General features: G+C 67.8%; 51 protein-coding genes (1 of these 51 running past the window's edge). 26 read left to right on the forward strand and 25 right to left on the reverse strand.

Annotated features, from left to right (window positions below):
• Positions 1-123: 123 nt before the first annotated feature.
• Positions 124-756 carry a class I SAM-dependent methyltransferase gene (locus tag NE2_RS04370; protein ID WP_063909270.1) on the reverse strand — a complete coding sequence of 211 codons (633 nt, stop codon included), beginning with the start codon at positions 754-756 and terminating at the stop codon, positions 124-126.
• Positions 757-838: 82 nt separating this feature from the next.
• Between NE2_RS04370 and NE2_RS04375 the strand changes: the two genes are divergently transcribed.
• Positions 839-1,327: a TetR/AcrR family transcriptional regulator gene (locus NE2_RS04375; protein WP_233429665.1), complete on the forward strand. Its 489-nt coding sequence runs from the start codon at positions 839-841 to the stop codon at positions 1,325-1,327.
• On the opposite strand, the gene NE2_RS04380 is transcribed toward NE2_RS04375, so the two are convergent.
• The gene (locus NE2_RS04380; protein ID WP_063024097.1) at positions 1,308-2,927 is read right to left on the reverse strand and encodes a DUF2207 family protein; all 1,620 of its coding nucleotides are present in this window, start codon (positions 2,925-2,927) and stop codon (positions 1,308-1,310) included. The genes NE2_RS04375 and NE2_RS04380 overlap by 20 nt on opposite strands.
• Before the next feature lie 402 nt (positions 2,928-3,329).
• Here NE2_RS04380 and NE2_RS04385 point away from each other — a divergent pair, with 402 nt between their 5' ends.
• Complete coding sequence (locus NE2_RS04385) at positions 3,330-4,262, forward strand: neutral zinc metallopeptidase (RefSeq protein ID WP_063024099.1); 933 nt, start codon at positions 3,330-3,332, stop codon at positions 4,260-4,262.
• Between the two features lie 236 nt (positions 4,263-4,498).
• Here NE2_RS04385 and NE2_RS35450 read toward each other — a convergent pair whose 3' ends face one another.
• Positions 4,499-4,720, reverse strand: a complete 222-nt coding sequence (locus NE2_RS35450; protein WP_106958340.1) for a hypothetical protein — start codon at positions 4,718-4,720, stop codon at positions 4,499-4,501.
• A gap of 118 nt (positions 4,721-4,838) precedes the next feature.
• On the opposite strand from NE2_RS35450, the gene NE2_RS04390 reads away from it, so the two are divergent.
• Entirely contained in the window at positions 4,839-5,528 is a 690-nt protein-coding gene (locus tag NE2_RS04390; RefSeq protein WP_106958341.1) for a neutral zinc metallopeptidase, read from the forward strand.
• 35 nt (positions 5,529-5,563) lie between these two features.
• Here NE2_RS04390 and NE2_RS04395 read toward each other — a convergent pair whose 3' ends face one another.
• The 4 genes from NE2_RS04395 to NE2_RS04410 all read right to left on the reverse strand — a co-directional run bounded on the left by NE2_RS04395 (position 5,564) and on the right by NE2_RS04410 (position 10,844).
• Entirely contained in the window at positions 5,564-6,250 is a 687-nt protein-coding gene (locus NE2_RS04395) for a TetR/AcrR family transcriptional regulator (RefSeq protein ID WP_063024101.1), read from the reverse strand.
• Positions 6,247-8,508: an MMPL family transporter gene (locus NE2_RS04400; RefSeq protein WP_063024103.1), complete on the reverse strand. Its 2,262-nt coding sequence runs from the start codon at positions 8,506-8,508 to the stop codon at positions 6,247-6,249. Before NE2_RS04400 ends, NE2_RS04395 begins: the two co-directional genes overlap by 4 nt.
• 89 nt (positions 8,509-8,597) lie before the next feature.
• Positions 8,598-9,908 carry an ammonium transporter gene (locus NE2_RS04405; protein WP_063024227.1) on the reverse strand — a complete coding sequence of 437 codons (1,311 nt, stop codon included), beginning with the start codon at positions 9,906-9,908 and terminating at the stop codon, positions 8,598-8,600.
• Between the two features lie 93 nt (positions 9,909-10,001).
• Positions 10,002-10,844: a hypothetical protein gene (locus NE2_RS04410; RefSeq protein ID WP_233429666.1), complete on the reverse strand. Its 843-nt coding sequence runs from the start codon at positions 10,842-10,844 to the stop codon at positions 10,002-10,004.
• Positions 10,845-11,279: 435 nt separating this feature from the next.
• Here NE2_RS04410 and NE2_RS37595 point away from each other — a divergent pair, with 435 nt between their 5' ends.
• The 4 genes from NE2_RS37595 to NE2_RS04430 all read left to right on the forward strand — a co-directional run bounded on the left by NE2_RS37595 (position 11,280) and on the right by NE2_RS04430 (position 21,806).
• Positions 11,280-14,312: a DNA polymerase III subunit gamma and tau gene (locus NE2_RS37595; RefSeq protein ID WP_084493795.1), complete on the forward strand. Its 3,033-nt coding sequence runs from the start codon at positions 11,280-11,282 to the stop codon at positions 14,310-14,312.
• Positions 14,313-14,611: 299 nt separating this feature from the next.
• Complete coding sequence (locus tag NE2_RS04420; protein ID WP_063010983.1) at positions 14,612-15,823, forward strand: acetyl-CoA C-acetyltransferase; 1,212 nt, start codon at positions 14,612-14,614, stop codon at positions 15,821-15,823.
• Positions 15,824-15,860: 37 nt separating this feature from the next.
• Complete coding sequence (locus NE2_RS04425; protein ID WP_063024105.1) at positions 15,861-18,023, forward strand: 3-hydroxyacyl-CoA dehydrogenase NAD-binding domain-containing protein; 2,163 nt, start codon at positions 15,861-15,863, stop codon at positions 18,021-18,023.
• Positions 18,024-18,221: 198 nt separating this feature from the next.
• On the forward strand, positions 18,222-21,806 hold the full coding sequence (locus tag NE2_RS04430; protein ID WP_063024106.1) for a serine/threonine-protein kinase: 3,585 nt from the start codon (positions 18,222-18,224) through the stop codon (positions 21,804-21,806).
• Between the two features lie 64 nt (positions 21,807-21,870).
• Here NE2_RS04430 and NE2_RS04435 read toward each other — a convergent pair whose 3' ends face one another.
• From NE2_RS04435 to NE2_RS04445, 3 genes are all read right to left on the reverse strand, one after another.
• A complete protein-coding gene (locus NE2_RS04435) occupies positions 21,871-23,190 on the reverse strand; it encodes a class I SAM-dependent methyltransferase (RefSeq protein WP_063024107.1) in 1,320 nt (439 codons plus the stop codon).
• A complete protein-coding gene (locus NE2_RS04440; RefSeq protein WP_063024108.1) occupies positions 23,187-24,638 on the reverse strand; it encodes an FAD-binding oxidoreductase in 1,452 nt (483 codons plus the stop codon). The genes NE2_RS04435 and NE2_RS04440 overlap by 4 nt, the downstream gene beginning before the upstream one ends.
• A 460-nt stretch (positions 24,639-25,098) precedes the next feature.
• Positions 25,099-25,827 (reverse strand): hypothetical protein, encoded by a 729-nt coding sequence (locus NE2_RS04445; RefSeq protein ID WP_063024109.1) that lies wholly within the window; start codon positions 25,825-25,827, stop codon positions 25,099-25,101.
• 132 nt (positions 25,828-25,959) lie between these two features.
• Here NE2_RS04445 and NE2_RS04450 point away from each other — a divergent pair, with 132 nt between their 5' ends.
• Positions 25,960-26,394 (forward strand): SRPBCC family protein, encoded by a 435-nt coding sequence (locus NE2_RS04450; RefSeq protein ID WP_030516501.1) that lies wholly within the window; start codon positions 25,960-25,962, stop codon positions 26,392-26,394.
• 71 nt (positions 26,395-26,465) lie between these two features.
• Here the strand turns inward: NE2_RS04450 and NE2_RS04455 are convergent, their stop codons facing one another.
• The 3 genes from NE2_RS04455 to NE2_RS04465 all read right to left on the reverse strand — a co-directional run bounded on the left by NE2_RS04455 (position 26,466) and on the right by NE2_RS04465 (position 28,350).
• Positions 26,466-26,819: a VOC family protein gene (locus NE2_RS04455; RefSeq protein ID WP_030516500.1), complete on the reverse strand. Its 354-nt coding sequence runs from the start codon at positions 26,817-26,819 to the stop codon at positions 26,466-26,468.
• Positions 26,820-26,881: 62 nt separating this feature from the next.
• Entirely contained in the window at positions 26,882-27,703 is an 822-nt protein-coding gene (locus NE2_RS04460; protein ID WP_063024110.1) for a MerR family transcriptional regulator, read from the reverse strand.
• Between the two features lie 41 nt (positions 27,704-27,744).
• Positions 27,745-28,350, reverse strand: a complete 606-nt coding sequence (locus NE2_RS04465; RefSeq protein ID WP_063024111.1) for a hypothetical protein — start codon at positions 28,348-28,350, stop codon at positions 27,745-27,747.
• Between the two features lie 170 nt (positions 28,351-28,520).
• Here NE2_RS04465 and NE2_RS04470 point away from each other — a divergent pair, with 170 nt between their 5' ends.
• Together NE2_RS04470 and recR are read left to right on the forward strand one after the other, a co-directional pair.
• Positions 28,521-28,859: a YbaB/EbfC family nucleoid-associated protein gene (locus NE2_RS04470; protein WP_081879613.1), complete on the forward strand. Its 339-nt coding sequence runs from the start codon at positions 28,521-28,523 to the stop codon at positions 28,857-28,859.
• A 21-nt stretch (positions 28,860-28,880) separates the two neighbouring features.
• Positions 28,881-29,489, forward strand: a complete 609-nt coding sequence (recR, locus tag NE2_RS04475) for a recombination mediator RecR (protein WP_030516496.1) — start codon at positions 28,881-28,883, stop codon at positions 29,487-29,489.
• 33 nt (positions 29,490-29,522) lie between these two features.
• Here the strand turns inward: recR and NE2_RS04480 are convergent, their stop codons facing one another.
• Entirely contained in the window at positions 29,523-30,164 is a 642-nt protein-coding gene (locus NE2_RS04480; RefSeq protein ID WP_063024113.1) for a hypothetical protein, read from the reverse strand.
• Positions 30,165-30,365: 201 nt separating this feature from the next.
• Between NE2_RS04480 and leuA the strand changes: the two genes are divergently transcribed.
• The 8 genes from leuA (at position 30,366) to NE2_RS04520 (ending at position 41,789) form a co-directional block, all read left to right on the forward strand.
• Positions 30,366-32,192, forward strand: coding sequence for a 2-isopropylmalate synthase (gene leuA, locus NE2_RS04485; RefSeq protein ID WP_063024115.1), 1,827 nt, complete (start codon positions 30,366-30,368; stop codon positions 32,190-32,192).
• 242 nt (positions 32,193-32,434) lie between these two features.
• Positions 32,435-34,510, forward strand: a complete 2,076-nt coding sequence (locus tag NE2_RS04490) for a MinD/ParA family ATP-binding protein (RefSeq protein ID WP_233429667.1) — start codon at positions 32,435-32,437, stop codon at positions 34,508-34,510.
• 127 nt (positions 34,511-34,637) lie between these two features.
• Positions 34,638-36,395, forward strand: coding sequence for an FAD-dependent oxidoreductase (locus NE2_RS04495; RefSeq protein ID WP_084493796.1), 1,758 nt, complete (start codon positions 34,638-34,640; stop codon positions 36,393-36,395).
• A gap of 36 nt (positions 36,396-36,431) precedes the next feature.
• The gene (locus tag NE2_RS04500; protein WP_063024233.1) at positions 36,432-37,049 is read left to right on the forward strand and encodes a pyridoxamine 5'-phosphate oxidase family protein; all 618 of its coding nucleotides are present in this window, start codon (positions 36,432-36,434) and stop codon (positions 37,047-37,049) included.
• Between the two features lie 75 nt (positions 37,050-37,124).
• Positions 37,125-38,360 (forward strand): MurT ligase domain-containing protein, encoded by a 1,236-nt coding sequence (locus NE2_RS04505; protein WP_030516490.1) that lies wholly within the window; start codon positions 37,125-37,127, stop codon positions 38,358-38,360.
• Positions 38,361-38,432: 72 nt separating this feature from the next.
• Entirely contained in the window at positions 38,433-39,143 is a 711-nt protein-coding gene (locus tag NE2_RS04510; protein WP_063024117.1) for a type 1 glutamine amidotransferase, read from the forward strand.
• A 168-nt stretch (positions 39,144-39,311) separates the two neighbouring features.
• Positions 39,312-40,886, forward strand: a complete 1,575-nt coding sequence (locus NE2_RS04515) for a GMC oxidoreductase (protein WP_233429668.1) — start codon at positions 39,312-39,314, stop codon at positions 40,884-40,886.
• A 75-nt stretch (positions 40,887-40,961) separates the two neighbouring features.
• Positions 40,962-41,789 carry a hypothetical protein gene (locus tag NE2_RS04520; RefSeq protein ID WP_063024121.1) on the forward strand — a complete coding sequence of 276 codons (828 nt, stop codon included), beginning with the start codon at positions 40,962-40,964 and terminating at the stop codon, positions 41,787-41,789.
• Between the two features lie 12 nt (positions 41,790-41,801).
• Here NE2_RS04520 and NE2_RS04525 read toward each other — a convergent pair whose 3' ends face one another.
• The 3 genes from NE2_RS04525 to NE2_RS04535 form a co-directional block, all read right to left on the reverse strand.
• The gene (locus NE2_RS04525; protein ID WP_063024123.1) at positions 41,802-43,007 is read right to left on the reverse strand and encodes a low temperature requirement protein A; all 1,206 of its coding nucleotides are present in this window, start codon (positions 43,005-43,007) and stop codon (positions 41,802-41,804) included.
• Positions 43,008-43,061: 54 nt separating this feature from the next.
• Positions 43,062-43,520 (reverse strand): SRPBCC family protein, encoded by a 459-nt coding sequence (locus NE2_RS04530; protein WP_063024125.1) that lies wholly within the window; start codon positions 43,518-43,520, stop codon positions 43,062-43,064.
• Positions 43,521-43,793: 273 nt separating this feature from the next.
• Positions 43,794-43,979, reverse strand: coding sequence for a DUF1918 domain-containing protein (locus tag NE2_RS04535; RefSeq protein ID WP_063024235.1), 186 nt, complete (start codon positions 43,977-43,979; stop codon positions 43,794-43,796).
• A gap of 192 nt (positions 43,980-44,171) precedes the next feature.
• Between NE2_RS04535 and NE2_RS04540 the strand changes: the two genes are divergently transcribed.
• Positions 44,172-44,747: a dihydrofolate reductase family protein gene (locus NE2_RS04540; RefSeq protein ID WP_063024127.1), complete on the forward strand. Its 576-nt coding sequence runs from the start codon at positions 44,172-44,174 to the stop codon at positions 44,745-44,747.
• 26 nt (positions 44,748-44,773) lie between these two features.
• Here NE2_RS04540 and NE2_RS04545 read toward each other — a convergent pair whose 3' ends face one another.
• On the reverse strand, positions 44,774-45,190 hold the full coding sequence (locus tag NE2_RS04545; RefSeq protein ID WP_030516482.1) for a secondary thiamine-phosphate synthase enzyme YjbQ: 417 nt from the start codon (positions 45,188-45,190) through the stop codon (positions 44,774-44,776).
• 388 nt (positions 45,191-45,578) lie between these two features.
• On the opposite strand from NE2_RS04545, the gene NE2_RS04550 reads away from it, so the two are divergent.
• Entirely contained in the window at positions 45,579-46,844 is a 1,266-nt protein-coding gene (locus NE2_RS04550) for an aspartate kinase (RefSeq protein ID WP_030516481.1), read from the forward strand.
• Between the two features lie 3 nt (positions 46,845-46,847).
• Positions 46,848-47,882: an aspartate-semialdehyde dehydrogenase gene (locus NE2_RS04555; RefSeq protein WP_063024128.1), complete on the forward strand. Its 1,035-nt coding sequence runs from the start codon at positions 46,848-46,850 to the stop codon at positions 47,880-47,882.
• Between the two features lie 80 nt (positions 47,883-47,962).
• Here the strand turns inward: NE2_RS04555 and NE2_RS04560 are convergent, their stop codons facing one another.
• Positions 47,963-48,559, reverse strand: coding sequence for a TetR/AcrR family transcriptional regulator (locus NE2_RS04560; RefSeq protein ID WP_233429669.1), 597 nt, complete (start codon positions 48,557-48,559; stop codon positions 47,963-47,965).
• Positions 48,560-48,653: 94 nt separating this feature from the next.
• Here NE2_RS04560 and NE2_RS04565 point away from each other — a divergent pair, with 94 nt between their 5' ends.
• On the forward strand, positions 48,654-49,070 hold the full coding sequence (locus tag NE2_RS04565) for a nuclear transport factor 2 family protein (protein ID WP_063024132.1): 417 nt from the start codon (positions 48,654-48,656) through the stop codon (positions 49,068-49,070).
• 45 nt (positions 49,071-49,115) lie between these two features.
• Here NE2_RS04565 and NE2_RS04570 read toward each other — a convergent pair whose 3' ends face one another.
• Positions 49,116-50,462, reverse strand: coding sequence for a serine hydrolase domain-containing protein (locus NE2_RS04570; protein ID WP_063024134.1), 1,347 nt, complete (start codon positions 50,460-50,462; stop codon positions 49,116-49,118).
• Positions 50,463-50,682: 220 nt separating this feature from the next.
• Between NE2_RS04570 and NE2_RS04575 the strand changes: the two genes are divergently transcribed.
• Complete coding sequence (locus tag NE2_RS04575; RefSeq protein ID WP_063024136.1) at positions 50,683-51,126, forward strand: Fur family transcriptional regulator; 444 nt, start codon at positions 50,683-50,685, stop codon at positions 51,124-51,126.
• A 51-nt stretch (positions 51,127-51,177) separates the two neighbouring features.
• On the forward strand, positions 51,178-52,644 hold the full coding sequence (locus NE2_RS04580) for a catalase (protein WP_063024237.1): 1,467 nt from the start codon (positions 51,178-51,180) through the stop codon (positions 52,642-52,644).
• Positions 52,645-52,725: 81 nt separating this feature from the next.
• On the opposite strand, the gene NE2_RS04585 is transcribed toward NE2_RS04580, so the two are convergent.
• Positions 52,726-53,403 (reverse strand): TetR/AcrR family transcriptional regulator, encoded by a 678-nt coding sequence (locus NE2_RS04585; protein WP_063909271.1) that lies wholly within the window; start codon positions 53,401-53,403, stop codon positions 52,726-52,728.
• Between the two features lie 102 nt (positions 53,404-53,505).
• On the opposite strand from NE2_RS04585, the gene NE2_RS04590 reads away from it, so the two are divergent.
• Positions 53,506-54,243 (forward strand): SDR family oxidoreductase, encoded by a 738-nt coding sequence (locus NE2_RS04590; RefSeq protein WP_063024138.1) that lies wholly within the window; start codon positions 53,506-53,508, stop codon positions 54,241-54,243.
• A gap of 405 nt (positions 54,244-54,648) precedes the next feature.
• On the opposite strand, the gene NE2_RS04595 is transcribed toward NE2_RS04590, so the two are convergent.
• The gene (locus tag NE2_RS04595; RefSeq protein WP_030516472.1) at positions 54,649-55,314 is read right to left on the reverse strand and encodes a LutC/YkgG family protein; all 666 of its coding nucleotides are present in this window, start codon (positions 55,312-55,314) and stop codon (positions 54,649-54,651) included.
• An 86-nt stretch (positions 55,315-55,400) separates the two neighbouring features.
• A complete protein-coding gene (locus tag NE2_RS04600) occupies positions 55,401-56,441 on the reverse strand; it encodes a tellurite resistance/C4-dicarboxylate transporter family protein (protein WP_167356702.1) in 1,041 nt (346 codons plus the stop codon).
• Positions 56,442-56,742: 301 nt separating this feature from the next.
• Between NE2_RS04600 and NE2_RS04605 the strand changes: the two genes are divergently transcribed.
• A complete protein-coding gene (locus NE2_RS04605; protein ID WP_218018554.1) occupies positions 56,743-57,252 on the forward strand; it encodes a GNAT family N-acetyltransferase in 510 nt (169 codons plus the stop codon).
• A gap of 187 nt (positions 57,253-57,439) precedes the next feature.
• Here NE2_RS04605 and NE2_RS04610 read toward each other — a convergent pair whose 3' ends face one another.
• Together NE2_RS04610 and NE2_RS04615 are read right to left on the reverse strand one after the other, a co-directional pair.
• Positions 57,440-57,646, reverse strand: coding sequence for a DUF397 domain-containing protein (locus tag NE2_RS04610; RefSeq protein ID WP_063024143.1), 207 nt, complete (start codon positions 57,644-57,646; stop codon positions 57,440-57,442).
• On the reverse strand, positions 57,643-57,671 hold the 3' portion of the coding sequence (locus tag NE2_RS04615) for a helix-turn-helix domain-containing protein (protein ID WP_063024239.1). The gene runs 862 nt beyond the window's last position; the window shows 29 of its 891 coding nt (coding positions 863-891); its start codon lies off the right edge, out of view — the gene reads right to left on this strand; its stop codon occupies positions 57,643-57,645. Before NE2_RS04615 ends, NE2_RS04610 begins: the two co-directional genes overlap by 4 nt.

A 57,671-nucleotide genomic window follows, 5' to 3' on the forward strand; every position in this document is an offset into this window, starting at 1 on the left:
CTGAGGACCGGGCGCTCGCGCTGGGGACCCGGCGCTGACGCCGAGCAGACGAGCGGCGGCCGAGTCCACGGGCGAAGACTCGGCGGCCGGGGCGGGTCCACCGTCCCGGCCGTGGCAGTGGCCCTATGCGGGCTTCACGCCGGTCAGCACACCTGTCGACGGTTGCACCGTCCGATACTCCAAGTCCTGAAATCCCGCTTGCTCCAGGGGATTCCGATACCGCCGGATATCGATTTCGGTGGGATCCATATGCCTGCTGAGCAGTTTCGTCAGCCGCCCGTGCACACCCACGGGCGCCATATCGGCCAGGAGAACCCGTCCACCCGGCCGTAGTACCCGCCACATCTGCGACAGGGCGTTCCCACGATCCGCCTCGGGAATGTGATGCATCCCGAACGTGCAGGTGACGACGTCGAACGAAGCGTCCGGCAGCGGCAGCGACTGGGCCACGCCGTACTCGAAGCGGCAGTTCGTCCGGTTGCCGGACCGGGCGGTGGCGTACTCGACCATCTCGCGGGCGGCATCGATACCGACGACTTCACCGTGGGGTCCGACCCGGTCGGCCAGCGCGAACACCAATGTGCCCGGGCCGCTGGCGATATCGAGGGCGCGTCCGCCGGGTTTCGCGCCGCTGGCGGCGGCGAGGGTGGCCGCGTGTCGTCGGCGTCTGCCGCCGAAGAAGACGGTGGTGAACGCGCTGTAGCCGCGCGGGTTGGTGATCAAAATGCCCTGGGGGTCTTGTTCGATTCGGAACATGTGTTCATGATCTGGTGAAGCGGCTGCTCCCACCAGAAGCAAATGCACCGAAACCGTTCGTTTCCGCACATCCGGAGGCACAGTGTCCGATAACGACCGCCGCGTCCGGCGTACCCGCAGCACGCTGCATCGCGCCCTGATCGAGCTCATGATCGAACGCCCCTACGATCGGATCACCGTGCAGGACATCCTCGACCGCGCCGATGTCGGCCGTTCGACGTTCTACGCCCACTTCCGCAGCAAGGACGACCTGCTCGTGGTCAGTGGAACCGAATTCCTGCGTGCGGCGCTCGCCCGCCGCTCCGGTGACCCGATACGAACCATCATCGAACTGGCCGAGGGGCATCGCGAGGTCTATCGGGCGCTGCTCGGCCCGAAGAGCACCATGGTCGTCGTGCGCGGCACCCAGCAGATGTTCGCCGAGATCCTGGCCGACCAGGGCAGTGCGGAGCCCGAGACCACGTTCCTGTCGTGGGGGCTGGTCGGGTTGCTGCCCGCCGTAGCCGAAGGCCGCACCACCCCTCGGGCGGCCTACGAGGTCATCCGGCGGGTCAGCGACCCGCCGTCGTGAAAAGCCCCTCCAGTGCGGTGATGAAATACGGGAAATGCCCGGCGAACCGGTGCAGATTCCGGTCGCGATCGAAGCCGCCGAACCAGTAGAGCCCGGCCTGACGATCGGCCCCGGGATCCACATCGCGGAAGGTGCGGATCCAGTTGTCGGCCCGGCCACCGATGATCGTGAACGGTAGCGCCCGCGAGAACAGCAGTTCGCGATCGGCCGGCGGGATCTGATCGGGCCGCTGCGCGTCCAGACCGTTCTGCAGAGCTTTCACCTGTGCGGCGAGCGCGCGGCCCGCGGCGGTCCGCGCCGGCAGATACCGGCCGAGTAGCAGCATGGCCGCGCCGCCGAGCGCGATGGCCACGCCGACCAGCGCATATCCGCCGGCGACGGCCAGGCCGACGGTGGCCCCCACCCCGATCACCAGCAGCGCGACGCCGATCCAGAAGGCGAGTCCGCGCCGATCGTGATCGATCAGCGTGCCTCGTTCGAGCGCGTCGCGGCGCAGCGCGGAGCGTACGGGCTCGGCGGCGACGCGACCCGGCGCCCGCAGTTCCGACAACAGAACCGAGTCGGCGCCCTCGGGCAGCAGGGTCGTATAGACGTGCTTTTCGTAGCTGCGCAGTTGATCGTCGACAGGATTCACCCGGGTGATGCGCCAGTCCGAATCGCTCACCGGCGCGATCCACAGATAGCGCCGCACCGCCAGATCCACCACGGTGGCGGCGATATCGGCGGCATCGGCGGAGCCGTCGAGCAACAGTCCCGCCTCACCGGGCAGGATGCCGTCGGGAGAGACGAATTCGCTGTGGTTTCCGTTGCGCTGCACCGGATCCAGAGATCCGGTGGCGGTCAGGGCCGCGGCGTCCTGGCGGCGAGCCCAGGCCAGATAAGCGCCGAAGGCGGCCAGCGCTGCCAGCAGGACACCGAAGGCGATCAGCACCGGTGCGGTGACGGCGAAGGCGCCCGTCCCGCGGCCGCCGCGAATATCGGCGTTGGCCTTCACCGTGCCGGGCGGTACCTGCAGGGTCACATCGAGAATGTCGCCCTTGTGCAGATTCTCCTCGTGCATGGTGAGCACGCCGTCCGGTTCGACGCGGGCGTCGTTGCATTTGCGGGTGCTACCCACCGAGCCGACCGTGCAGTCGGCGATCCCCATCCGATAACTCGGGCTGATCACCGAACCGTCGAACGAGGCGACATCGGTGTTGAGGGCCCCGGTCCAATGGAACAGTTGCGTACCCGGCGCATCGCTGACCGTGCCGTGCACGGTGTACTTGAACGACGATTCCCCCGGCGGCGCGTCCACGCTGAACACCTCGCCCGCTACCTTCGCCGAACCCGGTCCGGTACTGGAGATGTCGGTCACACCGAAACGGCGTTCACTCCCGTCGTCGCGGCCCACCCGCAACGGCAACGCCATGTGGAACTGACCACCCGGCGGTACCTTCACGGTTTCCGCCACCTCGAGCAGACCGGCCTCGCTGAGTTTGACATCCGCGATGATCGACACACCCGCGGGCTCCTGTGCCCGCGCGGCCGGTGCTGCGGCGAACAGCCCGGCCGCTATCAACAACAGAGCGCCGAACGCGCCCCCCCGAAAGATCAGCATGGGGCAGTAGCTTAGCGGTGGGCCATTGTGCGAGCAGGCGTCGCGAATCCGGCGGCTTGCTATTCTGCGTCGGCGGCTGTCGCCGGAGAGCGGTGGCTGTCGCCGGATGAGGAACGGACAAGGGGGAGTGGGGGAGTGAGTCGACCACCCTACGGGCACGGCCCGAATCCGCCGGGTGGACGGCCGGTTCCACCCCATGGTCCCGGCGGCCGGCAGCGTCCGGGACCGCCGCCGGGGTACGGCCACGCGGCACCGCCCGGATATCCGCCGCCCGGCTACACAGGTTACGCACCGCCCACCGGGCCTCCGCCGTACCCCGCCGCTCCGGGTTATGGCGGACATCCCGGATACGGTGCGGGACAAGGTTATCGACCATCCGCGCCGTCCGGACATCGTCCACCCGTGCCACCGCCGCGGCCGTACGGTCCGGCCGGTCCGCGCTCCGCTCCGCCGCGCAAGCGAGGTGGCGGGGGCTTCGGCGCGGTCGTCGTCGTGGTGCTGCTGATCGTCACCTCGGGCCTCATCCGCTTCGCCGTGCGGACCGGATTCGACGCGGCCTCGCATACGGGAGAACACGGCAACTACAGCTACAACCCGCCGCCCGGAAAGGATTCCGCGGGCGTCCCCGAGACCGGCGCCAATCCGCTCCTGGCCGATCCCGGTTCGCCGCTGAACCCGGCGCGCTGCCCGTACACCCCGTGGAGCACGCAGGTCGACGCCGCGCGCGCATTCTTCGACAGTGCCGCAGCCTGTCTGGCCGACGCCTGGAAGCCGGTGCTGGACCAGGCGAAGTTGACTTTCACCCCGCCGAAACTCGTTGTCACCGCGAACACTTCGGGCATCACCACGCCGTGCAGTGGATCGAGCAGCAATTTCGCGGCCTTCTACTGCGGTGCGGATCAGACCATCTACATGCCGATCAGTCAGCTGCAGACGGATATGTTCCACGATCACTGGGAGATCTACCTCTCGGTCTTCGCCCACGAATACGGTCACCACATCCAGGCGCTGTCCGGGATTCTCGGCGCGGCCAACAAACAACGCCGCCAGACCGGCCTCTACAGCGACGAGGGGCTCGACCTCTCCCGGCGAATCGAATTGCAGGCCAACTGTTTCGACGGCATGTACTTCGCGTCCTCGGCAGGCGGGAAGTCGCTGACGCCGGTGCAGGCGCAGTCCGCGCGCAAGGATGCCTACGGCCGGGGTGACAGCGCCGGCGATATGCGCAGCCACGGCACCGCGGAACACGCCGGCGACTGGTGGAGCACCGGATTCGACAAGAACGCGACCGCGCCCTGCAACACCTTCATCGCGCCGTCCGGACAGGTGAGCTGATCCGCCATGCCGCAACCGCCGAGATACCCACCGCCGCACGGTGTTCCGCCGCACGGGCGCCCGCCTTACGGCCCGCCGCCCGGGTACGGACCACCACCCGGATACGGCCCGCCGCCGGGGTACCCGCCGCCCGGTCCGCGACCACCGTACGGTGCGCCGCTGCCGCCACCGGGTGCGTATCCGGTCGGTCCGTACGGCGGTCCGCCGTTGCCGCCGCCCGGCTATTACGGCCGTCCCTATCCACCGCCGAGGTCCGGTGGCGGTGCGGTCGGTGCGGTCTTCGCCGTGCTGTTCGTCTTCGTGGTGGTCGGCGGCTTGGTCGCGTTCGCGACCATGGGAGGTCGTGACAATTCGTCGGCGTCGTCGTATTCGACGTCGGCGCCGAGTTTCACGTATACGACGCCGACGTGGGCCACGAGCACGAGCGACCCGTCCACGTCGAGCTCCGAGGTCACCACCTACCCCACCTCGGCTCGCTCCACCACCACCCGGGCCGCGACGCGAACCACGCGTGCCGCGCCGACGTCGACGAAACCGGCCGGACCGCAACCGGTTGTCGCCACCACGAGCAATCCGTTGTTCGGCGATCACGACTCCGGCCTGATCAATATCGAATGCGGTTATCCGCGTTGGGGTTCGAGTGTCGCGGCCGCCACCGCCTTCTTCAACGCGGAGAAGGACTGCCTGGACCGGATGTGGCAGCCGGTCCTGCAGGCGGCGAACCTGCCGTTCTCGAGTCCGACGGTCAGCGTGCCCGCGCGCGGTGTGGACGCCGTCTCGCCCTGCACCAGTTCGGGCGGCAATTACGCGGCGTTCTACTGCTCGACCGACAACACGATCTATATGCCGCTCGATCACCTGCAGGTCGATCAATTCGGCGACCAGGCCGAGATCTACGCCTCGGTGTTCGCACACGAGTACGGACATCACGTACAAGGGATCTCCGGCATCTCCGACAAGGAGAACAAGGATCGCTACGACGCGGGGGTGCGGTCCGCGGTGGGATTGGAGTTGTCGCGCCGCCTGGAGCTGGAAGCACAGTGCTTCGGCGGAATGTGGGTGGGCTCATCGCAATTCGTCGGCTCGCTCACCACCGATCAGGTCGGGAGGATTCGTCAGACCAACTATCGTCGCGGCGACCGAGCGGGCGATATGCGCGATCACGGTACGCCCGACCACTACGGGGCGTGGTACGACCAGGGACACGACAACAACCGCACCTGGATGTGCAACACCTGGAACTCGCCGTCGGATTCGGTGTCGTGACCGGCGGCCGAATCCGGTCGGCGTGAGCGGTCGGCCTACTCCTCCTCCCGCAACTGCGCCAACCACCGCGCACCCTCGTCGGGATCCGGCGTTTCCCCGCCGATGACGTCCAGTACCGCATGCCCGAGGCAGGCCGCCGCCATGACCCGGTCGGCGACGGCTTCGGCATCGCCCCACGGCAGATGGGGTTTGGCGATGAGCAGCGACGCGATGCCGTGGGCGGCGGCCCAGAGTTCGAGCACCAGCGGCATCGGGTCGCCGGGCGCGATCACGCCGGAGTCCATCGCCTCCTGCACCGTCTGCGAAAACCGTTGGAACGCACCACTACCCAGCACCACGTCCACCGCGGAGGGACCTTCGCCGGGCGAGGCGGCGGTGGCGACTCGGTATTGACCGGGGTGCTGCAAGGCGAAGCGCACATAGGCCAGGCCCTGCTGACGCATCCGGGACATGGGCGAGACGGTCGGGTCGCTCGCGGCGCCGATGGCCGCGTCGAGATCTTCGAACACCTCCGCCACCGCGGCGTCGATGAGGTCGTCCTTGTCGGCGAAGTGGCGGTAGATCGACGGTGCGGTGACGCCCACCAGCTTGCCGACCTCACGGATCGACACCGAATCGGCATTGCCGGTGCGAGCCAGCAACTCTCGTGTCGCGGCGAGGATTTCGGCGCGCAGCTCGGTACCGGAGCCGCGGGCGGAACGAGGACGGCTCGAACGTGTCACGGCCGCCCCGCCGGTTCCGGTTCCGCGGCGCGCTCCGGCGTCGGGGGCGTGGGATGTTCGGTGAGACCGAACCGCTCGTGCCAGCGTGCCAAGGGGCCGGGGGCCCACCAGTTTGCGCGGCCCATCAGCCGCATCAGCGCCGGAACCAGCAGCATGCGGATGACGGTGGCGTCGGCCAGCACGGTGATCGTGAGACCGAGACCGAACATCTGCATGAACGACACCTTCGCGGTGATCATGGCGCCCAGCACGATCGCCATCAGCAGGGCGGCCGCGGTGACGATGCGACCGGTCCGGGCGACACCGATGGCCACCGAACGGTCGTTGTCGGCGGCGGTGCGGTCGGAGGCCAGCCAGGCCTCGCGGATGCGGGAGAGCAGGAACACCTCGTAGTCCATCGACATCCCGAAGGCCAGGCAGAACATCAGGATCGGCATGGTGGGCACCAGGAAGCCGGTGGGCGTGAAGCCGAGCAGTCCGGAGAAGTGCCCCTCCTGGAAGATCCACACCATCATGCCGAACATCGCGGTCAGCGACAGCGAGTTGATCACCACGGCCTTCAGCGGGAGCACCACGCTGCCGGTGAACAGGAACAGGACCACGAAGGTCGCCAGTGCGATCAGCGCAATCGCCAGCGGCAGCCGTTCTCCCAATGCGTGCAGGGAGTCCACGTTCATCGCCGCGGCACCGCCGAACAGCGCCGGCGAGGGCGCGGGCACATCGCGCAACGCCTGCAGTTGATCCTTCGCCTGTGGGGAGTACGGATCGAATGTCGATGTGACGGTGAGATATTGGCCCGAGTCGCCGGCCATCCCCGGCGCGGCGCCGCCCATCCGGGCGCCGGACACGTAGACACCACTACTCGACAGCACCGCGTTCACGCCGTCGACCTTCGACAGCGCCGTGGCGTAGCCGCTGATCGCCTGGGGTTCACTCGGCGCACCCGGCAGCACGATCGTCGTCCCGGTTCCGGAGTTCACGGCGGGGAATTCCGCCCGCAACTCGTCGCCGACCGCGCGGCTGGTCGATCCGACGGGCAGCACCCGGTCGTCGGGATAGCCGAATCCCACCCCGAGGAACGGGGCGCCGACCGCGAGCAGCACCGCGATGATCGCGATGGAGACCGGCAACGCCCGCCGCATCACCCGGGTGACCGTGCGATACCAGCCGGACTCGTGCTCCGGTCGCGGTGCGGGCTCGGCGCGGCCGAACAGTTTCCGCATCGCCACCCGCAGATTCCAGGAATTGATCCGGTCCCCGAGCAACACCAGCGCCGCGGGCAGAATCACGATCGAGGCGATCGCCGCGGCCGCCACCACCGCGACCCCGGCATAGGCGAACGACTTCAGGAAGTACATGTCGAAGACGCTGAGCACCGCCAGCGCGAGCGCGACCGTCAGCGCGGAGAACAACACCGTGCGTCCCGCCGTCTGCACCGCGCGCACCGCGGCGGCCTCGTGGCTCGACCCCGCGGCCAATTCCTCGCGGTATCGGCTGACGATGAACAGGCTGTAATCGATCGCCAGGGCCAGTCCCAGCGCGGTGGTCATGTTCAGCGCGTAGATCGACACATCGGTGAAGAGGGTGAAGCTGCGCAGGATCGCGAGCGTGCACAGAATCGCGAAGATCCCGACCGCCAACGGCAGCGAGGCCGCGATCACGCTGCCGAACACCAGGATCAGCACGATCGCGGTGAGCGGGACCGCGATGCCCTCGGCCATCGCCAGATCCTTGGTGACCTGGTTGTTGACATCGTGGTAGACAGCGGCGATTCCGCCCGCCTGCACGGTGACACCCGGCGTGGAGACGGGCAGGGAGCTCGCTATCTCACCGGCGGTGCGCTGGGCCTTGTCGTCGCCACCGGTGAGATAGGCCATGACCAACGCGCTCTTACCGTCGGTGCTGCGCAGTGCGGCGGCCAGCTGTGGCGGGCTGGTCCAATACGAGCGGACGCCGACGGTGTCGGAGCGACTGCCGAGCCGGGCGACGATGTCGGCGCCGGCCGAGCGGGCCGCGGCCGACTCCACGCCCTCGTCGGCGTGCACCAGCAGCACCAGATTGGGCTGCGCGCCGTTGAACTCGTCGGCCACCAGTTGTGCCGCGCGGGTGGATTCGGCCTTGTCGGAGGTGAATCCGCCGGCTTGCAGGTGGGCGGTGACCGTGGCGCCGAAGCCGCCGCAGAGCAGCGCCAGGGCGAGAGCGGCGAAGAGCACCCGTTTCGGGTACCGGGTGGCGAGCCGTGCGATGCGGGTCAGCATGAGTGCTCCTCGGGCGGCCGGCGTTGGGTAACGGTGTTAGCGTAACGCCGTTACCCTAGCCGGGCGCAAGAGAAGAGCCGAGATCGGTGTCAGCGATCCCCGTCACCGGCCGGTCGCTCACCGCCGCCGTGCGGATGATGACCGAACAGCCCGCGCGGCGCGTGGCCGTGCACGCCCTCGACATAGGCGGTCTCGGCGTGCAGGGCGAAGTCGATGCCGCCGACCTCGTCCTCCTTGCTGATCCGGAAGCCCATCACGCGATCGATCACCTTGCCGATCAGATAGGAGACGCCGAAGGCCCACAGCGCGACCACCACGACGCCGACCGCCTGCTTTCCGAGCTGGGCGAGTCCGCCGCCGTAGAACAACCCGCGCGATCCGCCGGTCATCACCCGGTTCGCCAGCACACCGATCAACAGGGTGCCGACCACGCCACCGGTGAAGTGCACGCCCACCACATCGAGCGAATCGTCGTAGCCCGCCTTGAATTTCCAGCCGACCGCGAAGGAGCAGACCACACCGGCCGCCAAGCCCACGATCACCGCGCCGAGGGCATTGACCGAACCGCACGAGGGCGTGATCGCGACCAGACCGGCCACCGCGCCGGAGGCCGCGCCGAAGGTGGTCGGGCGGCCGTCGCGGATCTGCTCCACGATCAACCAGCCGAGCATGCCCAGACAGCCCGCGACCAAGGTGTTCAGGAAGACCGCGGCGGCCAGTCCGTCTGCCTTGAACGCGGATCCGGCGTTGAAGCCGAACCAGCCGAACCACAGCAGTCCGGCGCCCAGCAACACGAACGGCAGATTGTGCGGGCGCATCGCGTCCACCTTGAACCCGATCCGCGGTCCCAATACCAGCGCCAAGGCGAGAGCCGAAGCGCCGGAAGCGATTTCGACCACCAGACCACCGGCGAAATCGAGAACGCCGAAGGAGGCCAGCCAGCCGTCCGGGCCCCATACCCAGTGCGCGATCGGAGCGAACACCACCAGCGCCCACACCGGTACGAACACCATCCACGCGGAGAACTTGGCGCGATCGGCGATGGCGCCGCTGACGAGCGCGACGGTGAGGATCGCGAAGGTCAGTTCGAAGGTCGCGTACAGCAGTTCCGGAACGCCGCTGCGCACGGTGCCCGGGGTGATGCCGGTCATCGCGAAATGTTCCAGCCCGCCGATGAATCCACCGCCGGCGTCGTCACCGAAGGCCAGGGTGTAACCGAACAGCAGCCACACCACGGTCACCAGCGGGATGGAGATGAAGCTCATCATCAGCATGTTCAGCACGCCGGTCGTGCGCACCATGCCGCCGTAGAAGATCGCCAGGCCGGGGGTCATGAGCAGGACCAGCGCGGTGCTGGTCAACAGCCACGCCGTGGCGGCGGGGTCGATGGTCGGGGGCACGGACAACTCCTTTTCCACACGCGTTCGCGTGGCAAGAAACTACCGAACCCCCGGTGTCGGGCCGATGAGCGAGTCTGGTACTTCCGTTCGGATTCAATTCCCGTGCTTGCGAGCCCGCCGGGCCAGCGCGCGCCGGCCGCGGTCCCCGGGGACCGGCAGATCGTCCTCGAGCGCGACCCATTGCGCGGTGACGAGCCACTGCTGCTGGGTGCGGGCGTCGGCGGTGTCGTTGAACACCCGGCGGCCGCGGTCGTCGCGCAGCTCGTGCGCGAGAACCGACCAGCGCGGCGGGCGGCCGTGGGTGGTGCGGTAGGTGTCCAGGAACTCGGCCACGAGGGTGCCGATGGTGTTGACCGGGCGCATCGACACGCGGTTGCCGTATTTCGCCGAGTGGAAGCGCCGGGCCGCGCACAGCGAACGCGGCGTGGCGTCGAAGGCGATCCACCCCGCGCGCTGCGCCCGTTCGATGAGCCACAAATGTTTGACCGCATTCGGGGCGATATCTCCGACGCGTTCGCGGATCAGCGTCATCACCGGTTCGGCGGCGAGAATATCGCGGCGGGTCGGGCCTGTTGCGTGGGTGCGCCAATAGTTCTGGGTCAGCTCGGCGAGGGTGCGGCCGAATTCGTCGATACTGCGCTGCGCGCGCCGGCCCAGCCGTTCGATGCGTTCGGCCTCGGCGCGTATCCGATTCTGCGCGATCAGGGTGTGAATGGCCGGCAAGGTGGGAACCTGGCCGCGGCCCAGCAATTCCAGAATGGCGCCCGCGGTGGCCGGATCGGCCGCGGCGGAAACCGGAAGGGAATCGCGGTTGCGAGCGAACTCGCGGGGGCTGATGGCGCGGCTGAGCAGATCGGTGGCGGTCCGGTCGCCGGCGAAATCGGTATGTGAGAGCCAGGCGGCGGCGATGTCGTCACACGACGGCACGGTCGTCATTACCCGTCATTACCTCCGAAACGGGCCGGATGTTGTTGTGCCCCGGTCGGGATGAGGGACCGACCGGGGACACCAACCTGATGAAGGTTTGGCTACCGAAGTTGCCGAAATCAACGGTAGTCAGCGGAGTGGATCGGGCGCTAATCGGGTGACGGAATCGTTACGTCCATAATTTCGGTCGCAAACGGGGCGCGTGTCCGAAAGTTTTCGTTACTCGACGGCCCGCAGACGAAATCGACAGAACATTTACACCGTTTCCGATTTCCGGGCGCGAACCGATGGTTGACCAGGTCGGTTGTCCGCGGTGAGATCGGACGAAGAGAATGCTTGTGATGTAGATCATAGTTTATTCATGCCGCCCAACGCTTCGGCGGGTGGGGTGGATACCGGGTGCGCGAATGGTTCCCTGTCGGTGTCCGCCGGTACCCTCGGGCCGTGGCTCTGTACCGGAAGTATCGACCGGCATCCTTCGCCGAGGTAGTGGGGCAGGAGCACGTCACCGATCCGCTGAGTACCGCGCTCGACACCGGACGGATCAGTCATGCCTACCTGTTCTCCGGCCCGCGAGGTTGTGGCAAGACGTCCTCGGCGCGCATTCTGGCGCGCTCGCTGAACTGCGTCGAGGGTCCGACCTCGCGACCGTGCGGGGTGTGCCCGTCGTGCGTCGCGCTGGCTCCGGGCGGGCCCGGCAATCTCGACGTGATCGAACTCGACGCCGCCAGCCACGGCGGCGTGGACGACACCCGTGAGCTACGCGATCGTGCGTTCTACGCGCCCGCGGAATCGCGCTACCGCGTCTTCATCGTGGACGAGGCGCATATGGTCACCACGGCCGGATTCAACGCGCTGCTGAAGATCGTCGAGGAGCCACCGGCCCACCTGATCTTCATCTTCGCCACCACCGAGCCGGACAAGGTGCTGCCGACCATTCGCTCGCGCACCCACCACTACCCGTTCCGGCTGCTGCCGCCGGCCACCATGCGCGGGCTGCTCGGCAAGATCTGCGAGCAGGAACAGGTGCAGGTCGAGGAATCGGTCTACCCACTGGTGATTCGGGCCGGCGGTGGTTCGCCACGCGACAGCCTCAGTGTGCTCGACCAGTTGCTGGCCGGCGCCGGCCCCGAAGGTGTCACCTATCCCCGTGCGCTGGCGCTGCTCGGCGTCACCGATATCGCGCTGATCGACGAGGCCGTCGACGCGCTGGCCGTCGACGACGGCGCGGCCCTGTTCGCCACCGTCGACCGAGTGGTGGAGGCCGGTCACGATCCCCGCCGCTTCGCCACCGACCTGCTCGAACGCATCCGCGACCTGATCCTGCTGCGCGCGGTTCCCGATGCCGCCGAACGCAATCTGGTCACCGGCCCCGGCGATGTGATCGACCGGATGGCGGACCAGGCCGACCGGATCGGCCCGGCCACCCTGGCCCGCTACGCGGAGCTGCTGCACGAGGGCCTCGGTGAGATGCGCGGCGCCACCGCGCCCCGGCTCCTGCTGGAGGTGGTGTGCGCCCGCATGCTGCTGCCCTCGGTCTCGGAGGCCGAATCGGCGGCGTTGCAGCGACTGGAACGGCTGGAGCGGCGGATGGAATCCGGCGGTGTCCCGGCCGCCGCGCCACAGTCGTCCGCTGCTCCCGCCGCCGCGCCGGAGTCCTCCGGTGGCGCGGGCCGGCCGTCCGGGGAGCCACGCCGCCGTGGCGCCGAAGCGCTGGCCGCGATGCGGGAGAAGAAGAGTGCGCCGCATCCGGCGCAGCGGGCGCAATCGCCGACCGGTCCGCAATCATCGGCGCCGCCGCAATCCCAGCAGGAGTCGCAAGAGCAACGGCCCCAAGGACTTTCGGCCGATTCGCACGATGCGGCCCCGGTCGGTGGCCCGTCCTCGGATGATCGGTCCGCATCCGGTGCCGCCGATGTTCCGGCGACCGGTGAGCAGGTCTCCGCGCCCGGCTCCACAGCGACCGCCGCTGCCGGACCGGCCGACCGTGAAACCGGTCGCCCGGCGTCGACAGGTATGGATGGGAACGAAAAGGCCACGGCGACAACCGCTTCCGACCTCACTGCGGACAGTGCCGATCGGGGCGTCGAGTCGGGACCGGACGCCGGATCCTCCTCCGGCGCACAGTCGGTGGCCGATACCGAGCGACATGACGGGGCGGTGGAGTCCGCTCCCGATCGGGGCGCTGTCGCAGCCGAATCGGTCGCCGTCGTCCGGCCGTCCGCCGCTGATGCCGTCGCCCAGCCGGAATCGCTCGACATGCCGCATCCCGAGCCTGGGGGCGCCACCTCCACTGCCCGCCGAAGCTCGGTGTCGCCCGTACCCGATGAGGGCGCTCACGAGGGGCTGGACGCCGCCGCTTCCGGCTCGATCGTGGACGGACCGGAGGGAGGAGGTCCCGCGGGCTCGGCCGCGACCACCGATAGGTCCTTCGAGTCCGATCGCGACTCGGACCCAGCCGGTCGGCCGACGAGCGCCGCGGGTTCGAACGGTCCGGATGCCGGCACGGGTCCGGCTTCCGGCCCTGCCGAGTCCGAGTCCGCCCCCGCTTCCGGCGATGATGCCGGTGCTGCCCGAGCTTCCGCCGCCGAACCCGCTGCGGCCGCCGGCCCTGGGGCGCGGGATGCGTCGGGCGCGGCGGTGGGCCGCGCCGCAGATGATGCGACCACGGAACCGGTGGCCTCGCCCGCCGATACGGGTGGGGACGTTCTGCGGGAGATCGAGACCGCCTGGGCCGATATCCGGGCCAAGGCGCGAGAGTCGAGTGCGGCCTTGCCGGCGCTGCTCTCGGGTGCGGTCGGGGCCGTCCGCGTCGAGGACGACACGATCGTGTTCGCGCATCCGCATGCTCCGCTCGCGCAGCGTTTGTCGATCCCGCAGAACATCGACGCCGTCCGGGCCGCGGTGCACGCGGTGATCGGTCGGCAGTACGGCGTGCGGTGGGAAGTCGGGTCGGGTGACTCCGGTGGCGCGCGTGCCGGTGGTGCGGCCTCGGAGCGTTCTGCCCGCGGCGGCGCGGAACCGCCGGCCGGCCGGGGTGCGGGCGGGGGCAACCCCGGGCAGCCGCAACCTCCGCGATTCGTCCGGCCCAGCCAGAACCAGGCGCAGTCGGCGGACGGCGATGCGCGGGGCGGTCAGACCGATACCAGGGGCGCCGCGGCCGATCGGCGCGACAGTCAGGGCCAGGGCCAGCGGCGGGAATTCCGCCCGCCGCGCAGTGCCGGCGCCGCCGACCGAGCGGCGCCGGACGACGATATTCCGCCGCCCGAGGCGCCGGACGTTCCGGACGATCCCGGGCCGTCGGACTACTCACCGGTAGGTTACGACGGTGTCCCACCTGCGTTGACGCCGGAAGAAGAGCAGGAGATGCTCGCGGAATCGGCGCGACCGGTCCCCCCGGAACAGCGCCGCGACCCCGATGAGGTGGCCTTGGAGTTGCTGCGAACTGAGTTGGGTGCCACACATCTGGGTGGTTGACAGCCACCTGCCGGAATACGTTAAGTTAACCGGAGTTCGCATCCCGCTGTACTATGAACGGGTGGTCGTCAGCATCGGTGCTACGAGGTTCTATGGTATGCCCAGGCATACGGGCGCCCCGGGGCCTCGTAGGTCGATGCATGTCGGCGTTTGTACAGCGTTATGCGCTCGGCGGACTTGTGGAGGGAACCGTGCGTGACCTCCCGGTTCGCCGGTGTGGTGTGCCTGCGGGCTCGCCGGGATCGAACACGGTCGGTCGGATGGCCGGTCGGCACCTTTAAGGAAGGAAACACTCCGATATGACCACAGAGGCCTACATTTTCGAGGCCATCCGCACCCCGCGCGGCCGCAACAAGAAGGGCTCGCTGCACTCGGTCAAGCCGATCGATCTGACGACCGGTCTGGTCCAGGAGCTGCGCAACCGCTTCCCGAACCTCGACGAGGATCGCATCTCGGACATCATCCTGGGTGTCGTGTCGCCGATCGGTGACCAGGGTGCCGACATCGCCCGCACCACCGTGCTGACCGCGGGCCTGCCCGACACCGTCGGCGGTGTGCAGATCAACCGCTTCTGCGCCTCCGGCCTCGAGGCCGTGAACATGGCCGCGCAGAAGGTGCGCTCCGGCTTCGAGGACCTGGTCCTCGCCGGTGGTGTCGAGTCGATGTCGCGCGTCCCGATGGGCTCCGACGGCGGTGCGCTGTTCGCCGACCCGGCCACCAGCTACGACCTCTACATCGCGCCCCAGGGCATCGGCGCCGACCTGATCGCCACCATCGAGGGCTTCACCCGCGAGGACGTCGACAAGTTCGCCGTGCGCTCGCAGGAGCTCGCCGCGCAGGCGTGGTCCGGCGGCTACTTCGCCAAGTCCGTCGTGCCGGTCAAGGACATCAACGGCCTGACCGTGCTCGACCAGGACGAGCACATGCGTCCCGGCACCACCGTCGAGGATCTCGCCAAGCTGAAGCCGTCCTTCGCGGGCATCGGCGAAATGGGTGGCTTCGACGCCGTCGCGCTGCAGAAGTTCCACTACATCGAGCAGATCGACCACGTGCACCACGGCGGTAACAGCTCGGGCATCGTCGACGGCGCCGCGCTGGTGCTGGTCGGCACCGAGGAGGCCGGCGCCGCTTCGGGTCTGACCCCGCGCGCCCGCATCGTCGCCACCGCCACCAGCGGCGCCGACGCCACCATCATGCTCACCGGCCCGACCCCCGCGGCGCACAAGGCGCTGGCCAAGGCCGGTCTGTCGGTCGAGGACATCGACCTGTTCGAGATCAACGAGGCCTTCGCCTCGGTCGCGCTGAAGTTCCAGAAGGATCTGAAGATCCCGGACGAGAAGCTGAACGTCAACGGCGGCGCCATCGCGATGGGCCACCCGCTGGGCGCCACCGGCGCGATGATCACCGGCACCATGGTCGACGAGCTGGAGCGCCGCAACGCCCGCTACGCCCTGGTGACCCTGTGCATCGGCGGCGGCATGGGTGTGGCCACCATCATCGAGCGCGTCTGACGCCGGTCCATCTAATTCTCCAGGAGAACGAAAAACTATGACAGAGAACATGATCGGCTGGGAAAAGGACGCCGACGGCATCGTCGTGCTGACCATGGACGACCCGAACCAGGGCGCCAACACGATGAACGAGCTCTACAAGAGCTCGATGCACGCCACGGTGGACCGCCTGGTCGTCGAGGTCGACGACATCAGCGGTGTCGTCATCACCTCCGCGAAGAAGACCTTCTTCGCCGGCGGTGACCTCAAGAACATGATGAAGACCACCCCGGAGAACGCTCCGGACATCATGGAAGAACTCACCAGCATCAAGGCCGACCTGCGTCGCCTCGAGACCCTGGGCAAGCCGGTCGTGGCCGCCATCAACGGCGCCGCGCTCGGCGGTGGCCTGGAGATCGCGCTGGCCACGCACTACCGCATCGCCGCCGACGTCAAGGGCGTGCAGATCGGTCTGCCCGAGGTCTCGCTCGGTCTGCTCCCGGCCGGTGGCGGTGTCACCCGCATCACCCGCATGCTCGGCATCGCCGACGGCCTGATGAGCGTGCTGCTGCAGGGCAACAAGTTCACCGCGCAGAAGGCCAAGGCCAAGGGCCTGATCAACGAGGTCGTCGGCAGCGTCGAGGAGCTCGTCCCGGCCGCCAAGGCGTGGATCAAGGCCAACAAGGACAACGCCGAGGCCGCCACCCAGCCGTGGGACCGCAAGGGCTTCAAGATCCCCGGCGGCTCGCCGTCGAGCCCGGCGCTGGCCGCCAACCTGCCGGCCTTCCCGGCCAACCTGCGCAAGCAGCTCAAGGGCCAGAACATGCCGGCGCCGCGGGCCATCATGGCCGCCGCGGTCGAGGGCGCGCAGGTCGACTTCGACAACGCGTCGCTGATCGAGTCGCGCTACTTCGTTTCGCTGCTGACCGGCCCGGTCGCGAAGAACATGATCCAGGCGTTCTTCTTCGACCTGCAGGCCATCAACAACGGTGGTTCGCGTCCGAAGGACGTGCCCAAGCGTGAGATCAAGAAGATCGGCGTGCTCGGCGCCGGCATGATGGGCGCGGGCATCGCCTACGTCTCGGCCAAGGCCGGCTTCGAGGTCGTGCTGAAGGACGTCTCCCAGGAGAACGCCGACCGCGGCAAGCAGTACTCGGTGAAGCTCGAGGAGAAGGCGCTCTCGCGTGGCAAGACCACCGAGGAGAAGTCCAAGGCGCTGCTGGATCGCATCCACCCGACCGCCGATCCCAAGGATCTGGCCGGTGTGGACTTCGTGATCGAGGCTGTGTTCGAGAACCCCGACCTGAAGGCCAAGGTCTTCCAGGAGATCGAGGACGTCGTCGACGCGGACGCGCTGCTGGGCTCCAACACCTCCACCCTGCCGATCACCCTGCTGGCCGACGGCGTGAAGCGGGCCGAGGACTTCATCGGCATCCACTTCTTCTCCCCGGTCGACAAGATGCCGCTGGTGGAGATCATCCGTGGCGAGAAGACCTCCGACGAGGCGCTGGCCCGGGTGTACGACTACACCCTCGCGATCCGCAAGACCCCGATCGTGGTCAACGACAGCCGCGGCTTCTTCACCTCTCGCGTCATCGGCACGTTCATCAACGAGGCCATCATGATGCTCGAGGAGAACATCGACCCGCAGACCATCGAGCAGGCCGGTCTGCAGGCGGGCTACCCGGCCGCGCCCCTGAAGCTGAGCGACGAGCTCAACTTCGAGACCATGCAGAAGATCTTCAAGGAGACCAAGGAGGCCGCCGAGAAGGACGGCATCGCGATCTCCGCCGCTTCGCTGGCCTCGGGCCGCGTGGTCGAGACCATGATCGACAAGTTCGATCGCAAGGGCAAGCTGCACGGTGCGGGCTTCTACAACTACGCCGACGGCAAGACCGCCGGTCTGTGGGAGGGCCTGCGCGACGCCTTCAACTCCAAGCGTGAGCTGCCCGAGGGCGTCACGCTGCAGGATCTGAAGGACCGCATGCTGTTCATCGAGGCCATCGAGACCCAGAAGTGCTTCGACGAGGGCGTGCTGACCAGCACCGCCGACGCGAACATCGGCTCGATCTTCGGTATCGGCTACCCGGCCTGGACCGGTGGTGTGCACCAGTTCATCGTCGGCTACCCCGGTGGCACGGAGGGCTTCATCGCCCGTGCCGACGAGTTGGCCGCGAAGTTCGGTGAGCGCTTCCAGGTGCCGGACTCGCTGCGCAAGTAAGGTTCTCGCCACGCCGAGATGCCCTGCGACGGCCCGGATCACGTTCCCGCGTGATCCGGGCCGTTTGCTGTCTCGTCGCCCTCACTCGCGTGTCCGCTGCCGATGGAAACGGTCGCGAATCGAAGCGGGCGGAACTGTGCCCGGATGCGCACGGACCGCGCTACGTTGGAATGAGGGCGGAACGTTCGAGGTGGCCAGATGAATCCACAGACGGGCAAGGTCCGCAGCGACGACGATCCCGCGGCGGACTCGGAGGCAGCCGCGGGGGCGAATACCCAGCGCTACCAACCGATTCGCATCGCCGACGAACTCGAGGCGATGGGGCTGTTCGATGCTCAGGAGATCGGGCGCGGCGGTTTCGGGGTGGTCTATCGCTGTGCGCAGCGGGCGCTGGATCGCGTGGTGGCGGTCAAGGTGCTGTCCTCGGAGATCGACGAGGAGAGCCGGGAGCGGTTCCTGCGCGAGGAACACGCCATGGGCCGGCTGTCGGGCCATCCGAATATCGTCGACGTCCTGCAGGTCGACGTCACGCCCAGCGGCCTGCCGTTCATCGTCATGCCGTTCGCCGCGCACGGCTCGCTGGAACAGCTGATCCGCGATCACGGCCCGCTGAGCTGGTCGGATTCGCTGCGGGTCGGTGTGAAACTCGCGGGTGCGATCGAGAGCGCACATCGCGTGCACGTCCTGCATCGCGATGTGAAACCGGCGAACGTGCTGCTGAGCCGCTACGGCGAACCACAGCTCACAGATTTCGGCATCGCGCGCATTCCGGGTGGTTTCCAGACCTCGACCAGCATGATCACGGGATCACCGGCCTTCACCGCACCCGAGGTGCTCAAGGGTGAGGAACCGACCGTTAGGTCGGATGTGTACGGTTTGGGCGCAACCCTGTTCGCGCTGCTGACCGGGCACGCCGCCTTCGAACGACGCTCCGGTGAGCGCGTGGTCGCCCAATTCCTGCGGATCACGACCCAGCCGGTCCCCGATCTGCGCGAACAGGACATTCCACCCGATGTGGCGGGCGTGATCGAACAGGCCATGGCCCAGGATCCGGCCGATCGCCCGGCCTCCGCCCTGGAGTTCGGGCAGGAGATGCGCGCGGTGCAGATCGCGCACGGCGAATCGGCCGACGAGATGGCTCTGCTCGACGGCGAAACGACCGACGGCCGCACCGCCGCCACCGAGGCGCCGCCCCACCCGATCACCTCGCGCCGCAGCCGCGCGGTCCTGGGCCTGCCCGCGCTGCGCGCTCCGGGGTCACCCGCCCTCGCTCCGCCCGCGACGCTACCGCCCACGGCCGCAACGAAATTCCGGCCGCCGACCCCGGCCCGCGAGCCGATTCCCCGGCCGCGGCTGCTCGATATCCTGCGCACCGGTGGCCGCCGCCGGCTCGCCGTGATCCATGGACCGGCGGGCTTCGGAAAAAGTACGATCGCCGCCCAGTGGCGTTCCGAACTCACCGCCGACGGCATCGCGGTGGCGTGGATCGGGATCGACCACGACGACGACAACGAGGTGTGGCTGCTGGCCCATCTGATCCAGGCCATCCGGCGAGTGGCGCCGGATATCGGTTCCGGGCTGGCGGAGGTGCTCGAGGAGCGCCCCGCGGAGGCGGTGCCCTATGCGATCTCCACCCTGATCGACGAGATCCACAGCGGCGGGCAGGTCGTCGTGGTGGTGGTGGAGAACTGGGATCGGGTCACCGACGAGGGTGCGCACCGGGTGATGGATGCGTTGCTGGAGAACGGATGTCACCATCTGCGCTTCGTGATCACCACCCGCGAGCAGTCAGGCCTGCCGCTGAGCCGGATGCGGGTGTGCGACGAGCTGGTCGAGATCGGCAGCCACGAACTGCGGCTGACTCTCGCCGAGACCCGGCAGATCTTGCTGGAGCGCAACAAGTTTCCGCTCACCGACGAACAGGTCGAACAGATCCACGCCGCCACCGACGGGTGGCCGGCGGCGATCCAGCTGGTCAGCTTGTCGCTGCGCGGGGCCACCACGGGCGCGCCCGTGGATCCGGCGCAGCTGATCGCCCATCTGTCCGGCGGAAACCACGCCATCCGGGAGTATCTGGCCGAGAACGTGCTGGCGGGGCTCGAGCCGCGCATGCTCGAATTCCTGATGTCGATCTCGGTCGCGGAGAAGCTCAACGGTGGGCTGGCCGCGGCCCTCAGCGGTGAACCAGATGCCGAGCAACTGCTGGAACAGGCGCAACAGCGCGAGCTGTTCGTCACCCGCGTCGAACACGACCCGGGCTGGTTCCGGATCCAGCCGCTGTTCGCCGAGCAGTTGCGTGCCCGGCTCGACCGGGTTCATCCCGGCAAATTGAAATCGTTGCACCGCAAGGCATCTCGCTGGTACGCCGAACATCAGCAATTACGCAAGTCGGTCGATCACGCCCTGGCCGCCACCGATCTGAAGATGGCGGTGGATCTGGTCGAGAACGGCGGCATGGACCTGATCGACACCTCGCGCCTGGCGACCCTGCTCGGCACGGTGTCGAAACTGCCTGTGCAGCAGGTGACTTCGCGGTCGAAGCTGCTGATGACACTGGCGCGCGCCAATATCAATCTGCAACAGTCCGGAGCGGCCCGCACAGCGCTGGGACGGCTGTCGAATATGCTCGCCCGCAGTTCGCCCTCCGATGCCGATGCCACCCGGCAGCGCTGTGAGGCCGCGGTGCTGTCGGCCGCCGACCTGGTGGCCCGCGACCGCACCGACGGTGTGCTCGAGAAGGTGCTGCCGTGTCTGGAGGAGCCCGACGAGCTGCCGCCGTGGACGGTGTCCACCGCCGCGAATCTGGTGTCGTTCGTGCGGCTGTGCGACTTCGATTTCGACGGCGCGCTGGCCATCCAGGACTGGGCCGCGCCCTATCACAGCAGGTCCAAGGATCCGCTAGGGGTGGTGCTGGGTCTGCTCAATACCGGCGCGGTGGCCTACGAGAAGCTCGATATCGACACCGCTACACGGTGTTTCGAGAAGGCCTGGCAGATCGGCCGGGAGCGCTCGGGGCCGCGTTCGCATGCCGTGCGGGTGGCGGCGGCGTTACTGGGGGAGCTGAGGTATCGGCGCGGTGATCTGGAGGCTGCGGATCGGCTGCTCGAGCAGAGCCACCAGTTGCCGGCGCGGATCGGTGCGGTGGATTTCATGATCACCACGTTCGTGGTCGGTGCGCGGGTCAAAGCGGTGCTCGGCGATACCGAAACCGCGCGAGCCCGGCTCGACGAGGGGGCGCGGATGGCGGCCGAACGCAAACTTCCGCGCATGGCCGCCCATATCCGGGCGGAACGGCTGCGATTGGGCCTCGTCGAGCCGCCCGCGGGGCCGGAGCCGCCCGCCCCGGTGCTGCGCCAGTCCGCCGGTACGGTCGCCCTCACCGCGGAGGCCGAGGAGGTCGCGGCCGTGCGCGTGCTGCTGGCCCGGCACTATCGCGGTCTGGATGGGGCGAACGTGGCGGCCGAGGGCCTCGAATCGGCGGTGAAACGGGCGCGCGCGCTCTACGGCCGGATGGTCGAACAGAACCGTCCCCGTGCGGAATTGGATGCCGCGCTACTGCTGGTCGAATGCCTGTCGGTCGCCGGCTGGAACGGTGAGGCGATCACCTCACTGCTGCCGGCGCTGGACCGCTGTGCCCGATTGGGCTGGACCAGACCACTTCTCGACGCCGGCCCGGAATTGAGCTATCTGCTGCATTCACTGCGTGACGACATGCTGCTCGCCGGTGAGGGCACCGGATCGTTCGATATTCCGCGGCCGTTCCTGAACGCACTGCTGCGCTGAGAACGCCGGCGGGCCGGATTCGTCACCACGAATCCGGCCCGCCGGCAACATATTTCGTGCCGGATCAGGCGTTCCACCAGGGGCGCAGCGGCACGTCCCAGGTCTGCTTGTCGCCGAGCTTCATCCCGAGCACCTGGTGCAGCTGCACCACGTTGCGCTCGAAGCCCAGCTGGGAGCCCGCCATGTACAGGCCCCACACCTTGGCGGTGCCCTCACCGACCTCCGCGACGCACTCGTCCCAGTTCGCGACCAGGTTCTTGCACCATTCGTGCAGGGTCAGCGCGTAGTGCGGGCGCAGATTCTCCTCGTGCACCACCTCGAGCCCGATGTTCTGGATATCGGTGATGATGCGGCCCGAACCGATCAACTCGCCGTCCGGGAAGACGTAGCGGTCGATGAAGTCGCCGGCCTTCGTCGTGCGGGTGTTGTCGGGGCGGGTGATGCAGTGGTTCAGGAACAGGCCGCCGTCGCGCAGCTTGCTCTTGATGAAGCCGAAATAGCTCGGGTAGTTCTGCACCCCGATGTGCTCGGTGAGGCCGATCGACGACAGCGCGTCGAAACCGGTTTCGCTGATATCGCGGTAATCGCTGTGGCGGACCTCGGCCAGGTCCTGCAGACCCTCCTCGGCGATCTTGGCCTGCGCCCACTCGGCCTGTTCCTTGGACAGGGTGGCGCCGATGACCTTGACGCCGCGCCGGGCCGCGTAGCGGACCATGCCACCCCAGCCGCAGCCGATATCGAGGAGTCGATCGCCCTCCTTCAACCGCAGCTTCTCGAAGACCAGGCGGTACTTGTTCTCCTGGGCCTCTTCGAGAGTCTGGTTCTCATCGGCGTAGCAGGCGCAGGTGTAGGTCATCGAGGGGCCGAGGACCATCTCGTAGAACCGGTTCGACACGTCGTAGTGATGGTGGATCACCTCGGCGTCGCGGTTCTTCGAATGCCGCAGGCCCTCGAGCGCGATGCGCCGCCAGCGCGGCAGCGTCTCCTGCGGCGGCGGCGCGATCGGCTTCAGGGCATCCCAGCCCAGCGAGCGCGCGATGGTGACCAGTGCCAGCGCCGACGGGCGCCGGAACTTCAGGTCGGTCATCGCCTTCAGGATGTCGTACGGGTCGCCCGGGTGGACGCCGTCGACCGCCATATCGCCGGAGATGTAGGCCCGCGCCATGCCGAGATCGCCCGGTGCGGTAGCGATGTAGTTGATACCGCGCGGGGTCGTGATCTCGAGGCTGAACTTCGAATCGTCGGGTCCGGTGCTGCTGCCGTCGTAGGCGGAGAACCGGATCGGGACGCCGCCGTCGACGAGCGTCTCGAAGATTTCGGCAATGCTGAGTTTCGTTCCCAGCTCCGAGAACGGGGGCAGCTGGGAATCCTTGAATGTCGTCACTTGCGTTGCACCGCCTTCGAATACAAATCCAGCAAACGATGATCGGGGTCGTATCGTTTCTTCAGATTCGCGTAGTGATCGCCTCCGTAGAGGCGCGCGAAATCGTCTTCTGCGTAGTAGGAATCCGAGTAGAGGGACTTGTGGCCGTCCAGGCGGGCGACCTCGTCCTCGATCGCGCGATTGGCCGCACCCTCGATCTGCCCGGGCTGCTTCGGCACCGCCGACCAGAAACCGACATTGACGTAGGTGCGATCCGGTTCCAGCGGATACAGGGGCCACGGACGCGACGGGTCCGCGGGTTTTCCCGGCACTTCCGCACTGTCGCGCAGCCGGAGCGGGCACAGCCACAGCGGTTCGATCGGAATTTCGCGCAGGAACCAGTGCAGGAATTCGGCGGTGCGCTCGATCGGCACCTCGATATCCTGCACCACGCGCTCCTGCGGCGGATTTCCCTTGCGCGCCTGGAGCCTGTCGCCGATATCGTATTTGTGATCGAGCGCGATCAGCTTCCAATAGAAGCTCGAACGGCGGTACCGCTTCGGCCAGAACCGGCGGATCTTCGGATTCTGGGTGCCGAATGCCCGTGAGCACCAGAACCAGTCGGTGTCCCAGCGCCACAGATAGTCGTGGATGGTCAGCCGGTCGCGTTTGGGCTCGGCGCTGTCGTGCCGCAGGGACTGGTAGTAGATATCCATCCCGGTGTAGTCGCTGACCGGGCCGGGTTCGTCGGTCTGGCGGCCCAGGACGAGATAGCTTTCCTCGGCGGTGAATACCGCGCCGTCGAGATAGTCGACCCGCTCGCCGTCGTAGCTCCGGTCGGTGACGATCCGCGCCATCACGGCTTCGAGTTCGCGCAGATCGTGGAAACGGACGTGGCGCAGTGCCACATACGGCTGCACCGATTCCAGCTCGATCTTCAGGCGCGTCGAATAACCCAGCGTGCCATAGGAATTCGGGAACCCGCGGAAAAGGTCGGCGTATTCGCCGTCCGGGGTGGCGGTGATGATCTCGCCCGCACCGGTCAGCACATCGATCTCGAGTACGGATTCGTGTGGCAGACCATTGCGGAAGGACGTCGATTCGATTCCCAGGCCGGTGACCGCGCCACCCAGCGTGATCGTCTTCAACTGCGGAACCACGAAGGGCGCCAGGCCGTACGGCAGGGTGGCGGCGACCAGATCCTCATAGGTGGTCATGCCGGCCACATCGGCGGTCTTCGCCTGGGGGTCGACAGCGATCACCCGGTTCAGACCCGAAACATCCAGTCCGGGTGCGGGGTTCTTCGCCCGGGCGCGAAACAAGTTCGACGTCTTTTTCGCCAACCGCACGTTGGCATCCGAAGGAATCGCACGATAGCTGGCGAGCAGACGCTCGACACCTTCTCGGTGCGCGGCAAAACCTGATTCGCGTGCGGCCGGCGCGCGGCCGGCCTTCCCCAACAGACTCACTGCCACTCCCTGACGCTATCGCTCCCGGTTTCCCCCGGCCACCGCGAGGGTACCTATGGGCGCGATTCTTCACGCATATGTTGCATTGCGTTCGATCACGGGCCCGGTTTCCACTCCTGGGTCATCCGCCCAGCTCGCGGACATATTTCCGGGCGGAATCGTACCGCCGTACGCTGCCTGCGGGCTTGTGACGAACCAGGCGAAATTTCTCGCCGATCCCGGAACGGGCGTTCCGGTTCCGGGTCGAGGGCTGCCGCCGAAAACCTGCGATCGATGGTCCGGCGCGCCGTATCCGAGCGTCGACAGTCGCAGACCGTGCGAGGCGTCGATGCCCGATCGCTGTCGCGCCGCCGGGAGTTCCGGGCGGTGCGGGATGCCGGGCAGTGTGATGCCGCGGATAGAGCTCGGTGCGGTGGGCAGAGCGCGACGCGACGGATGGGCGACATGCGCCGGAAGGAACTCAGCGCGTCGGATAGCCGGGACGGGCCCCGTCCGGGGCAGTCGGCGGATAACCGGGCGGCCCCGGCGGGTAGCTCGGTGCCGGCCCGCTCGGCGCGAAATGTGGTGCGGCAGAGGGATACTGCGCGTGACCCGACGGTCCCGGGTGGGCTGGATAGCCCGGCGACGGTGGCGGGTAGCCGGTTCCGGCGGGCGCGTAACCGGGCGCGGGGTACCCGCCCGCACCGGACGGATAGCCGGGAGCGAGGTGGCCGGCCGCGGGATTCGCGGGCGGATGGCCTCCGTTCGCCACGCCCGGATATGCGGGCGCGCCGGGCGGGTTGGCGTGCGTCGCCGGATAGGCGGGACTTGCGGGTGGGTAGGCGGCCGGATTCGCGACCACCTGCATACCGGTCTTCGCACCCGAGCCGCCCGAGCGGCGCAGCTCTCCGACCAGGAACGCGCCACCGCCGACGATCATCAACACGCCGAAGCCGAGCAGCAGCCACCCGGTGCGGGTGTTGTCCGATGCCTGTTCGTCCATCGAGCGGGTGGTGCGGTGACCGTGCTTGTCGACCTGGACGCACTGGTCCCCCGACCGCATGGTTTCACCCCCGCAGTCGACCTTGCCGTGGCTGTTCAGCATCGTGACGGCGCCGACGATCATGACGACGCCGACGACCATCGCGCCGATCCACTTGAGCACATTCTTGACACGGCGCGCGCCGATCGCGGCGTTCGACAACCTCATCCCCCCGGGCGTAGCTGCGGGCAGAGCGAAACCGCGTCTGCCGGTCCGGAACTGCGCCGGACGCGGCGTAGCATAGCCCCGCAGAACGGCCCGAATAAACCCGAACGACCCCGGATCGACTAGGAGCTCATTGTGGGACAGGTCAGTGCATCCAGCTCGACCGTCGTCGCTGCGGAACCGCAGCGTGCGCTGGAAGCGATCGCGGACTATCAGGATGTGCGGCCCCGCATCCTGTCTTCGCACTACCACGACTACAAGGTGCTCGAAGGCGGAAAGGGCGCCGGAACCGTCGCCGAATGGACGCTGCAGGCGACGCAGAAGCGCTCCCGCAACGTCCACGCGGTCGTCTCGGTCTCCGATTCGATGGTGACCGAACGGGATTCGAATTCCACGATGGTCACCACCTGGACCGTCACTCCCTCGGGTGAGGGTTCGCTGGTGACGGTCCGCACCAGCTGGAAGGGTGCGGGCGGGGTGGCCGGCTTCTTCGAGGGCATCTTCGCCCCGCTCGGCCTGAAGAAGATCCAGGCCGAGGTTCTGGAAAACCTGAAGCGCGAGTTGAGCTGAGTTTTTTTGCCTCCGCTTCGCTCCGGCGGGTGTGCACCGACCCGGGTGACCGCTTTGTTCGGTCGCCCGGGTCAGTGCTGGTGGGCGATATCGAACAGGTTGCCCTCGGGGTCGGCGAGGGTGACCCACTGCACGCCGTATTCGTCGAAGTCGCCGATGTGTTTCGCGCCCAGCGAGACCGCCCGCTCGATCTGAGCGCGCCAGTCCGGTGCGCTCAGATCCAGGTGGACCACGTTCTTCCCCGGGGTCTTGTCGGGGACCTGGATGAACATCAGCCCCGGGCCGCGGTCGTCACCGCGGCCGATCGAGGCGAAATACTCGTTGGCGTCCGCGTCCACCGGACGCTCCAGCAACTGTGCGTAGAAGTTCGCCAAGGCGGCGGCGTCACGGCAGTCGAATGTGACGGCGGCCAGACTGATCGACATGAAATATCCTCTCTTCGTGGGTAATTCGTGAATATGCGGGGGAACGCGCTGCGTCGGCCCGATCACGCCGGTGTGATCGGCCAGCAGACCTCGGTACGCTGCGCGGCCGGGTCCGCGCAGTCCTGCGGGCCGACCACGTAGATTTCGCGGATCGGCTCCGCCAGCGCGGTATCGTGTTCGGCCACATGCGAACCCAGCGCGCCGTAGGTGCGGTCGAAGTCGGTGAACGGTCCGGCGTGCACCGCAATCGCGAAGCGGCGCTGCGGAAATCGCCGCACCGCGACCTCGCGGCGCTGCTCGAAGGCGGCGCCCGGATCCGCTGCCAGCGGCGCGAACGCCACCACCTCGCCGATCTCGTTCTCGAAGAAGTCCGCCGAGTACGTCGCCCCGCTCGGGCCGGCCGGGGCTATACCGGCCACGGCGAGCAGTTCGTACAACCGGGGGAAGACCGTCCCGCACCATTCGCCGATCTCCTCCCGCGCCACCAGTGCGCGAATCGTCACCGCGGCGAACTCCGGAACCAGGCGGTACTGCACGTCGATCGGCGCACCGGGGGACAGCAGCGCCCGCAGCGACGCCACCACATCACGAGTGCGCAGCAACTCCGCCTCCATCCGCTCCAGATGCGTGGCCAGCGCGGCATCGCGGGTGGCTCGATCCGGGGCCGCGAGGACCGCGCGGATCTGCGGCATGGGCATATCCAGGTCGCGCAGGCGCCGAATCAGATGTGCCTGTTCCACCTGCGCGGTCGAATACCGCCGATACCCCGAGCCGGGATCGACCGATACCGGCTCGAGCAACTCGATCTCGTGGTAGTACCGCAGCGTTTTCACGCTGAGATAGGTGAGGCGGGAGAACTCGCCTATGGAGACTGTCGCGGCCATGCGGACAAGCGAACACCCTCCAGCAATGGGAGAGTCAAGCCCTACTGCTCGGTGAGGGCGAAGGTCAGCAGCAGCGTGGTCTGGAAAAACCCTCGCCACCAGGAGTAACCGAACCAGACGCCGGGGGTCACCTGGCGAATCTCGTCGAGGATCTGGGGCGTGATCGAGGGTGTGTAGTCCAGAAGCCAGGCCGGTTGGCCGTCCAACCGCGCGGGCCCGGAATAGACGTCGGCGGGGAAACCTTCGACCCCGGCCGCGGTGATCCGGTTGGTCAGGGTCCCGCCGTCGGGTCCGGTGTAGAAGTTCTTGCCGATCCAGAACGGCGGCGCCACCGCCTCCATCACCGGCGGGCGGGTCACCCAGCCGTTGGTCACCCCGGTCGGCACATCGCCGCGGGGCGCGTCCCGGAAGATCTGATCCTGCTGTTCGGCCGAACAGTGGTTGTGCAGCGCGTCGACCGTCGCCGCCGGATTGTCGGTGTAGAGAACGCAGCCACCGCCGTAATCGGTATCCGCCGAGGCGGCCGGCGCCAGGACGGCGGAGCCGACGCCCAGCACGGCGAGCGCGACGACGATCGTCAGTGCCGAACTCCGCCGGGCGCGGCGCGGCGGATGTGCGGATGTGGTGTGCGCGAGTGCGGAATACATATGTTGATCTTGGTCCCGATACATGACCGGCCTCCACCGGATTGGCCCGACCCGTGTGCCGACTCCCGGCCCGGTTCCGATGGTAAAGGTGCCCGGCCGGGCCGGTACCGGGCTGGATCCGAACGTGACTACGCTGGTGCACATCCGCATCCCGCAGAGAGGACATCACCGTGGAGCCTGGTGGACAGCTCGATATGCAGGCACTGCTCGCACAGGCGCAGCAGATGCAGCAGGCGGTGATGGCCGCGCAGGCCGAAATCGCCGCGACCGATGTGGCGGGTGAGGCCGGCGGCGGTCTGGTGAAGGTGACGATCAAGGCCAGCGGCGAGGTGCAGTCGCTGCAGATCGATCCGAAGGTGGTCGACCCCGAGGACGTGGAGACGCTACAGGATCTGATCGTCGGCGCGGTCAACAACGCGATGGCCAACGCGCAGCAGCTGGCCGCCGAGAAATTGGGCCCGCTCGCCGGTGGCATGGGCGGCGGTTCCATGCCCGGCCTGCCGTTCTGAGCGGCCCGATAGGACATATCCGTGTATGAGGGTCCGGTCCAGGATCTGATCGACGAGCTGGGCAAACTGCCCGGAGTCGGTCCCAAGAGCGCGCAGCGCATCGCCTTCCATCTGCTGTCGGTCGAGCCGCCGGAGATCGACCGGCTGCAGTCGGCACTGCAGAAGGTGCGCGACGGTGTGCGGTTCTGCGCGGTCTGCGGCACCGTCTCCGACGGCGAACTGTGCCGCATCTGCGCCGACCCGCGCCGGGACCGGACCATGATCTGCGTCGTCGAGGAACCCAAGGACGTCCAGGCGATCGAGCGCACCCGCGAATTCCGCGGCCGCTACCACGTGCTCGGCGGTGCGCTCGACCCGCTCTCGGGGGTCGGACCGGACCAGCTGCGCATTCGAGAACTGTTGGCGCGCATCGGAAATCAGGAGGACGGTGTCGATGTCACCGAGGTGATCATCGCCACCGATCCCAATACCGAGGGCGAGGCGACGGCCACCTATCTGGTGCGCATGCTGCGGGATTTCCCGGGCCTGTCGGTCACCCGGCTCGCCTCCGGCCTGCCGATGGGGGGCGACCTGGAATTCGCCGACGAACTGACCCTGGGCCGCGCGCTGTCGGGACGGCGAACGCTCTGAGCTCGGGGCGAGCTCCGATCGGAACGTCGCCGATCAGAACGTCACCGCCTCCCAGCCGATCGCATCGAGACGGCTCCGGTCTCCGGTCGTCCAGTCCCAGACGAGTGCGGCCACCTGGTCGCCGTCCTCCAACCGGACCGCGAAATGCCGATCGGGGCCGCCGTCACGGTATTCCAGCGTGTACAGGCCGGGCTCGTCGCGATAGGTCTGGATGTAGACGTGGTCGGCGCGCTCGACGATCAGATACGGATTCGGTTCCCCGAGCTCGGTGATCCACTGATGCGCGAGGCGCTCGGTCAGATAGGGGAACTCACCCGCACCGCCGTGGGTGACGGTGACGTCGATGCGATCGGTCGGATCGATCAGCCAGTTCAGTTGCGGATCGTAGAGCGCGTAGTCACACGGGGTCGCGAGCTCGAACAGGAGGTTACGCACGTGGCCGATGGCGTCGTAGCGGGCGGCGACGTACAGCGCGCCGCCGGTGCCCTCGCCGCCGGTGGCGACACTGAGGAACGCCTCTTCCTCCGGCAGGGCGTCGTTGCGCCGGTTCACCTCGGCCGCGATCGCCGCCACGGTCTCGGTCTGCGGCCGTCCCTGCTGCGCGGCCAGGTAGGTCTCCACCGCATCGGGCGAGGTGGCGATGCCCGCGGGGAGCAGCACGTGGTCGTAACTCATCCGGCCAGGCTACGTGGCGGTGTGGCGAGGCTCCTTTTCCACGCCGCGGCCCGACCTGTAAACTGGCCGACATCATGCAGCGGGCACTCCTCCTCGGCCGCCGCGACGGGGTCTGAATCGGACCGGCTCCCGTCGCGGGGTTTCAGCTGTGCCGGTCGACCCCAATACTTGGGACACCCACCCACACCTCGGAGAAACGCCATGTCACCCGCTGACGCCTTCGTATCCGGCACGCGCACCATCACCGCGCCGTCCAAACCCGCGCCCGCCGATCAGCCCGCGTGGAACAAGCAGAAGAACTCCTCGATGCCGACCTTCCGGTACCGGCCCTTCGCCGAGGAGGTCCCGGGCGGCAGCCCGGCATTCGACGCTGCGCCGATTCCTTTCGACCGCACCTGGCCGAACCGGGTCGTCGACCGGGCGCCCGGCTGGTGCGCGGTCGACCTGCGCGACGGCAATCAGGCCCTGATCGATCCGATGAGCCCCGCCCGCAAGCGCCGCATGTTCGACCTGCTGGTGCGGATGGGCTACAAGGAGATCGAGGTCGGCTTCCCGTCGGCCAGCCAGACCGACTTCGATTTCGTCCGCGAGATCATCGAGGACGGCGCGATCCCGGACGACGTCAGCATCCAGGTGCTGACCCAGTGTCGTCCCGAGCTGATCGAACGCACCTTCGAGGCCTGCCAGGGCGCCGCCAATGTGATCGTCCATTTCTACAACTCCACCTCGATCCTGCAGCGTCGCGTGGTGTTCCGCGCCGACCGCGACGCGGTGAAGAAGATCGCGACCGACGCCGCGAAGCTGTGCCTGGAGATCGAGCAGCGCTACCCGGACACCAACTGGCGCTACGAGTACAGCCCGGAGTCCTACACCGGCACCGAACTGGATTACGCCCGCGAGGTGTGTGACGCGGTGTCCGAGATCATCGCGCCGACTCCGGAGAAGCCGCTGATCATCAACCTGCCGGCGACGGTCGAGATGGCGACGCCGAACGTGTACGCCGATTCCATCGAGTGGATGAGCCGCAACCTGGCCCGCCGCGATTCGATCGTGCTGTCGCTGCACCCGCACAACGACCGCGGCACCGCGGTCGCGGCCGCCGAACTGGGCTATCAGGCCGGCGCCGACCGCATCGAGGGCTGCCTGTTCGGCAACGGTGAGCGGACCGGGAACGTCTGCTTGGTCACCCTGGGGATGAACCTGTTCTCCCGCGGTGTGGATCCGCAGATCGACTTCTCCGATATCGACGAGATCCGCCGCACGGTCGAATACTGCAACCAGTTGCCCGTGCACGAGCGCCACCCCTACGGCGGCGATCTGGTCTACACCGCCTTCTCCGGCAGCCACCAGGACGCCATCAACAAGGGCCTGGACGCCATGAAGGACACGGCAGACGCCTCCGATTCCGATGTCGACGACATCGTCTGGGAGGTTCCGTACCTGCCGATCGACCCCAAGGATGTGGGCCGCACCTACGAGGCCGTGATCCGGGTGAACTCGCAGTCCGGCAAGGGTGGCGTCGCCTACATCATGAAGACCGACCACGGACTGGTGTTGCCGCGGCGGCTGCAGATCGAGTTCTCGCAGGCGATTCAGAAGATCACCGACGGCGAGGGCGGCGAGGTCACGCCGAAGGAGATGTGGGACGTCTTCGCCGAGGAGTACCTGAACCCGGTGCTGCCGCTGGAGCGCATCCGGCAGAAGATGACCGCCGCCGAAACCGATTCCGGCACCGACACCATTACCGCGGTGGTGAAGGTGGACGGGGCCGAACAGGAGATCGTCGGTTCCGGCAACGGCCCGCTGGCCTCGTTCGTCGACGCGCTGGGGACCATCGGCTACGACGTGCGGGTGCTCGACTACTCCGAGCACGCGATGTCCTCCGGTGACGACGCGCAGGCCGCCGCCTATGTCGAATGCGCGATCGGGGACAAGGTGACCTGGGGTGTGGGCATCGCGACCTCCATCACCACCGCCTCGCTGCGCGCGGTCGTCTCCGCGGTGAACCGCGCACTGCGCGCGCGCTGATCCGTACACCCTGCTCGACAGCCGGGACCGCCCACCGCCGGGAAGGCGGTGGGCGGTGTTCTGGGGCAACCCGTCCGGTACGGGGTGCGGCCCCTGTTCGCCGGGGGACTCGTATTCGGCCAGCGTGCTAGCGTTGTGGCGCATTGGCCGCGAGCTCTCTGCTCGAACTCTGTCGAGCAGATGGGGGAAACGTGACGACTAACGACAACTCCACTTCACCGCCTTGGTTGCAGGGGCAGGGGATGGGCGATTCAGCTGCCGAACAGGACAATCCGACCTCGCTGCCGTCGCAGGACGAATCCGACGCGGACACAACGGCATCCGACGGGACGGCGAGCGTGACGTCCGAATCCGAACCGACCGGCGCACCCGCCGAGGAATCCGCGGAATTCGAACACGCGGCCTCCGGGATCATTCCGCCGATGCCCGACGGTATCGAACAGACCACGTTTGCGCCCGGCCCGCAGTTCGGGCCCGACGGCTTCGCTCCGCCCGAGCAGGGGGGATTCGCACCGGGGCCGTTCGCACCGCCGGGAGCGAATCCGTATCCGCCGAATCAGGGTTTCGCCCCGCCGGGCTTCCCGATGAACGACCATTCCGGTCCGTTCGCCCCGCCGGGAGATCCGGACGGATTCCCGCCGCCGTGGGCGGGCGGGCCCGGCCCGGAGGGTTTCGCGCCCAACGGATTCCCCGGAGAACAGGGCGGTTTCGCGCCTCCGGGTCACCCCGGCGAACCGGGCTTCGCACCGGCCGCGTTCCCCGGTGAGCAGGGTGGTTTCGCGCCTCCGGGTCACCCCGGCGAACCGGGCGGCTTCGCCCCGGGCGGATTTCCGGGCGAGCAGGGTGGTTTCCCGCCGTCCGGAAACCCCGGTGAGCCAGGCGGATTCGCGCCGCACGGCAATCCGGGCGACCCGGGCGGTTTCGCCGCGCAGGGCAATCCCGGTGAGCAGGGCGGCTTCCGGCCCGGCGCCGGTGAGCCGGGAGCCGGGTACGGCGAGGTCCGGCAGGAAACGCCGTACGGCGAGATCCGCCAGGAGATCGGCGCCGACGGCATGGTCCGCCGGGTCTTCGACGATCGGCAGGGACCGCCGCCCGTTCCCGAGCAGCAGGGCGCGGACGCCGATGCCGGCGGCCAGATCTTCAGCTGGGCGCCACCGCCGCTGCCCTCGGCTCCACCGCCGCAGCACATGCCGCCGCAGCAGCAACCGCCGCAGCAGCAGGGCGGCTGGCAGGGCGGTCCCGGACCGCAACAGCAACCGCCGCAGGGATATCAGCAGCAGCCGCAATCGACGTTCCAGCCGCAGCACATGACCCAGCCCGTGCAGCCGGGAAATTCGGTCAATGACCTGAACCTGCTCAAGCGGGCGCGGCGGTCACCGCGCAGCGGCTGGCGCCGCGCCGTGCACAAGGTGACCGGTGGCGCCATCAATCCGGGCGAATCGTCGGCCGATCTGATCTACCGCGAACTGGTGGATCGGGTGAATCAGCCGGTGCGCGGCGACTACCGGATCGCGATCCTGTCGCTCAAGGGCGGCGTCGGAAAGACCACGACCACAGTCGGTTTGGGTTCGACCTTCGCCTCGCTGCGCGGTGACCGGGTGATCGCCATCGACGCCAATCCCGACCTCGGGACCCTGGCCCACCGGGTGCCGCGCCAGACCCGCTCGACGGTCCGCAACCTGCTCGAGGACCAGCACATCAGCCGCTACTCCGATGTGCGGGCGCATACTTCCCAGGCGCCGAGCCGACTGGAAGTGCTTGCCAGCGAACAGGATCCGGCCGTCTCGGAGGCCTTCAGCGAGGCCGACTACCGGCGCGCGATCGGCATTCTGCAGCAGTTCTACAACATCATTCTCACCGACTGCGGTACCGGCCTGATGCATTCGGCGATGGCCGGCGTACTGGATATGGCGAGCTCGCTGATCCTGGTCACCTCCCCGGCCATCGACGGCGCGCGCAGTGCCTCGGCGACGCTGGACTGGCTCGAGCACCACGGTTACAGCAAGCTGGTGGAGCGGACCGTGGTGGTGGTCAATGCCTCCCGCCGCGGCGCCTCGACCGTGGACCTGGATCAGCTGCGCAAACTGTTCCTCGACCGCACCCGCGCGGTGCAGGTGGTGCCGTTCGACGATCATCTCGCCGAGGGCGCGGAGATCGATCTGGAACTGGTCAGCAAGCCCACCCGGCGGGCGCTGCTGGAATTGGCGGCCATGGTCGCCGACGATTTCGGATATCACGTCCCGCAGCCGCCCTTCCCGGGGCCGCAGACTCAGTACCCGGGTCCGCAGGGCCACTATCCGGGTCCGCACGGCTACTGATTCGCACCGGGTACCGATTCCGGGGATTCTTCCCACCGAATTGGTGCCCGGCGCGAATTGTTACCCCAATCGATACGGGGCCCGCCCGTACCGCATACAGTTACCCGCGGTGTGGAGGTCCCGATAGATGGCAGAAAAATACGGGGCCGTCTCGCGAAGGACGGTACTTCGCGGGGTGGCCGGCGCGGGTGTGATAACCGCGGGCGCCATGGTGCGCCCGATTCGTGCGAATGCCGATCCCGGTCGGCGGGTCGCGATTTTCGGCGGTGGCGTCGCCGGACTGACCGCGGCGCACGAACTGGCCGAACGCGGATTCGACGTCACGGTGTACGAACGCCGGGCGCTGGGCGGTAAGGCGCGCAGCATTCCGGTGGCGGGCAGTGGCCGCGACGGCCGGCCCGATCTGCCGGGCGAACACGGTTTCCGATTCTTCCCCGGTTTCTATCACCACATTCCCGACACCATGCGGCGAATTCCGTTCGCGGGCAATGCCAACGGTGTCTGGGACAATCTGGTCCCGGCCGCCGAGGCTCGTTTCTCCCGCGCCGGCGCCGACGACACGATCCTGCCGATGGGCCGCGCCGGAAAGCCGTGGGCCACTCCGGACGATTTCCGCCAGACCGTCGCCTCGGTGATCTCCACCTCGATGAGGATGCCGATGACCGATGCGGCGTATTTCGCCAATCGGTTGCTGGTTTTCAACACCAGTTGCGACGATCGCCGTTTCGGCGAGTGGGAGAAACTCGCCTGGCGCGATTTCGTGGGCGCTCGCGGCCGCTCGCAGGAATTCCGCATGCTGATGTCGCGCACCCTCACCACACTGCTGGTCGCGGCGAAAGATGATCACGCCAGTACCCGGACCATCGGTTCCATGGGGGAGCAGTTCCTCGGTAATCCGCTGGAGACCGGTAACGACGGACCGCTGGACCGGCTGCTGAACGGGCCGACCAACGAGGCCTGGATCGACCCGTGGGTGGCCCATCTGCGCGCCCTGGGGGTGCGGTTCGAAACCGCCGAACTGCGCGGGCTCGACGTGCGCGATCGGCGCATCTCGGGCGCCCGGGTGGTCGGCGGCAGCGGCGGTGATCGGGCGGTCGACGCGGACTACTTCGTGCTCGCGGTACCGGTCGAGGTCGCCCGTGGACTGTGGACGCCGGACATTCTGGCCGTGCAGCCGGAATTGGCGGCCATGGACGGCCTGGTCGTGAACTGGATGAGCGGAATGCAGTTCTATCTGCGCCGCCCCACCCAGATCGCCCGTGGCCATACCGCCTACGTCGACTCGCCGTGGTCGCTCACCTCCATCGCGCAGAGCCAGTTCTGGTCGCGCACAAAGCTTTCCGAATCGGGTGACGGTTCGGCTCGGGACTGCCTGTCGGTCGATATCTCGGACTGGAATACACCCGGCATCCTGTACGGCAAGCCGGCGATCGAATGCACTCACGACGAAATCGCCCGCGAGGTCTGGGCGCAGTTGCAGAAGCATCTGGAAGGCCCCGCCGCACTGCAGGATTCGGACCTGGTGTCGTGGTTCCTGGATACCGGCGTGAGCTGGGATGCCGCGCAGAACCGCAATGCCAACGCCGACCCGCTGCTGATCAACACCGCCGGTTCGTGGGCGGCGCGCCCGAATGCGCACGGAGCCCTGGAAAACCTTTTCCTCGCAGGCGATTACGTCCGCACGAACATCGACCTCGCGACGATGGAAGGCGCCTGCGAGGCGGCGCGTACCGCGGTGAACGCGCTGCTGGACGTCGCCGGTTCGAATGCCGCCCGCTGCCGCCTGTTCGAGCTGTATCGGGCGCCGCAGCTGGAGCCGCTGCGCCAGGCCGACCGCGCGCGCTACGCCGCGGGCCAGCCGAACATGTTCGACGTCCCGATGTAGGTGGCGGGCGGCGGATCTCGCGCGTTCAATGGGGTGATGAGCGAGATCACCAGCGCCGCCGAACTTCGGGAACTGCTCGGTGAGCCGGCGCCGCGCGCCGCGACGAAGGAACGGACGCGCCTGCATCCGCGTGATCGGGAGTGGATCGCGACCGCGCCGTTCGCCGTCCTCGCCAGCAGCGACGCCGAGGGTTGTTGCGATGCGTCGCCCAAGGGCGATCCGGCCGGATTCGTGCACGTGATCGACGACCGCACCCTGGCCATTCCCGAGCGGCCGGGCAATCGCCGGGGCGACGGATACTTCAACATCCTGTCCAACCCGCACGTCGGCGTGCTCTTCCTGATTCCCGGACGCAACGAGACGCTGCGGGTCAACGGCCGGGCACGGCTGCTGCGCGACGCGCCCTACTTCGACGAGATGGTGGTCAAGGGCCACCGGCCGATCCTCGCCGTCGAGGTGGCGATCGAGCAGATCTTCTACCACTGCGCCAAGGCGCTGCTGCGCAGCGAGCTGTGGCGGCCCGAACGCTGGCCGGAGGACCCGCTGCCCAGCCATGCGGTGCTGGTGAAGGAAGTCCAGCGCAACACCACCGAATCGCTGGCGGAACTGCGGGACTACTACTCGCCGGAGAATTACCGGCGCATGCTCTACTGACCGGCTCCTGCCTGTCGGTCGCAGATCACATCGGCCGCTCGCGCGCGGGTGTCTCGCCACCAATACACTCGCGTGGTGGCAGACATCTCGGTGCGCGGACGGCTGGCGCTGCGGGCGGCGGCAGCGGCGTCGTGGGCCTCGCAGAAGGCCGGACGCGGTAAGGGGTCGATGATCGGCGGGCTGATCGCCCTGCAGATCGCCCCCGACATCATGACCCAGCTGGGCCGCAACCGGCGGACGGTGCTGGTCACCGGCACCAACGGCAAGTCGACGACGACCCGGATGACCGCGGCCGCGCTGGCCGAACTGGGCCGCGTCGTCACCCAGGCCGACGGGGCCAATATGGATGCCGGAATCGTCGCCGCGCTCAGCGTCGACCGCACCGCGCCGCTGGCCGCCATCGAGGTCGACGAACTGCATCTGCCGCACGTGGCCGATGCGCTGAACCCGGCCGCGGTGGTGCTGCTGAATCTGAGCCGCGATCAGCTCGACCGGGTCGGTGAGATCAACATGATCGAGCGCAAACTGCGCGAGGGCATGGCCCGCCATCCCGATACCGTGCTGATCGCCAACTGTGACGACGTGCTGATCACCTCGATCGCCTACGACCACCCCAATGTGGTCTGGGTGTCGGCGGGCAGTGGCTGGGCGGTCGACGCCACCAGCTGTCCGCGCAGCGGCGAGCCGATCGTCTGGGAGGGCACCGATTGGCGCAGCACCGGTGCCGACTTCCGGCGGCCGGAACCGCAGTGGTGGGTCGACGCGGAGTATCTGTGCGGGCCCGACGGACTGAAATTGCCTTTGCACCTTGCCCTTCCGGGCCGCGCCAATCGCGGCAACGCCGCGCAGGCGGTGGCCGCGGCGGTCGCGCTGGGCGGACATGCCGACACCGCGGCGCAGGCCGCCGGAACCGTTCGCGAGATCGCCGGCCGCTACCGCACCGTGCAGGTCGGCGAGCACTCCGCCCGCCTGCTGCTGGCCAAGAATCCGGCCGGCTGGCAGGAGGCGCTGTCCATGATCGACCCCGAGGCGACGGGTCTGGTGATCGCGGTCAACGGCCAGGTGCCCGACGGCGAGGATCTGTCCTGGCTGTGGGATGTGCGCTTCGAGCACTTCGAGGGCACCCAGGTGGTCGCGGCGGGCGAGCGCGCCACCGACCTGGGCGTGCGGCTGACCTACGCCGGCGTCGAGCACACCACCGTGCCGAATCCGTTGCGTGCCATCGCATCCTGTCCGCCCGGACGGGTCGAGGTGCTCGCCAACTACACCGCCTTCCGGGATTTGAATCGCGATCTGGACACCCGGGCATGAGCGACGCGAGCGGAGGCGGCAGCCTGCGTAACCACGGAGGGAGCCGCGAATGCCCGAGAGGAGACAGCACTGATGGCTGAATCGACGGTACGGATCGGGCTGGTGCTGCCCGATGTGATGGGGACCTACGGTGACGGCGGCAACGCGCTGGTGTTGCGGCAGCGGCTGCGCATGCGGGGCATCGGCGCGGAGATCGTGGAGATCACGCTGAACGACCCGGTGCCGGAGACGCTGGACATCTACACCCTCGGCGGCGCGGAGGACTCCGCGCAGCGGTTGGCGACCCGGCATCTGCAGCGCTATCCCGGCCTGCAGCGCGCGGCCGCGAAAGGTGTTCCGGTACTTGCCATCTGCGCCGCGATCCAGGTGCTGGGCAACTGGTACGAAACCTCCGCGGGCGAGCGCGTGGACGGTGTCGGCCTGTTCGACGTGACCACCGCTCCGCAGCGGGTCCGGTCCATCGGCGAGGTCGCCACCACACCGTTGCTCGCCGGCCTGACCCAGCCGCTCACCGGATTCGAAAACCACCGGGGCGGAACGTCTCTCGGCGCGGACGCGACCGGACTGGGCCGGGTCACCAAGGGCGTCGGCAACGGTGTGGGCGACGGCCTCGAGGGAGTGGTGCAGGGCTCGGTGATCGGCACCTACATGCACGGCCCGGCATTGGCCCGCAACCCCGAACTGGCCGACCACCTGCTCACGCGGGCCCTCGGCGGGCGCGAACTGGAACCGCTCGACCTTCCCGAGGTCGATCGGCTGCGGCGCGAACGTCTGCGCGCCTGAGGCCCCCTACTACGTGATATAGCGATCGCGCATGTAACAGCGCGGTCGTCGGCGCCGATCCTGTTGAGAGATAGGAAGTTCGGCGGTAATCTCGCGCGCGGCCATGCGTGATGAGGGAGGTGGCCGGTGCGGAGACGTGCCTTTTTACAGGCGGCCGGTGCTGCGGTTTTGCTGGGTGCCACGGGCGCGTTGCGCGAGACCGGAACAGCCACCGCCGATCCGGCGTGGAACGGGATGTTCCGCAACTGGGTTTCCGAGATCTTCGTCCCGCAGCCGGATCCTCCGGCGCATACCGAAGCCATCGTGATCGGATCCGGATTCGGCGCCGCGGTCGCGGCGTTGCGGCTGGCCGAGGCGGGTATCGCCAACACCGTGCTGGAGCGCGGGTCGCGCTGGCCGAACGATCCGTGGCGGGAGATCTTCACCGGTGACGATCTGCCCGACGGCCGCGGCTTCTGGCATCGCACCAGCTTCACCGGCGTCACCAAGGTCGCCATGCATTTCGCCGATTTCGGCGGCGTCCTGGATATCACCGAATTCGACGGCATCGATGTGTGGCGCGCGGCGGCCGTGGGCGGCGGGTCGGTGGTCTTCTCCGGGTGCATGATCGCCCCGCAGCGCCGACATTTCGACGAGATCTTCGGTGGCACAGTCGATTACACCGAGTTGGAGCGCACCTACTATCCGCGTGTGCGGCAGATGCTCAACCTGTCGGTGATGCCCGCCGACATCTACAATTCTTCTCCGTTCACCCATTCCCGGATGTGGGACGAGCAGGTGCGCGCGGCCGGATACGAGCCGCAGCCCAACGAGTCCATCTTCAAATGGGATACGGTGCGTGCCGAACTGGCCGGTGCCACGCGCGCGTCGGCCACCGCGGCCCGCAGCAACCTCGGTAATTCGAACGGCGCGAAATTCGACCTCAACCAGAACTACCTGAAGTACGCGCATGCCACCGGCCGCTCCTCGGTGTTCGCGGGGCATCGGGTGGACAGCATCGGCCGCGACGGTGACCGCTACGTCCTGCAGGTCACCAAGCTCGACCCGACCGGCACGGTGCTGGGCACCCGGACTCTCACCTGCGACAAGCTGTTCCTCGGCGCCGGGTCCATCGGCACCACCGAGCTGCTGGTCCGCGCCCGCGCCACCGGCACACTGCCCAACCTCGACGAGCATGTCGGCGACGGCTGGGGCACCAACGGCGACGTCGCGCTGGCCCGCGGTGAGAGCCGGCTCTCGGGCCTGGGCCAGGGCGTGCCGAGCGCCAGCCGGATCTTCGACGAATCCGGTATGCCGCTGACACTGGAGAACTGGTACATCCCCGGAATTCCGGTGGAGACCGGCGCATTGGCCTCGCTCGGTCTGGTGATCGATCCGACCCGGGCTCGCATCACCTACGACGCCGCGCGCAACGCCGCCGCGCTGAGCTGGCCGCGTGCGGCCCAGGATCGGATCGTGGCCGCCTGCCGCGCGGTCGACCAGCGCATCGCCGAACGGTCGGGGGCTCTGTTCGACTACCAGGCGCTCGGCTACGACGCCAACGCCCCGTTCACCGCACATCCCCTCGGCGGTGCGGTGCTGGGCCGGGCCACCGACAACTACGGCCGGGTGAACGGCTACCCGGGCCTGTACGTGGTCGACGGTGCGGCGATTCCGGGCAGCACCGGCGCGGCCAATCCGTCGCTGACCATCACCGCACTGGCCGAACGCAACGTCGAGGCGATCATCCGCGCCGGGCACTGATTCGCGCCGCACGGGCACTCGTGGCGGCTTCCCGGCGCCGTCGGGGCCGCTACTCTCGGCGGGTACCCGTTCGATGTGGAAGGGACCGTTGTGGCGCAGTACCCGGCTGGACCGTTGCCCGAGCAGTATCCGCGCAAGCCGCCGGCGCTGTGGACCGATCTGCTGATGCTGGCTCTCGCCGTGGTCTCGGTGGTTCTGGTCACCTGGATCACCTTCTTCACCGTGCCGCAGCACACGTATCACGTGATCGTGGTGGTCGACTCGTCGATCTGCGCGGTGTTCGCCCTCGAATTCCTGTGGCGCTGGCGGCGGGCGGACTGGTCGTGGACCTACCCGTTCGTCTACTGGTACGAGGTCCTGGGCATGATCCCGGTGACCAGCCCGTTCTTCCGGGGATTCCGATTGCTGCGCATCGTCGTGATCCTGGTCCGGCTGGCGCGCGTCGCCGACCGGGCCTTCGGTGACCGGGTCACCGCCGCGGTCGTGAACCGCTCGATCGCCGTGATCGTCGACGCGGTCCGGCGCCCGGTCACCATGGCCGTGCTGGAGGAGGTGGCCGATGTGCTGCGCCGCGGCCGGTACACCCGCAATATCGCCGCGGCGCTGGAGGAGAACCGCGACGAACTCGACGCCATGATCTTGGAACTGATCAAGAACGATCCGGCGGTCGGGCGGGTGCGCTACCTGCCCTTCCACGAGGAGATCATCCGCGGCATCGCCGACGCCAGCTTCCGGATTGTCTTCCAGGTGCTGGCCGACCCGCGCACCGACGAACTGGTCGGAGATGTGCTGCGCGAGAACATCAATCAGATGCGGGACGCGGTGCGCGACGGCGGGTACGTGCCGGAAACGGTGGATCACAAACTGCAGCAGCGTGTTTCGCCGGATATCGGATCGCGGTAGTCGGCACCCGGTTCAGTGGGCGTGCCGGACCGCATCGCGCGGTTGCGCGTAACGCACTGTCTCCCAGACGATCAGCACCGTCAGCACCGCGCACAGCAGTCCGAGTGCGGCCATCGCCGGCAGCTGTCCGGCCAACGGCACCAGGGCGACCAGCACGGCCGCGGTGACCAGGCGCGGCCACAGCACCACCCGAGTCGCGTAGTGCCGGAAACCCACCAGCGCCAGCAGGTACAGCACGACGCCGCCGTAGAGCGCGAACAGTGGAATGCCCTGCAGTCGATCGTGCAGCGTATGCCCGGCCGCCCCACCGAGATAGTTGAGCGTCTTCTTCAATCCGAGCGACATGGCGACGATGCCGGCCACCATCGGGAAATGCCAGAAGGTGTAGCAATTGCGCGCGATCTGGATCCGGCGCGGGCCCGAGGCCTCGGTCATCGCGCGTTCTACGACGGTCGCCGCGACGTCGAAGTAGGCCCACCACAGCAGGCCCGAAACAGCCAGTGCCAGCAGCGATCCCACGGTGATCGGCCACGAGATCGGCAGTCCGGCCACGCCGACGCCGATGGAGACGATCGATTCGCCCAGCGCGACGATCACGATCAGGCCGTGTCGCTCGGCGAAATGCGAGGCCGAATTCACGCGCCAGTCGTTGCCGGCGAAGAAGGTCCAGACCATATCGCCGGCGATGGCCGCGATCCACAGCACGATCTGCACGGTGCCGTGTTCGACGGCCGCCACGATCAGCAACGCGGTGCCGATGGTGATCGAGCCGCCGGCCCAGCGGCCCACCTGCCCGCGCAACTGCCGGTCCTCGGTACTGGCCAGCCAGAACATCGCCAGATGGACCAGCCGGATCACGAGGTAACCGATGGCGAACACGAGCGGTCCGTACCAGCCGCCCGGCATGTCGTGGAACGCCTCGGGAATCACCTCGGCCACGATGAGTCCCGCGCCCATGGCCGCGAACATCGCCACCCGGGCCACCCCTTCGTCGGCCTTCACCACATTGCCCAGCCAGGCGTAGGCGATCCACACCCACCACATCACCGCCAGCACCAGCACGGCCCGCAGCATGTTGAGGGCGGTGACGTCGTGCGCGGCCAGATCGGTCACCTGGGTGAAGGCGAAGACCAGGACGAGGTCGAAGAAGAGTTCCAGCTGGGTTACCGAGGCGTCCTCGGTGACCGCTTGAATGCGTGTGCGTCTGACACCGGTCATTCGCACATCGTGGCAGGAAGCCGACGTCAGCGCCCGCGACGGCGAACCTCTCGGTCAGCCGACCTCGTAGTTCTCGCCGAAGGGAAATTTCTCGATGTACTCGATGAGGTTGTGCACGGCCTCGTCGTTGGCCCGCGACAGCGTGCGCTTGAGTAGCAGACCGGGGACGGGGATGGGCAGATGGATCTCGGAGTGGTACCAGACCTCGGTGCCCTCGTCGGTCTCCTCGATGTCGAACCAGCCCTTGCCACCGCCACCGGCGGCGCTCTCCACCACTTCCCAGGAGATGCGTTCCGGGGTGCAGGCGTATTCGAGGACCTGACGGTCGGAGTTGTTGAGGGTCGTCACCGTGGCGTAGACGCGGCGGGGACGGTCGAACTCGTCGCGGGTCGCGACGCGCACGTCACGGTGCGCGGGCGACCATTCGGGGATCCGCTCGACGGCCAGCAATGCTTCCTGAACCTGATCGGGTTCGACATCGATGATGAATCGGTGATCGGTCTTCGTGCGCATGTCTTGCCCTCCACTGCTTCGGCCGATTGTCTCCGCCGTCACACGCGGTCGTCAACCGTGTGGTCTGTTCCCGGAGTTACAGAGACCGACCAGTCTGATTCGGTTCGGTCGGGCGTGCCGGGTTTGCGGTCGCGCTGCCGGGGCGCGTCGGCAGCGCGCTCGACGTCGGTGTGTGTCGCGGATGGCCGGACGATTGCCGGGCGGATGGTCACTTGCCCGAAAAGGGGCTGCCCCCGGGTGGGAAAGGGGGCTTGACGATCCTCGTCCGCACAGCTACCGGTGGTGAAGGACCTCCCAGTCCGGCCCGGGAAAGACCAGACTTTCGTGCCCGTCCTCGAACCGGACGACGTACGGCGGGGTGCCGTCGGTGCCGCGCGCCTCGATGATTTCGCCGGTGCGTTCGGGCATTCCCACAGCATTGCTGTGGACGAGGATGTGATCACCTACATGCGCCTGCATGACCGCCATTATCGTTCGATGTGATACTGCTCACAAGTCAATGTCATAGTTCCCAGCCGTCCGAATCGGGAATTCTGGCGATCCGTCCGAATCGGCGCGCGACAACTTCTTAATCCTGCTTGACACCACTCTGCCTGTAGTACTACGTTTCAACCACTACAGTTAAAGTGCAACAGGCAAGGCGGTATCGGTATGCGAAAGCTCCTCTACTTCGTCGGCGTCTCGCTCGACGGCTACATCGCCGGGCCGGGTGGGGAGTACGACTTCTACCCCGTGGCCGAGGACATGGCGGAATTCGTCAACGGACGCTATCCGGAGTCGGTTCCCGCGCACATCCGCCCGCACTTCGGAATGGCCGTGGACGAACCCAACAAGGAATGGGACACGATCCTCATGGGGCGCGGCACCTACGAACCCGCGCTGTCGGCCGGCATCGCCAGCCCCTATCCCCATCTGAAGCAGTACGTCGTCTCGGCCACGCTCGATCGCGTCGACGATCCGGAGGTCGAGCTGGTTCCGAGCGATCCGGTAGCCCTGGTGCGTCGCCTGAAGCAGCAGGACGGCAAGGACATCTGGCTGTGCGGCGGGGGACAACTGGCCGGCGCGCTCATCGACGAGATCGACGAGTTGATCATCAAGAGTTATCCGGTGGTCGCGGGCGCCGGCATCAGCGCGTTCACCGGTACCTTCCGGCCGACCGCGTTCACGCCGGTGCAACGCCGCGAATTCGGCAACGGCGCGCAGATCACCTGGTTCGAGCGCGGCTGACGTGCCCGGCCGGCACGCGGCCGCGATCAACCGGCGTCGCGCAGGAAGGACAGGCGCACCCGGCGAATCGGGTTGTCGACGTTGAGGTCCACGAAGGCGATCGACTGCCAGGTGCCCAGGGTCAGCTCGCCGCCCAGCACCGGCACGGTGGCGTAGGGGGCGATCAGCGCGGGCATGACGTGCGAGCGGCCGTGCCCGCGCGAGCCGTGGGCATGGCGCCAGCGATCATCGGCGGGCAGCAGGTCGCGCAGAGCGCGCAGCAGATCGTCGTCGCTGCCCGCGCCGAGCTCGATCAGGGCCACGCCGGCGGTGGCGTGCGGGACGAAGACGTGCAGCAATCCGTCGCCGCCGCCGGCCTCGCGCAGAAACGTGGCGCACTGTGGCGTCAGGTCGTGCACGACCTCCCGATCGCCGGTGTGCAGCTCGATTTCGATGCTCTTCATAGGCCCATCGTGCGCTTTCGCCGCGACGTGCATCGGTAACTCGCGCGAAGGGGTTCGCCGACCGGGTGCTAAACCGGTCGGTGTGATTACTCACACCGGTACGCCGGCTGTTGTGCCGGGACCGGGCGCCGGGCGCCGGCGGACCCGGAAAACCGCTGATGAACGGGGCTGTGCGCGCCGATTCCGATGCGCCGCACGGGCTCTGCCGCCGCGACCGCGCACCGTACCGCCGCTCCGGAACGGGATCGCCGCTGGTCGGCGTGGCGAATTCGGTGGGCCGGGCCGCCCGATCCCGGTGGCCGCTCGGAGGTAGCCCGCCACCGAGCGGACTCCGATCGGTAGTCTTATTGGCTGTAACAGCAGCTAGTCGATCTTGGAGGACCCCACTGTGGCTCTCGTCGTTCAGAAGTACGGAGGATCTTCGCTCGAGTCTGCCGAGCGGATCCGGCGCGTCGCTGAGCGGATCGTCGAGACGAAGAAGCAGGGACACGACGTGGTCGTCGTGTGCTCGGCAATGGGTGACACCACCGACGAACTGCTCGACCTGGCCCAGCAGGTGGCGCCCGCGCCGCCGGCCCGCGAACTCGACATGCTGTTGACCTCCGGTGAGCGCATCTCGAATGCGTTGGTGGCCATGGCGATTCACTCGCTCGGCGCCGAGGCCCGGTCGTTCACCGGTTCCCAGGCGGGAGTCATCACCACCGGCACCCACGGCAACGCCCGCATCATCGACGTGACCCCCTCCCGGGTCCGCGATGCGCTCGACGAGGGCTTGATCGTGCTGGTCGCGGGCTTCCAGGGCGTCTCGCAGGACAGCCGCGACATCACCACGCTGGGCCGCGGCGGCTCCGACACCACCGCGGTCGCCCTGGCCGCCGCGCTCGAGGCCGACGTCTGCGAGATCTACACCGACGTCGACGGCGTGTTCACCGCCGATCCGCGGATCGTGCCGGACGCGCAGAAGCTGGAGCAGGTGAGCTTCGAGGAGATGCTCGAGCTGGCCGCCACCGGCGCGAAGGTGCTGATGCTGCGCTGCGTCGAATACGCCCGCCGCTACAACGTTCCGGTGCATGTGCGGTCGTCCTATACCGACCGCAAGGGCACCTATATCTACGGATCGATGGAGGACATCCCCTTGGAGGACGCAATTCTCACCGGCGTCGCGCACGATCGCAGCGAGGCCAAGGTGACCGTGGTGGCCCTGCCGGACGAGCCGGGCTATGCGGCCAAGGTGTTCCGGGCCATCGCCGACGCCGAGATCAACATCGACATGGTGTTGCAGAACATCTCCAAGGTCGAGACGGGTAAGACCGACATCACCTTCACCCTGCCCAAGGCCGACGGGCCGCGCGCGGTGGAGTTCCTGACCAAGCGCCAGAGCGAACTGGGCTTCAGCCAGGTTCTCTACGACGACCACATCGGCAAGGTCTCCCTCGTCGGCGCGGGCATGAAGAGCCACCCCGGCGTCACCGCCACCTTCTGTGAGGCGCTGGCCAAGGCCGGTATCAACATCGACCTCATCTCCACCTCCGAGATCCGCATCTCCGTGCTGGTCAAGGACACCGAGCTGGACGGCGCCGTGCAGGTGCTGCACAAGGCGTTCGATCTGGGCGGCGACGAGGTCGCGGTCGTGCACGCGGGATCGGGGCGATAAATCATGGGTGTACGCGTAGGTGTGGTCGGCGCGACCGGGCAGGTCGGCGCCGTCATGCGAAAACTGCTGGAGGAGCGCGACTTTCCCGCCGACGAGGTGCGATTCTTCGCCTCGGCGCGCTCGGCCGGGAAGAAGCTGCCCTGGCGCGGCGGCGAGGTCGTGGTCGAGGACACCGAGACCGCGGATCCGTCCGGACTGGACATCGCCCTGTTCTCCGCCGGCGCCACCATGTCCCGGGTGCAGGCGCCGCGGTTCGCGGCCGCGGGCGTCACCGTTATCGACAACTCCTCGGCGTGGCGCAAGGACCCCGAGGTGCCGCTGGTGGTCAGCGAGGTGAATCCCGAACAGACCCGCAATCTGGTCAAGGGCATCATCGCCAATCCGAACTGCACCACGATGGCCGCCATGCCGGTGCTCAAGCCCCTGCACGACGAGGCCGGACTCCAGCGACTGATCGTCTCCAGCTACCAGGCCGTCTCCGGGAGTGGGCTGGCCGGTGTGGAGGAACTGGCCACGCAGGCTCGCGCGGTGATCGGGGACGCCGAGAAGCTGACCCACGACGGCAACGCCCTGCAGTTCCCCGCGCCGAACAAATACGTCGCGCCGATCGCGTTCAACGTACTGCCGCTGGCGGGTTCGCTCGTCGACGACGGTTCCGGTGAAACCGACGAGGACCAGAAGCTGCGCAACGAGAGTCGCAAGATTCTCGGTCTGCCCGATCTGCTGGTCAGCGGTACCTGTGTGCGCGTGCCGGTCTTCACCGGGCATTCGTTGTCGATCAATGCCGAATTCGCGCGGCCGCTCTCGGTGGAGCGGGCGAAGCAACTGCTCGCCGACGCGGCCGGTGTGAAGCTGGTCGACGTTCCGACGCCGCTGGAAGCGGCCGGTAAGGACGAGTCGCTGGTGGGGCGGATCCGCCAGGACCCGGGCGTGCCGGAGGGGCGTGGCCTGGCGCTGTTCGTCTCGGGTGACAACCTGCGAAAGGGCGCCGCGCTCAACACCATTCAGATCGCGGAAGTTCTGCTCGCGCAGCGCTGACACTGCATTTTCGAACGGGCCGTCCGATTGCGGGCGGCCCGTTTTCCTTGCGGGGCGCTCAGCCGGTCCCGTGCCCAGGCTCAGCCGGCCGGTTCGCTGCGGGCCCGGAGTCCGTCGAAGACGACGGCGAAAGCGCGGGCTCGCTGCTCGCCGGTAGCGGTGTGCGTGCTCGCGAAGGCGCCCTTCAGCACCCGCATCAGATCGTCGAAGTCGATATCGTCGCGGATCGCGCCGCAATCCTGGGCGCGCCGCAGCAGCCGGGCGATCGCGCCCTGGAATTCCTTTGTGGGACCGGTGATTTCGATCGACTGGTGACCGCCCAGCGCATCTGCGAGATCGCGCTTGACCCCACCCTCGGCGACCATGTGGTCCAGCAGGTCGAAGAAGGCGGCCCCCGGATCGTCGGCGGCTTCGAGTCCGCGCGCGTACTCGACCATTCGCTCGATGTTGTCGACGATGGCGGCGTGGAACAGGGCTTCCTTGGTGGGGAAGTGGCGATAGACGGTGCCGGGTCCCACTCCGGCGCGCCGCGCGATCTCGTCCAGCGGGACCGAAATACCTTCGGCGGCAAAGGCTTCCCTGGCGGCGGCGAGTACGCGCTCCCGGTTGCGGCGGGCGTCGGCGCGCAGGGCGCGGCGCGGTTCGGCCGCCGGGTCCACTAACTGTTTCTCCGCCACAGCGCGAGTCTACCCGGTTACCGTTGACAAACGGGGCGTGCGTTCCGGATTATAAACGGGGCGTATGTTCCGCTTCTAGCAGAGGGAGTTTGTCATGGTTTCCAGTTCGGTGCGCAGTGCCCGCCAGGTGGTCGAGGACCTGTTCGCGACATTGCCGGCGCGTGATGCCGACGCCTTCGTCGCGGCGCTCGCCCCCGATGCGGTATTCGAGATTCCGTTCCCGATTCCGGGGATGCCGGAGCGGCTCGAGGGGCGGGAGGCGATCCGCGAACACCTCGCGCAACGCTGGTCGGGCCGGTCGGGTGTCGAGGTACACGGGGTCTATCCCACGGTCTACGAATCCACCTCGGACGGAGTGCTTTTCGTGGAGAACGAGGTGGATATGACGCTGCCGGGCGCGCCGCGAGCGCGAGTTCGCACCTCGGTGAACGTGGTGCACGTGCGGGACGGGGAAGTGACCCTGTTCCGGGATTACATGGATACCGCGCGGATCGCGCGGATCGCCGGCTGACCGCGGCCGGTCGCCCGCCGGACTCCGCGCACCGATGCCGCTACGTCAGCGGATGCCCGGTGTGCGGGGATCGGGCCCGAGGCAGACCAGCAGAGCGCACCCCGGCGGGGCATCCGAGAACGGCGGTGCCAGTGGGGTGTTCAGACAGGACAGCACCGAACAGCCGGGATAGGCGTCGGGCCCGACTCCGAATATCGCCGGCGTGATGTCCGGGTCGAAGAACGCGCGGGGATCCAGGGTGACCGGTGGTTCGACATAGGGGCCGGGGTCCGGAATCGGCGGTTGCTGGAAGGCGCCCAGCAGCCTGCGGAAAAATTCCCAGGTCAGCTCGGTCAGGTTCTGCAGGATGCCGGTCGGCCCGCCGCTGCTGTGGTTGCCGAAGACGCCGGTCCACACCACGGTGAGATCCAGGCTCGGGATGAAGAAGACGTCCTGCAGCCCGAGCCCGGACATCGCGAACACATCCGGGGGCAGGAACGACGGTATCTCGATGCATCCGGGGCGGGCCCAGAACAGATAGCCGTAACATTCGCGGCCCGAGCCCGTCTGCTGGGCGCGGTGCAGATAATCGGCCGAGACCACCTGCACCCCGTCCCAGTCGCCGTGGGCGGCGACCAGCTGGGCGATCTTGGCGAGATCGTCCGGCGGGATCATCAGGTGCGCATAGCCGTAGGTGTGACCGGAACGGTCGCGGGCCCAGTAGTAGTCGCTACGCTGGATACCCAAGGGAGAGAACAATTCCCGCTGCGCGAACTGCTGCAGTGGTTCGCCGACGGCCAGCTCGACCACGTACGACAGCAGATCGACGTTGCGCTGACTGTAGGAGAACCGGGTGCCGGGCGGATTGTCGAGCGGGACCCCGAGCGCCTGCACGGCACTGTTCGGATCGATCGGCACGACCCCGGAGATGCCCTCGTTGATGACTCCGACGCGCAGACCCGAGCGCTCGGTCAGCAAATCCTCGACGGTGATCGCGCGGTGGGCGGCGTCGCCGAGTCCGGGCGGCAGATAGCGGTCGATCGGCGCGTCGATGTCGAGTTTGCCCTGATCCCAGGCGATTCCGGCGATCAGCGAGACCACGCTCTTGGTGACGCTCCAGATATTCCACGGCGTCGTATCGGTGGCGTCGTTGTGCGCGCCCGATCCGATCAGGCAGTTGTGCCGAAAGATCTTGACGTTCAGCCGGTTCCGTTCGTCGGCGAACCGCAGGGCGGAAGCCAGCCGCGCCGCGTCCAGGCCCGCCGATTCCGGTGTGGCCCGCTCGAATCCGCGTTCGGACGAGACCGTGCAGGTCTGTGAATCTTCCGCTCGTGCCGGGGCCACAGTGGCGCAGGCGCCACCGATCAGTACGACGACGAGAACCCCGATTACGCAGCCGTAGAGGCGTCCCATGAGTCGAGGTTAACGACGGGCATCCGGTCACGGTGTCCAACACGCAACCGCTGCAACCAAATCGGAATCGGCGTCGCGGTTTTCGGCCGAACGCCGGATTCACGGCCGTGCGGAAAGACGCCGCCGAGGGTAAGCCCGGCGGCGTCGTGCGCAGCACTCCCGCAAAACATCCCTTCCGGTCTTTTCTTGACTTATTCCAGAAAACGGGCAGACTGGGTTCATGCACCCCGGTGGTTTCGATCCGCGCGAGCGATTGCGCGCGGCCGGTCTGCGGGTCACCCGCCCGCGGGTGGCGGTGCTGGAAGCGGTTGCCGCCCATCCGCATTCGGATGCCGACAGGGTGGCCGCCGCGGTCCGGCAGCGGCTGGGTTCGGTGTCGACACAGGCCGTGTACGACGTACTGCACGCCTGTGTCGGCGCCGGCTTGCTGCGCCGGATCGAACCGGCCGGTTCGCCGGCCCGGTACGAGACCCGCATCGCCGACAACCATCACCATCTGGTGTGCAGGAACTGCGGCACGGTCGTGGACGTGGACTGTGCCGTGGGCCGTGCCCCCTGCCTCGACCCGTCGGACGCGCACGGGTTCACGATCGACGAAGCCGAGGTCGTGTTCTGGGGACTCTGCCCGCAATGCCGTCGCGGTGACGACGCGCCATCCCGATAGCCCGGACATACCGGGCGACAGCTGAAACAGGAGGCTGCGATGCCAAAGCCGATCAGTGGGCCGACCACTACCAACACCGGCACTCCGGTCCCCAGCGACAACGAATCGCTGACCGCCGGGACCGAGGGCCCGATTCTCCTGCACGACCATTATCTGATCGAGAAGCTCGCCCAGTTCAACCGGGAGCGGGTGCCGGAGCGGATCGTGCACGCCAAGGGCGCGGGGGCCTTCGGTGAGCTCGTCGTCACCAACGACGTCAGCCGCTACACCAAGGCGAAGCTGTTCCAGCCGGGGGCGCGGACCGAATCGCTGGTGCGGTTCTCCACCGTCGCCGGCGAGCAGGGCAGCCCCGACACCTGGCGCGATCCGCGCGGCTTCGCGGTCAAGTTCTACACCCCCGACGGCAACTACGATCTGGTCGGCAACAACACGCCGGTGTTCTTCATCAAGGATCCGATCAAGTTCCCCGACTTCATCCGTTCGCAGAAGCGGTTGCCGGGCAACGGCCTTCGCGATCACAACATGCAGTGGGACTTCTGGACCCTGCGCCCGGAATCGGCGCATCAGGTGACCTGGCTGATGGGCGACCGCGGTATTCCCAAGACCTACCGGCATATGAACGGCTACGGCTCGCACACCTACCAGTGGATCAACGCCGAGGGCGAACGGTTCTGGGTGAAGTACCACTTCAAGACCGATCAGGGCATCGAATTTTTCACCCAGGCCGAGGCCGATCGGCTGGCCGGCACCGATCCCGACTATCACCGCCAGGATCTGTGGGAGGCCATCGAACGCGGTGAATTCCCCAGCTGGACACTGTATGTGCAGATCATGCCGGTGGGTGAGGCGGCGAACTACCGCTTCAACCCGTTCGATCTGACCAAGGTGTGGTCGCACAAGGACTACCCGCTGATCGAGGTCGGTACCTGGACGCTGAACCGCAACCCGAGTAACTACTTCGTCGAGATCGAACAGGCCGCCTTCGAGCCGTCGGCGATCGTGCCGGGTATCGGTTATTCGCCGGACAAGATGCTGCTGGGCCGGGTCTTCGCCTATGCCGACGCTCATCGCTACCGCATCGGCACCAACTACCATCAGCTGCCGCCGAACCGTGCGCGTGCGGCCGAGGTGAACTCCTATTCCAAGGAGGGTGCCATGCGCTACGACTTCAACGCGCCGGAAGTCCCTGTGTACGCGCCGAATTCGTTCGGTGGCCCACATGCCGACGCGGCCGCGGCCCCGGAGGAGGCGGCGTGGAGTTTCGAGCCCGAGCAGGTGCGGGCCGGCTACGTTCAGCACGCCGAGGACAGCGACTGGGCGCAGCCGGGCACGTTGGTGCGTGAGGTCTACAACGACGAACAGCGAGAGCGCCTGGTGGACAATGTGGTCGGGCATGTGCTCGGCGGCGTGCGCGAACCGGTGCTGAGCCGGGTGTTCGACTACTGGAAGAACGTCGATCCGGAGATCGGCAAGCGCATCGAGGAAGGTGTGCGCGCCGGTCTGAACGGCAACAGCTGACCGTGACGACATCCGCGGGCTCGCATCGGATTTCGGTGCGGGCCCGCCCGCTGTTCTATCGGCGCCGCGCGGCGCCGACCGCTACCGGCACCAGGTGGGGCCCTGGTTCGTAATCGGATCCGCTGACTCATCTCCGGGTGTGTGGGACCTGTTAACCGCGGGCGGGAGCAGGATATCGACGAGCCGTGCCGCCGTGGTGTGGTCGAGTGGGGCATGGCCGAGCAGGAAGCGGTACCAGAACAGGCCGTAGAGCAGATCCACCAGGAGGTCCGCATCCGTATCGCCGGGTAGTTCGCCACGCGTGATCGCCCGCTCGAGAACGTCGCGCGCGGCGGCGCGGCGGGCGGCGGTGAACTCCTGTAGTAATTCGGCGAGGTGGGGGTCGCGGGCGGCCTCGCGCACCAGCGCGCGCAGCGCCGGGGCGGTCGAATCCCCCTGGGCGCCGGTGAAAGTCGAATCCGCGACGGCCAGCAGGTCGGTGCGCACCGAGCCGGTGTCCGGGGTCGGCACCTCCTGACGAGCGCGTTCGAGCAGGGCTTCGAGCAGCACGGCACCCTTCGACGGCCACCAGCGGTAGATCGTCTGTTTGCCGACCCCGGCCGCGGCCGCGATGGAATCGACCGTGACCGAGCCGCCGTCGGAGGTGGCGAGCTGGGCGAGGGCGGCGTCCAGAATCGCGCGATGGGTGGCCTCGTTCCGGCGCCGGCCGGTGTGCGCGCGTTCGGGTGGGGGCGAATCCGGTTGCCGCGGTGGTCCCATGGTCTACCTCCCAGGTGGCGATGCGGCGGGAATACCGCACCCGCTACGCTCGTTGTCGAGACTGTCAGTCTCGACAAACTGTACAGGACAGGAACAGTAGCAATGAGCGCTTCCAGCACCGGCATCCCGCGCGTCGTCGTCATGGGTGGTAGTTCCGGAATCGGTGCGGCCACCGCCGCACTGTTCGCGAACGAGGGCGCCGAGGTCGTCGTCACCGGCCGCAGCCAGGACAAACTCGACGCGGCGGTGGCTCGGCTGGGTGGCAAGACCAGCGGCTACCGGATGGACGCGACCGATGGCGAGCAGATCGCGGCATTCTTCGCGCAGTCCGGCAGCATCGACCACCTCGTCATCGCGGTCAGCGGTTCGGCGGGCAGCGGTCCGTTCGCCGAACTCGATCTCGACCACTTGGCGGAGGGGTTCGACGGCAAGTTCTGGCCGCAGGTGAGAATCGTCAAAGCAGCTCTGCCGCATATGGTTTCAAGCGGATCGATCACCCTGATCACCGCCGCGTCGGCGCATGCGGCCTTCCCCGGCACCGCCGGACTGGCCGCGATCAACGGGGCGCTGAACGCCATGGTGCCGCCGCTGGCGGTCGAACTCGCCCCGCTGCGGGTCAACGCGGTGGCCCCCGGCGTCATCGACACCGAATGGTGGGATCGGGTACCGGAGGAACGCCGCCGCACCCTCTTCGACGGCCTCGCCGCCACCACACCCGTCGGGCGCGTAGGCGACCCTGAGGAGCCGGCCCGGGCCGTGCACATGATCGCCACCAACGGCTTCGTCAGCGGTGTGGTGCTCGACGTGACCGGCGGGGCGAACCTGCCCACCGGCCGCTGAGGTACCCGCTCGCCGGTGGTCGGCCCGGCGAGGTGCTGCCCGGTGGGGCACCGATCGGTCAGATCAAGCCCCACCAGTACAGCAGGCAAGCCAGGACGAAGACGACCGCTGTTTCCATACCCCCATCATTCCTCGAGTCGGACACCGGCGCCGCTGCCGAATCGAGACCGGCGGACGTCGCCGAGGTCGGCACCGCACACACAGCCGATCCGCTCGGTCTGTCACCCCTCGTCGACAGGCCGAGCGGATCGGCTCGGTTGCAGCCGGTGGGTGATCCTGCCGCCCCCTCTCGCGGCAGGAGCACTCCCGGTGTCGAGGACGACAATGCCGGGGTGCGCTTGCCGCGCCCTTAACGAGCGCTTGTGGGGGCAGGGAAGCTGTGTGGGAAGGGAATAGAACCGTCGATCAACCGACGATGACTACGACCAGACGTCGCTCGGTCTCCTCGATGACGCCGCCGACCTTGCCGGAATCGGCCTCCGGATCGGTCATGGCGGTCGGCCCGCCGAACCAGGTGATGGATCGGCGCGGGTCCAGTTTGTCCAGGACCTGCGGCAGTGAGTAGTCGATCTGCTCGACGCGGACCACGCAGATGTGACAGTCGGCGAGGACGGCGGCATCGCGGCGGCACTGGCCCGGTCCGCCGTCGAGAATCAGGGTGCCGGCGTCGGCCACCGCGCCGGCGCACCCGGTGACCACGGCATCGGTACGTTCGCGATCGAGAATCGACAGGTGCGGTTGATCGTCGAGGACACGGTGTTCCCCCGTCAGTTCCCAGCGCCGCAGCCAATGTTCGGGCAGCCCGTCGGGCGCCAGCGCCGAGCGGGCGCCGTGGGCGCGCAGGGCCGAGTCGATCGCCCCCGGAATCTCCTCCGCGCCGACCCGATGGACCTGGGCGCCATGATGTTTGAGGCGATCGATGAACAGTTCGACGATCTCGGCCTGGTCCTCGGCCGAGGGCACCGGGGCGTTGCGCTGATAGTTGCGCGGCACCGGCACCATACGTTCGTCATTGGGTAGCGCCTCGAGGGCATCGCGCACGCGGCGCAGGAAATCCTCCCGCGAGGTCACCGTGAATCTCCCGTTCCATTGCTCCGGCTCCTCCCGCCGGATCGTACTTCGCGAACCAGGCTACCGTGCGGTAGAAGATCGCGAGCTCAGCCTACGGATTCCCGGCTACGCCGGCGGCGGATCAGCGTGACGACCAGATCGGCCGCGGTGGCCGCCCACACCGCCAGCGCCACCCACGCCTCACCGTGTCCGAAGGCGACCATCCATTGTTCGCCGGTGGCCTTGCCCAGTTCGGCGGTTCCCACGCCGTACATGCCCACGGGAAACACGATGCTCCACAGGCCCGGCTCGTAGCTGAGCCCGAAGTGACGGACCAGATGCCGCCAGATGCCGGCCGCCAGCAGCAGCGGCACCAGCCAACTGCCGAAGGCCCACAGCACCAGCGTCGAACCCTCGAGCATGGGTCGTACCGTCGCGATCAACGCCACCGAACTCTGATCCATGATCTGGGTGCCGGTCAGCACGCTGATCGCGGTGGCGCCCATGAAGATCCAATAGGTCGGCGCCAGCAGCTGCGCGGTCAGCGACGTGCCGAACAGGGTGCCCAGCACCACCGTCGCCACGATGCCGTAGAGCACCACGCCCACCGACCAGCACAGCAGCGCGGGCACCGCGAAACGCTGACTCCACGGCTGCGGCAGCGCGGTGGCGGCCACCGCGAGCGATTGCGTGCCGACCACCCACAGGAACCAGGTGCCGTTGGCTCCGGTCACCGCGGTGGGCGCGCCGTGACGCACCATCAGCAACGCCGGAATCGCATAGACGAGTACCGCCCACGCGACCGTAGCCACCAGCAACAAGGCCAGCGCCGCACCCACCCGGGCGTGTCGCGAGAGCCCCGCCGACAACACCGCGGTGCCGGCGACGAAGGCGAGATAGGTGAAGCCGGTCGCGGGATTCACCGCATCGCCGATCACGCGGTCGCGGAAGAACGCGATGCGCAGCAGGGTCGCCACCACGAGCACGGCATAGGCGATCAGGCCGATGATCAGCAGCGCAGTGCCGCCCCATGCCCACCCCGCCGAGCCGACGGCCCGCGAGACGATGCCGGTCGCCATCACCGAGGCGAACCACCCCGGCCCGATATTCGCGACGAAACCCACTCGCCGCCCGAACGACTCGCTCACAGCGCGAGTGTTCCACGCGAACGTCGCCGAGCCGCGCATCCACACGCTCCGGGCTCGGGTCGAGCTGACGCCGCTCAGGCGGCGATGTCGTCGATCGGCCGTTGTTCGCTGAATTGTGCCGGCGATGTTGGTCTTGTTACGGTCGGCTCCGCGCAGGACGCGCGTTGTCGCCGGACCGAGGGAGTTGATGAATATGGCCGTCACGGGCCGTGTTCGGCATGTCCTCGTCCGGTTCGTGCATTGACGCATGACCGGATCGTTCCCACGATCTGGAGCTTGTTTCGTGTCTTCTATTTTCCCGGTGGCCGAGGTGGTCACCGAACGTCTTGTTCTGCGTCGCTGGACCCGCGCCGAGATCGACGCCGTCATCGCGGGTGGGCGCCTGCCACACTGGGCCGTTGACTTCCCGGCCGAAGGGGATCGGGTTGTCGCCGGTCTGATGCCGGATCATCCGGCCTGGTTGGCAGAATATGGTCATCGGCTGGTTGTCGAACGCGGCAGCGGCTTGATCGTCGGGTCCATCGGCTTGTTCTGGCCCCCGAGCAGTGGTGGGGTCGAAATCGGTTACGGCATCGTGCCGTCCCGGCGTGGTCACGGCTATGCGACCGAGGCCGCCCAGGCATTGACCGAATTAGCGTTCACCGCACCAGAAGTGCACACGGTGTTCGCGAAGGTGGAACTATCGAATCCCGCGTCGGTGCGGGTGCTGGAGAAATCCGGGTTCCGGCGATGGACCACACCCACCGACGAGAATGTCGTAGAGCTGCGCGTGACTCGCGCCGAGAGCGACGACGTTCGGGCGAGCGGGTGACCTCACTCCGGTAGTGCGATAGCCGGGCTTGGTGCCGGCGGCGTCGCCGCCGGCACGACCAGCACCAGATATGGTCAGCCGCGTGGATCGGGGTGAGTAGGAGCGCGCTGCCGGCAGGCGGCGGATCTCCGGTAGAAAAGTCGCCATCGCAAGGGCGTGCAAGTTTCAGTCACGCCCGACCAGTCGTTCAGGCGTGGTCCAGGGTGCCGTTGCGGAGAGCCGTGGTGAAGGCGTCCCATTCGGCAGGGGTGAAGACGAGGGCGGGGCCGGTGGGGTTCTTGGAGTCGCGGACGCCTACCAGGCCGTTGTCGAGGAACGCGGTCTCCACGCACTCTTTGCCGCCCCCACTGCGGCTGGATTTGAACCACTTGGCGCCGGCTAGGTCCAGGTTCACCGTTCGTGCTCCCTTGCTATCTGCC

It is taken from the genome of Nocardia elegans NBRC 108235, assembly GCF_001612845.1.
Lineage (GTDB): Bacteria > Actinomycetota > Actinomycetes > Mycobacteriales > Mycobacteriaceae > Nocardia > Nocardia nova.

Bases quoted from the DNA above. Each gene is read 5' to 3' on its own strand.
- NE2_RS04400 (WP_063024103.1), bottom strand. From the start codon at position 8,508: ATGCTGACCCGCATCGCACGGCTCGCCACCCGGTACCCGAAACGGGTG.
- NE2_RS04555 (WP_063024128.1), top strand. From the start codon at position 46,848: ATGGGTGTACGCGTAGGTGTGGTCGGCGCGACCGGGCAGGTCGGCGCC.
- NE2_RS04510 (WP_063024117.1), top strand. From the start codon at position 38,433: ATGGCTGAATCGACGGTACGGATCGGGCTGGTGCTGCCCGATGTGATG.
- NE2_RS04530 (WP_063024125.1), bottom strand. From the start codon at position 43,520: ATGCGCACGAAGACCGATCACCGATTCATCATCGATGTCGAACCCGAT.
- NE2_RS04455 (WP_030516500.1), bottom strand. From the start codon at position 26,819: ATGTCGATCAGTCTGGCCGCCGTCACATTCGACTGCCGTGACGCCGCC.
- NE2_RS04430 (WP_063024106.1), top strand. From the start codon at position 18,222: ATGAATCCACAGACGGGCAAGGTCCGCAGCGACGACGATCCCGCGGCG.
- NE2_RS04590 (WP_063024138.1), top strand. From the start codon at position 53,506: ATGAGCGCTTCCAGCACCGGCATCCCGCGCGTCGTCGTCATGGGTGGT.
- NE2_RS04420 (WP_063010983.1), top strand. From the start codon at position 14,612: ATGACCACAGAGGCCTACATTTTCGAGGCCATCCGCACCCCGCGCGGC.
- NE2_RS04540 (WP_063024127.1), top strand. From the start codon at position 44,172: ATGCGAAAGCTCCTCTACTTCGTCGGCGTCTCGCTCGACGGCTACATC.
- NE2_RS04545 (WP_030516482.1), bottom strand. From the start codon at position 45,190: ATGAAGAGCATCGAAATCGAGCTGCACACCGGCGATCGGGAGGTCGTG.
- NE2_RS04535 (WP_063024235.1), bottom strand. From the start codon at position 43,979: ATGCAGGCGCATGTAGGTGATCACATCCTCGTCCACAGCAATGCTGTG.
- NE2_RS04370 (WP_063909270.1), bottom strand. From the start codon at position 756: ATGTTCCGAATCGAACAAGACCCCCAGGGCATTTTGATCACCAACCCG.
- NE2_RS04380 (WP_063024097.1), bottom strand. From the start codon at position 2,927: ATGCTGATCTTTCGGGGGGGCGCGTTCGGCGCTCTGTTGTTGATAGCG.
- NE2_RS04500 (WP_063024233.1), top strand. From the start codon at position 36,432: ATGAGCGAGATCACCAGCGCCGCCGAACTTCGGGAACTGCTCGGTGAG.
- NE2_RS04585 (WP_063909271.1), bottom strand. From the start codon at position 53,403: ATGGGACCACCGCGGCAACCGGATTCGCCCCCACCCGAACGCGCGCAC.
- NE2_RS04425 (WP_063024105.1), top strand. From the start codon at position 15,861: ATGACAGAGAACATGATCGGCTGGGAAAAGGACGCCGACGGCATCGTC.
- NE2_RS04570 (WP_063024134.1), bottom strand. From the start codon at position 50,462: ATGGGACGCCTCTACGGCTGCGTAATCGGGGTTCTCGTCGTCGTACTG.
- NE2_RS04410 (WP_233429666.1), bottom strand. From the start codon at position 10,844: ATGACGACCGTGCCGTCGTGTGACGACATCGCCGCCGCCTGGCTCTCA.
- NE2_RS04480 (WP_063024113.1), bottom strand. From the start codon at position 30,164: ATGAGTTACGACCACGTGCTGCTCCCCGCGGGCATCGCCACCTCGCCC.
- leuA (WP_063024115.1), top strand. From the start codon at position 30,366: ATGTCACCCGCTGACGCCTTCGTATCCGGCACGCGCACCATCACCGCG.
- NE2_RS04575 (WP_063024136.1), top strand. From the start codon at position 50,683: ATGCACCCCGGTGGTTTCGATCCGCGCGAGCGATTGCGCGCGGCCGGT.
- NE2_RS04445 (WP_063024109.1), bottom strand. From the start codon at position 25,827: ATGAGGTTGTCGAACGCCGCGATCGGCGCGCGCCGTGTCAAGAATGTG.
- NE2_RS04495 (WP_084493796.1), top strand. From the start codon at position 34,638: ATGGCAGAAAAATACGGGGCCGTCTCGCGAAGGACGGTACTTCGCGGG.
- NE2_RS04490 (WP_233429667.1), top strand. From the start codon at position 32,435: ATGGGCGATTCAGCTGCCGAACAGGACAATCCGACCTCGCTGCCGTCG.
- NE2_RS04460 (WP_063024110.1), bottom strand. From the start codon at position 27,703: ATGGCCGCGACAGTCTCCATAGGCGAGTTCTCCCGCCTCACCTATCTC.
- NE2_RS04465 (WP_063024111.1), bottom strand. From the start codon at position 28,350: ATGTATTCCGCACTCGCGCACACCACATCCGCACATCCGCCGCGCCGC.
- NE2_RS04565 (WP_063024132.1), top strand. From the start codon at position 48,654: ATGGTTTCCAGTTCGGTGCGCAGTGCCCGCCAGGTGGTCGAGGACCTG.
- NE2_RS04525 (WP_063024123.1), bottom strand. From the start codon at position 43,007: ATGACCGGTGTCAGACGCACACGCATTCAAGCGGTCACCGAGGACGCC.